The sequence below is a fragment of the Flavobacterium sp. genome (assembly GCF_031411595.1).
Classification (GTDB): Bacteria; Bacteroidota; Bacteroidia; order Flavobacteriales; family Flavobacteriaceae; genus Flavobacterium.
On record NZ_JANOBI010000011.1, the window covers coordinates 1 to 57,671 of the forward strand.

Annotated in this window: 57 protein-coding genes and 1 tRNA gene (1 of these 58 running past the window's edge); 11 read left to right on the forward strand and 47 right to left on the reverse strand. The window is 36.6% G+C overall.

Going from position 1 to position 57,671, the window contains the following annotated elements; translation table 11 throughout:
* Positions 1 to 610 (forward strand): hypothetical protein (locus RMO03_RS01600; RefSeq protein ID WP_309640328.1); only part of this gene is annotated, 610 nt, incomplete at its 5' end.
* Between the two features lie 129 nt (positions 611 to 739).
* Here RMO03_RS01600 and RMO03_RS01605 read toward each other — a convergent pair.
* From RMO03_RS01605 to idi, 6 genes are all read right to left on the reverse strand, one after another.
* Positions 740 to 816: transfer RNA gene (locus RMO03_RS01605), tRNA-Thr, on the reverse strand.
* 74 nt (positions 817 to 890) lie between these two features.
* Positions 891 to 1,160 (reverse strand): hypothetical protein, encoded by a 270-nt coding sequence (locus RMO03_RS01610; RefSeq protein WP_309640329.1) that lies wholly within the window; start codon positions 1,158 to 1,160, stop codon positions 891 to 893.
* A 63-nt stretch (positions 1,161 to 1,223) separates the two neighbouring features.
* Positions 1,224 to 2,195, reverse strand: coding sequence for a type I phosphomannose isomerase catalytic subunit (locus RMO03_RS01615; RefSeq protein WP_309640330.1), 972 nt, complete (start codon positions 2,193 to 2,195; stop codon positions 1,224 to 1,226).
* Positions 2,196 to 2,198: 3 nt separating this feature from the next.
* Positions 2,199 to 2,654, reverse strand: coding sequence for a peroxiredoxin (locus RMO03_RS01620; protein WP_309640331.1), 456 nt, complete (start codon positions 2,652 to 2,654; stop codon positions 2,199 to 2,201).
* A complete protein-coding gene (locus tag RMO03_RS01625) occupies positions 2,654 to 3,064 on the reverse strand; it encodes a 6-carboxytetrahydropterin synthase (RefSeq protein ID WP_309640332.1) in 411 nt (136 codons plus the stop codon). The genes RMO03_RS01620 and RMO03_RS01625 overlap by 1 nt, the downstream gene beginning before the upstream one ends.
* Entirely contained in the window at positions 3,065 to 3,598 is a 534-nt protein-coding gene (gene idi, locus RMO03_RS01630; RefSeq protein ID WP_309640333.1) for an isopentenyl-diphosphate Delta-isomerase, read from the reverse strand.
* A 241-nt stretch (positions 3,599 to 3,839) separates the two neighbouring features.
* Between idi and msrB the strand changes: the two genes are divergently transcribed.
* Positions 3,840 to 4,382, forward strand: coding sequence for a peptide-methionine (R)-S-oxide reductase MsrB (gene msrB, locus RMO03_RS01635; RefSeq protein WP_309640334.1), 543 nt, complete (start codon positions 3,840 to 3,842; stop codon positions 4,380 to 4,382).
* Position 4,383: 1 nt separating this feature from the next.
* Entirely contained in the window at positions 4,384 to 5,004 is a 621-nt protein-coding gene (msrA, locus tag RMO03_RS01640; RefSeq protein WP_309640335.1) for a peptide-methionine (S)-S-oxide reductase MsrA, read from the forward strand.
* 286 nt (positions 5,005 to 5,290) lie between these two features.
* Here msrA and RMO03_RS01645 read toward each other — a convergent pair whose 3' ends face one another.
* The 4 genes from RMO03_RS01645 to RMO03_RS01660 form a co-directional block, all read right to left on the reverse strand.
* The gene (locus tag RMO03_RS01645; RefSeq protein WP_309640336.1) at positions 5,291 to 6,856 is read right to left on the reverse strand and encodes an FAD-dependent protein; all 1,566 of its coding nucleotides are present in this window, start codon (positions 6,854 to 6,856) and stop codon (positions 5,291 to 5,293) included.
* 44 nt (positions 6,857 to 6,900) lie between these two features.
* The gene (locus tag RMO03_RS01650; RefSeq protein WP_409024903.1) at positions 6,901 to 8,427 is read right to left on the reverse strand and encodes a redoxin domain-containing protein; all 1,527 of its coding nucleotides are present in this window, start codon (positions 8,425 to 8,427) and stop codon (positions 6,901 to 6,903) included.
* A 113-nt stretch (positions 8,428 to 8,540) separates the two neighbouring features.
* Entirely contained in the window at positions 8,541 to 10,052 is a 1,512-nt protein-coding gene (locus RMO03_RS01655) for a T9SS type A sorting domain-containing protein (protein WP_309640338.1), read from the reverse strand.
* A 230-nt stretch (positions 10,053 to 10,282) separates the two neighbouring features.
* Positions 10,283 to 11,824 (reverse strand): T9SS type A sorting domain-containing protein, encoded by a 1,542-nt coding sequence (locus RMO03_RS01660; RefSeq protein WP_309640339.1) that lies wholly within the window; start codon positions 11,822 to 11,824, stop codon positions 10,283 to 10,285.
* A gap of 63 nt (positions 11,825 to 11,887) precedes the next feature.
* On the opposite strand from RMO03_RS01660, the gene RMO03_RS01665 reads away from it, so the two are divergent.
* A complete protein-coding gene (locus RMO03_RS01665) occupies positions 11,888 to 12,133 on the forward strand; it encodes a hypothetical protein (protein ID WP_309640340.1) in 246 nt (81 codons plus the stop codon).
* A 56-nt stretch (positions 12,134 to 12,189) separates the two neighbouring features.
* On the opposite strand, the gene recQ is transcribed toward RMO03_RS01665, so the two are convergent.
* On the reverse strand, positions 12,190 to 14,385 hold the full coding sequence (recQ, locus tag RMO03_RS01670) for a DNA helicase RecQ (RefSeq protein ID WP_309640341.1): 2,196 nt from the start codon (positions 14,383 to 14,385) through the stop codon (positions 12,190 to 12,192).
* A gap of 85 nt (positions 14,386 to 14,470) precedes the next feature.
* Here recQ and RMO03_RS01675 point away from each other — a divergent pair, with 85 nt between their 5' ends.
* The 4 genes from RMO03_RS01675 (at position 14,471) to lptB (ending at position 17,502) form a co-directional block, all read left to right on the forward strand.
* Positions 14,471 to 15,436, forward strand: a complete 966-nt coding sequence (locus RMO03_RS01675; RefSeq protein ID WP_309640342.1) for a KpsF/GutQ family sugar-phosphate isomerase — start codon at positions 14,471 to 14,473, stop codon at positions 15,434 to 15,436.
* On the forward strand, positions 15,436 to 16,251 hold the full coding sequence (tatC, locus tag RMO03_RS01680; RefSeq protein ID WP_309640343.1) for a twin-arginine translocase subunit TatC: 816 nt from the start codon (positions 15,436 to 15,438) through the stop codon (positions 16,249 to 16,251). Before RMO03_RS01675 ends, tatC begins: the two co-directional genes overlap by 1 nt.
* Positions 16,244 to 16,591 carry a carboxymuconolactone decarboxylase family protein gene (locus tag RMO03_RS01685; RefSeq protein WP_309640344.1) on the forward strand — a complete coding sequence of 116 codons (348 nt, stop codon included), beginning with the start codon at positions 16,244 to 16,246 and terminating at the stop codon, positions 16,589 to 16,591. Before tatC ends, RMO03_RS01685 begins: the two co-directional genes overlap by 8 nt.
* 170 nt (positions 16,592 to 16,761) lie before the next feature.
* Complete coding sequence (gene lptB / locus RMO03_RS01690; protein WP_309640345.1) at positions 16,762 to 17,502, forward strand: LPS export ABC transporter ATP-binding protein; 741 nt, start codon at positions 16,762 to 16,764, stop codon at positions 17,500 to 17,502.
* On the opposite strand, the gene RMO03_RS01695 is transcribed toward lptB, so the two are convergent.
* Together RMO03_RS01695 and RMO03_RS01700 are read right to left on the reverse strand one after the other, a co-directional pair.
* Positions 17,499 to 18,347: a glycoside hydrolase family 25 protein gene (locus RMO03_RS01695; protein ID WP_309640346.1), complete on the reverse strand. Its 849-nt coding sequence runs from the start codon at positions 18,345 to 18,347 to the stop codon at positions 17,499 to 17,501. The genes lptB and RMO03_RS01695 overlap by 4 nt on opposite strands.
* Positions 18,347 to 19,033 (reverse strand): CDP-alcohol phosphatidyltransferase family protein, encoded by a 687-nt coding sequence (locus RMO03_RS01700; protein ID WP_309640347.1) that lies wholly within the window; start codon positions 19,031 to 19,033, stop codon positions 18,347 to 18,349. Before RMO03_RS01700 ends, RMO03_RS01695 begins: the two co-directional genes overlap by 1 nt.
* A 264-nt stretch (positions 19,034 to 19,297) precedes the next feature.
* On the opposite strand from RMO03_RS01700, the gene RMO03_RS01705 reads away from it, so the two are divergent.
* Together RMO03_RS01705 and lnt are read left to right on the forward strand one after the other, a co-directional pair.
* On the forward strand, positions 19,298 to 20,281 hold the full coding sequence (locus tag RMO03_RS01705) for a PorV/PorQ family protein (protein ID WP_309640452.1): 984 nt from the start codon (positions 19,298 to 19,300) through the stop codon (positions 20,279 to 20,281).
* 1 nt (position 20,282) lies between these two features.
* Positions 20,283 to 21,878 (forward strand): apolipoprotein N-acyltransferase, encoded by a 1,596-nt coding sequence (gene lnt / locus RMO03_RS01710; protein ID WP_309640348.1) that lies wholly within the window; start codon positions 20,283 to 20,285, stop codon positions 21,876 to 21,878.
* Positions 21,879 to 22,017: 139 nt separating this feature from the next.
* Here lnt and RMO03_RS01715 read toward each other — a convergent pair whose 3' ends face one another.
* From RMO03_RS01715 to RMO03_RS01865, 31 genes are all read right to left on the reverse strand, one after another.
* A complete protein-coding gene (locus RMO03_RS01715; RefSeq protein WP_309640349.1) occupies positions 22,018 to 23,418 on the reverse strand; it encodes an exopolysaccharide biosynthesis polyprenyl glycosylphosphotransferase in 1,401 nt (466 codons plus the stop codon).
* A gap of 61 nt (positions 23,419 to 23,479) precedes the next feature.
* Positions 23,480 to 24,493, reverse strand: coding sequence for a glycosyltransferase family 4 protein (locus RMO03_RS01720; protein ID WP_309640350.1), 1,014 nt, complete (start codon positions 24,491 to 24,493; stop codon positions 23,480 to 23,482).
* Positions 24,483 to 25,808, reverse strand: coding sequence for an O-antigen ligase family protein (locus RMO03_RS01725; protein WP_309640351.1), 1,326 nt, complete (start codon positions 25,806 to 25,808; stop codon positions 24,483 to 24,485). The genes RMO03_RS01720 and RMO03_RS01725 overlap by 11 nt, the downstream gene beginning before the upstream one ends.
* Entirely contained in the window at positions 25,802 to 26,884 is a 1,083-nt protein-coding gene (locus RMO03_RS01730) for a glycosyltransferase family 4 protein (protein WP_309640352.1), read from the reverse strand. The genes RMO03_RS01725 and RMO03_RS01730 overlap by 7 nt, the downstream gene beginning before the upstream one ends.
* Positions 26,881 to 27,999, reverse strand: coding sequence for a glycosyltransferase (locus RMO03_RS01735; protein ID WP_309640353.1), 1,119 nt, complete (start codon positions 27,997 to 27,999; stop codon positions 26,881 to 26,883). The genes RMO03_RS01730 and RMO03_RS01735 overlap by 4 nt, the downstream gene beginning before the upstream one ends.
* The gene (locus RMO03_RS01740) at positions 27,999 to 28,358 is read right to left on the reverse strand and encodes a serine acetyltransferase (RefSeq protein WP_309640354.1); all 360 of its coding nucleotides are present in this window, start codon (positions 28,356 to 28,358) and stop codon (positions 27,999 to 28,001) included. Before RMO03_RS01740 ends, RMO03_RS01735 begins: the two co-directional genes overlap by 1 nt.
* 196 nt (positions 28,359 to 28,554) lie before the next feature.
* Complete coding sequence (locus RMO03_RS01745) at positions 28,555 to 29,553, reverse strand: glycosyltransferase family 2 protein (protein ID WP_309640355.1); 999 nt, start codon at positions 29,551 to 29,553, stop codon at positions 28,555 to 28,557.
* A 3-nt stretch (positions 29,554 to 29,556) separates the two neighbouring features.
* Positions 29,557 to 31,095: a glycosyltransferase gene (locus tag RMO03_RS01750; RefSeq protein ID WP_309640356.1), complete on the reverse strand. Its 1,539-nt coding sequence runs from the start codon at positions 31,093 to 31,095 to the stop codon at positions 29,557 to 29,559.
* Positions 31,092 to 32,246 (reverse strand): glycosyltransferase family 4 protein, encoded by a 1,155-nt coding sequence (locus RMO03_RS01755; RefSeq protein ID WP_309640357.1) that lies wholly within the window; start codon positions 32,244 to 32,246, stop codon positions 31,092 to 31,094. The genes RMO03_RS01750 and RMO03_RS01755 overlap by 4 nt, the downstream gene beginning before the upstream one ends.
* A 3-nt stretch (positions 32,247 to 32,249) precedes the next feature.
* Positions 32,250 to 33,227, reverse strand: coding sequence for a class I SAM-dependent methyltransferase (locus RMO03_RS01760; protein WP_309640358.1), 978 nt, complete (start codon positions 33,225 to 33,227; stop codon positions 32,250 to 32,252).
* A gap of 44 nt (positions 33,228 to 33,271) precedes the next feature.
* Positions 33,272 to 33,847 carry a serine acetyltransferase gene (locus RMO03_RS01765; RefSeq protein ID WP_309640359.1) on the reverse strand — a complete coding sequence of 192 codons (576 nt, stop codon included), beginning with the start codon at positions 33,845 to 33,847 and terminating at the stop codon, positions 33,272 to 33,274.
* A gap of 18 nt (positions 33,848 to 33,865) precedes the next feature.
* Positions 33,866 to 34,672 carry a hypothetical protein gene (locus RMO03_RS01770; protein ID WP_309640360.1) on the reverse strand — a complete coding sequence of 269 codons (807 nt, stop codon included), beginning with the start codon at positions 34,670 to 34,672 and terminating at the stop codon, positions 33,866 to 33,868.
* A 31-nt stretch (positions 34,673 to 34,703) separates the two neighbouring features.
* Positions 34,704 to 36,098: a UDP-glycosyltransferase gene (locus RMO03_RS01775; RefSeq protein ID WP_309640361.1), complete on the reverse strand. Its 1,395-nt coding sequence runs from the start codon at positions 36,096 to 36,098 to the stop codon at positions 34,704 to 34,706.
* A gap of 41 nt (positions 36,099 to 36,139) precedes the next feature.
* Entirely contained in the window at positions 36,140 to 37,261 is a 1,122-nt protein-coding gene (gene neuC, locus RMO03_RS01780; protein ID WP_309640362.1) for a UDP-N-acetylglucosamine 2-epimerase, read from the reverse strand.
* 7 nt (positions 37,262 to 37,268) lie between these two features.
* Positions 37,269 to 38,309, reverse strand: a complete 1,041-nt coding sequence (locus RMO03_RS01785; RefSeq protein ID WP_309640363.1) for an N-acetylneuraminate synthase family protein — start codon at positions 38,307 to 38,309, stop codon at positions 37,269 to 37,271.
* An 8-nt stretch (positions 38,310 to 38,317) separates the two neighbouring features.
* Positions 38,318 to 38,980 (reverse strand): acylneuraminate cytidylyltransferase family protein, encoded by a 663-nt coding sequence (locus tag RMO03_RS01790; RefSeq protein ID WP_309640364.1) that lies wholly within the window; start codon positions 38,978 to 38,980, stop codon positions 38,318 to 38,320.
* Positions 38,981 to 39,011: 31 nt separating this feature from the next.
* On the reverse strand, positions 39,012 to 39,920 hold the full coding sequence (locus RMO03_RS01795) for a glycosyltransferase family 2 protein (RefSeq protein ID WP_309640365.1): 909 nt from the start codon (positions 39,918 to 39,920) through the stop codon (positions 39,012 to 39,014).
* A 10-nt stretch (positions 39,921 to 39,930) separates the two neighbouring features.
* Positions 39,931 to 40,938 (reverse strand): glycosyltransferase family A protein, encoded by a 1,008-nt coding sequence (locus RMO03_RS01800; protein WP_309640366.1) that lies wholly within the window; start codon positions 40,936 to 40,938, stop codon positions 39,931 to 39,933.
* Complete coding sequence (locus RMO03_RS01805; RefSeq protein WP_309640367.1) at positions 40,938 to 41,777, reverse strand: glycosyltransferase; 840 nt, start codon at positions 41,775 to 41,777, stop codon at positions 40,938 to 40,940. Before RMO03_RS01805 ends, RMO03_RS01800 begins: the two co-directional genes overlap by 1 nt.
* Positions 41,777 to 42,520 carry a class I SAM-dependent methyltransferase gene (locus tag RMO03_RS01810; protein WP_309640368.1) on the reverse strand — a complete coding sequence of 248 codons (744 nt, stop codon included), beginning with the start codon at positions 42,518 to 42,520 and terminating at the stop codon, positions 41,777 to 41,779. The genes RMO03_RS01805 and RMO03_RS01810 overlap by 1 nt, the downstream gene beginning before the upstream one ends.
* 20 nt (positions 42,521 to 42,540) lie before the next feature.
* Complete coding sequence (locus tag RMO03_RS01815) at positions 42,541 to 43,494, reverse strand: hypothetical protein (protein WP_309640369.1); 954 nt, start codon at positions 43,492 to 43,494, stop codon at positions 42,541 to 42,543.
* Position 43,495: 1 nt separating this feature from the next.
* Complete coding sequence (locus tag RMO03_RS01820) at positions 43,496 to 44,458, reverse strand: hypothetical protein (RefSeq protein WP_309640370.1); 963 nt, start codon at positions 44,456 to 44,458, stop codon at positions 43,496 to 43,498.
* A gap of 11 nt (positions 44,459 to 44,469) precedes the next feature.
* Positions 44,470 to 45,144, reverse strand: coding sequence for a metallophosphoesterase family protein (locus RMO03_RS01825; protein ID WP_309640371.1), 675 nt, complete (start codon positions 45,142 to 45,144; stop codon positions 44,470 to 44,472).
* Entirely contained in the window at positions 45,137 to 46,099 is a 963-nt protein-coding gene (locus tag RMO03_RS01830; RefSeq protein WP_309640372.1) for an ATP-grasp domain-containing protein, read from the reverse strand. The genes RMO03_RS01825 and RMO03_RS01830 overlap by 8 nt, the downstream gene beginning before the upstream one ends.
* On the reverse strand, positions 46,096 to 46,944 hold the full coding sequence (locus RMO03_RS01835; RefSeq protein WP_309640373.1) for an NAD(P)-dependent oxidoreductase: 849 nt from the start codon (positions 46,942 to 46,944) through the stop codon (positions 46,096 to 46,098). Before RMO03_RS01835 ends, RMO03_RS01830 begins: the two co-directional genes overlap by 4 nt.
* Complete coding sequence (locus tag RMO03_RS01840; RefSeq protein WP_309640374.1) at positions 46,945 to 47,664, reverse strand: class I SAM-dependent methyltransferase; 720 nt, start codon at positions 47,662 to 47,664, stop codon at positions 46,945 to 46,947.
* Positions 47,665 to 47,667: 3 nt separating this feature from the next.
* On the reverse strand, positions 47,668 to 48,369 hold the full coding sequence (locus RMO03_RS01845) for a WbqC family protein (protein WP_309640375.1): 702 nt from the start codon (positions 48,367 to 48,369) through the stop codon (positions 47,668 to 47,670).
* Positions 48,369 to 49,442, reverse strand: coding sequence for a DegT/DnrJ/EryC1/StrS family aminotransferase (locus RMO03_RS01850; RefSeq protein ID WP_309640376.1), 1,074 nt, complete (start codon positions 49,440 to 49,442; stop codon positions 48,369 to 48,371). Before RMO03_RS01850 ends, RMO03_RS01845 begins: the two co-directional genes overlap by 1 nt.
* Before the next feature lies 1 nt (position 49,443).
* On the reverse strand, positions 49,444 to 50,559 hold the full coding sequence (locus RMO03_RS01855; RefSeq protein ID WP_309640377.1) for an FkbM family methyltransferase: 1,116 nt from the start codon (positions 50,557 to 50,559) through the stop codon (positions 49,444 to 49,446).
* Positions 50,552 to 51,814 (reverse strand): ABC transporter ATP-binding protein, encoded by a 1,263-nt coding sequence (locus tag RMO03_RS01860; protein ID WP_309640378.1) that lies wholly within the window; start codon positions 51,812 to 51,814, stop codon positions 50,552 to 50,554. The genes RMO03_RS01855 and RMO03_RS01860 overlap by 8 nt, the downstream gene beginning before the upstream one ends.
* Entirely contained in the window at positions 51,814 to 52,671 is an 858-nt protein-coding gene (locus RMO03_RS01865; RefSeq protein WP_309640379.1) for an ABC transporter permease, read from the reverse strand. Before RMO03_RS01865 ends, RMO03_RS01860 begins: the two co-directional genes overlap by 1 nt.
* Before the next feature lie 165 nt (positions 52,672 to 52,836).
* On the opposite strand from RMO03_RS01865, the gene RMO03_RS01870 reads away from it, so the two are divergent.
* Positions 52,837 to 53,571 carry a CpsB/CapC family capsule biosynthesis tyrosine phosphatase gene (locus RMO03_RS01870; RefSeq protein ID WP_309640380.1) on the forward strand — a complete coding sequence of 245 codons (735 nt, stop codon included), beginning with the start codon at positions 52,837 to 52,839 and terminating at the stop codon, positions 53,569 to 53,571.
* Here the strand turns inward: RMO03_RS01870 and RMO03_RS01875 are convergent, their stop codons facing one another.
* The 3 genes from RMO03_RS01875 to RMO03_RS01885 form a co-directional block, all read right to left on the reverse strand.
* Positions 53,572 to 55,947, reverse strand: a complete 2,376-nt coding sequence (locus RMO03_RS01875) for a polysaccharide biosynthesis tyrosine autokinase (protein WP_309640381.1) — start codon at positions 55,945 to 55,947, stop codon at positions 53,572 to 53,574.
* Positions 55,948 to 55,963: 16 nt separating this feature from the next.
* Positions 55,964 to 56,734 carry a polysaccharide biosynthesis/export family protein gene (locus RMO03_RS01880; RefSeq protein ID WP_309640382.1) on the reverse strand — a complete coding sequence of 257 codons (771 nt, stop codon included), beginning with the start codon at positions 56,732 to 56,734 and terminating at the stop codon, positions 55,964 to 55,966.
* Positions 56,735 to 56,818: 84 nt separating this feature from the next.
* Positions 56,819 to 57,671, reverse strand: partial view of a nucleoside-diphosphate sugar epimerase/dehydratase gene (locus RMO03_RS01885; protein WP_309640383.1) — the final stretch only. It continues 914 nt past the right edge of the window; 853 of the gene's 1,767 nt are visible here — the last part of the coding sequence; its start codon lies beyond the right edge, outside the window — the gene reads right to left on this strand; the stop codon is at positions 56,819 to 56,821.

Here is a 57,671-nt window from a genome sequence, read left to right on the forward strand (position 1 = left end):
CCTTGAAACTGATCAAGTTATTTCTTATCGAACTGCTTCAACAACAAACAACAGCTTTGATGGGAATGGTGGTTTTGAAACTGGTATTGCCGGTGTAAATTTTATTGGTGACGGAAACGTACTTTCAGGAACTCAAGGTTGTGTAAACCCTTTTGAAGGGAATAATTTTGCGTCTATAACTTCCGGTGATCAATTGATTTCAAGTGGAAATGCAATAGGAGGAGCATCAAGCATTATGATTATTGGGCCAATCAACGCGAATATCACTTCTATTGGTTTTAATTATAATTTTCTTTCTGCCGAATTTCAAGAATACGTTGGAAGTGAATACGACGATTCTTTCATGGCCATTGTTTATGGAGCGAATGGTGCACATTCAGAATTTGTAACGAGTGTTAATACATTAGGGAAAGCAGGAAATACTTCTTGTGGTGGCTTCCCTGGAATGCCGGATACGGGAGATGGCTATGCAGGTTCAACCGGATGGTTAAACAAAGTAATCAACTTTAGCAGTGTCGGTGATGAAGTATATATCGCGTTTATCGTAACCGATGTTTCAGATGAAATATATTCTTCAGTAGTTTCTGTTGATGACATCACCTATAATTAATTAAAAAATATAATCCTCAAAAACCCATTCACAATGTGAATGGGTTTTTTTTTTGAGTTATCCTGAAAGTTTAATCCTCTGCTTGATTTTAATCCATAAAAAAAACCACCACAAAAAGTGATGGTTTTCTGGAGCCGGCGGAGGGACTCGAACCCACGACCTGCTGATTACAAATCAGCTGCTCTAGCCAACTGAGCTACGCTGGCGGCTTAATCCGATGCAAATATAGAAGTCCATTTTAAATATGCAAAATAAAATGAAACTTTTTTACTGCAAATTATTACTGCAATCCGTTGATCTTAGCAACCAATTGATTAGCAGCTTGTTCTAATTCAACATTGATTTGTTTGAAATGCGCTTTTTTATTCTCAACCTTTTTAGCGTTTACTTTAGTGATTAAATTATCAAAAGTAGCGATTGCTTCATCGATAACAGCATTGGAAGCATCAGTCGGTTTTCCTGTCGTCGACAATTCGAATAAGTAAACTGCTTCAATAATATCTCCTAAAACGTAGTTGATGTCTTTTTTTAAATTCTTAACGTTTGCCATAGTAATGGGTATTTTTTAATTTTAATTTGCGTGCAAAAGTACATCTATTTTATTGATAAAAAACTATTTAATATAAATTTCTAAAACTGAAGCGGTTCCATTCAATTGATATTGCGACATTGAAGCAGGAATTAAAACCGTATCGCCTTTTCTATATGCATAGATTTCACCATCAAAAGTAATCGTGAATGCACCTTCCGTACACATATAAACCGTAAAGGAAGTGTCCTTTTTTTGAACATTGATAACACCTTGCAACGGAATAAAATTGGTCGTGAAGTATTGACAATCCACCATTGCATTGGATATGTTTGCTGTTTTAGTGTATTCTTTTTTAGCTTCAACCCGACTGTAATTAATGGCATCTAAAGCCAAATCAACATGCAATTCTCGGGTTTTACCTTGTGCATCCACTCGATCAAAATCATACAGGCGATACGTAATATCGGATGTTTGTTGGATTTCTGCAATCAACAATCCGGCACCAATCGCATGAACAGTACCTGTTTCTAAAAAGAAAACATCGCCTATATCAACATTGACGCGGTCGAGTATATTCAACAAGGTTTTGTGCTCTAAATTTTCAATGTATTGTTTGGCATTAGAATCTTCTTTAAAACCAACAATCAAACTTGAATTTGAATCCGCTTGCATCACATACCACATCTCTGTTTTTCCAAAAGAATGGTGTCGTGCTTTGGCCAACGCATCATTTGGATGCACTTGAATCGACAAATCTTCACGCGCGTCTAAATATTTGAAAAGTAGTGGAAATTGTTTGCCGAATTGTTCATGCACTTTAGTTCCCAAGATTTCATTAGGCAATTCATCGATGAGTTCAAGCAACGATTTCCCAGTGAATGCTCCATTCGCAACAACACTAACATCGCCATCAACGGTGGATAATTCCCAACTTTCTCCCGTAATTTCAGAAGTAATGGATTTGTGAAGTTCTGTTTTCAATTTCGTTCCACCCCAAATGCGTTCTTTAAGAATCGGCTTGAATTGTAATGGATATAATGGTTTAGCAGTCATTTTTTATAAATTATTTTTTAAAGCTTCCAATGCTTTTTTAATATGAATGGTGCCCGAAGTACTATTAAAAACCATAATAATTACACCTTCTTTATTAGCAACATACGTCACTCTTCCCGGAATCAATCCCAACCAATTCGTGGGCACACCAAAAAGATTTCGAATATTCTTATCCGAATCCGACAAAAGTATAAAAGGCAATTGATATTGTGCAGAAAATTTTTGATGCGATCGAACACTATCACCACTAATTCCAATGACTTCAGCGCCTAAAGCTTTAAAATCTTCATACTGGTCACGGAAACTACAAGCTTGTTGTGTGCAAATTCGCGTATCATCTTTTGGGTAAAAATAAATTACTACAGGTTTTTTGCCGATGCAACTACTACTGTCGAAATCCTTTCCCGCAGTATTTTTGGCTGTAAAATGTGGAATTAAATCTCCAACTTCCAATGCCATTATTGACCGCTATAGGTTACGAAATTTCTCGGGGTTTCATATAAAACCACTTCTAAATCGAGTGACGTTGCAATGCGAGTTCTGATTTTATTCCAAATGACTACAACAATGTTTTCGGCAGTTGGATTTAAATCTTTGAATTCCGGAACATCAAGATTCAGATTTTTATGATCGAATGCGTCTTCAACTTCCATTTTAATAATATCAGTCAAAAATTTGACATCCATAACATAACCCGTTTCAGGATCGATTTCACCCGTAACACTAACAATCAATTCGTAATTGTGCCCATGAAAATTCGGATTGTTGCATTTCCCAAAAATCAAATCGTTCTTTTCATCAGACCAATCTTTGCGATACAATCGATGCGCGGCGTTGAAATGCGCTTTTCTGCTCAAGGTTACTTTCATTTAAATTCCGGATTTATGGTTTTCTAAAAAATGATAAAATTCATCGAAAATAATCTTAAACCAAACCGTGTATAGATTCGGGTTTTGAATCATATCTTCTTTCACATCTTCAATTTTCATCCATTTCCAAGCTTCGACTTCATCAGTATTAATCGTTGGGTTTTCATTGAAATACCCAATCATTACATGGTCGAGTTCGTGCTCGGTAAGGCCATTATCAAATGGCGCTTGATAAATGAAATGAAACAATTCTTTGAGCTCGGTTTGGAACCCCATTTCTTCAAACAATCGTCTGCTGCCTGCTTCGATATTGGTTTCTCCATCACGTTGGTGGCTGCAACAAGTGTTCGTCCACAATAATGGCGAATGGTATTTTTGATGTGCGCGTTGTTGCAACATGAGTTCGCCCTTATCATTCAAAATAAAAACCGAAAAAGCACGGTGCAAAATCGCCTTTTGATGCGCTTCGAGTTTGGGCATCAATCCTATTGGTTCATCGTTTTCGTTGACTAAAATAACTTGTTCTTCTTTCATAGCGATATAGATGCTCAAAAGTACAAAAAAACAACTCGTAATGGTGGCGAATTTGAAATTGTGATAAGTTTAACGAGTGTTTCACAAAGGTTTCTGACTTGCTGCTCTAATTTTACTGTTCCTTTTTAAGAGCGCAAAAAAATGTTAAGTTTTCCATAAAAATCAATGCTTTGTAAACTAACTGACAAATCACAACGTAAGTAGCCAAGTACCTTTACATCGAAATAAAAATAATGCTATTATGAAAAACAACATTCGATTCCTCTCACTTTTGACATTCTCACTATGCTTCATTTTATCAGCCTGTGCGCAAAATAAAACGGCAAAAGAGCCTGTCATTAAAAAAGAAACCACCATGAAAAATCCTTATTATTCCAGAACCAGTAAAGAAAAACTCCACGTTTCCGATGAAGCATGGAAAAAAGTGTTGCCCGAAGATTTATATGAAGTATCAAGACATGCCGATACCGAAAGACCATTCACTGGGAAATATTGGAACACGGACGAAAAAGGAACTTACTATTGCGCCGCTTGTGGCAATAAATTATTCCGTTCGGGTGCTAAGTTTTCAAGCAGCTGCGGTTGGCCGAGTTTCTTCGAGCAAGACAGTAAAACCAGCGTCGTTTACAAAGATGACAATGCTTATGGAATGCAACGTATCGAAGCACTTTGCGGCAGATGTGGTGGACATTTAGGCCATTTATTCGATGATGGCCCTGCGCCTACCGGAAAAAGATATTGCATGAATTCCATAGCGCTCGATTTTGAACCTGATAATCAATAAAATGAAAAAAATAATTTTAATCTTTGCCATCATTGCTCAAAGCGCGGTGGCCCAAAACAAACCTAAAACAACAAACAATATGTCAAATCTTGAAACCATAACCATCGGTGGCGGTTGCTATTGGTGTGTAGAAGCGGTCTACGAAAATCTTAAAGGTGTGCAATCTGTAGTTTCCGGATTTTCTGGTGGGAAAACCGCCAATCCTTCGTATGAAGAAGTTTGCTCGGGAAGAACCGGTTATGCCGAAGTCGTGCAAATTACTTACGATAAAACCATCACCAATTTAGACGAAATTTTTAAAGTGTTTTTCACCGTGCATGACCCTACAACCCTTAACCGACAAGGTGCTGACGTGGGAACGCAATACCGCTCCGTGATTTTCTACAAAGACGAAACGCAAAAACTGGCTGCACAAAATATCATCGCCGCTCTCAAAAAAGCGCAGGTATACGACAGCCCAATTGTGACGACTTTAGAGCCGTTTACCAAATTTTATAAAGCCGAAGATTACCACCAAAACTATTATCAAAACAACAAAAACCAGCCGTATTGCCAAATGGTGATTCAACCCAAAATAGAAAAATTCGAAAAGATTTTTAAAGACCGATTGAAAAAGAAATAGTTGCCAGAAGAAGCCGAGAAGTAATTTTCGGCTTTTGTTTTTTTGGGCGTGTCCACAAGGGCCGGGCTTTCCACTAAATCTTTTGTTCTGAACCCCAGAACAAAAGGATACCGTTGCAATCCCTCACGCAGAATATGGCCAGAATAAACTTTGGTTTTTTGGGTTAACTTAAAATAAATTAACCGCAAAGTCCGCAAAGTTTTACGCAAGGAGCGCAAAGAAAAAAGTTTATAATAACCCTTGCGAACTTAGCGTAAAACTTTGCGCACCTTGTGGTAAAAAATTACTATTTTTTTAGAAGAATTTCCCCAATTTTCAACGCACATTTCTCACCATCAATAGCAGCAGAAATAATTCCTCCGGCATAACCAGCACCTTCTCCGCAAGGATACAATCCTTTAATCTGAAGATGCTCCAAGGTTTCCGAATCTCTCGGAATCCTTACTGGCGAAGATGTTCTGCTTTCAGGCGCATGCAAAATGGCTTCGTTGGTCAAATACCCTTTCATCGTTTTGCCAAACTCCGTAAAACCTTCACGTAGTATTTGCGATAAAAATCCCGGGAAAACTTGTCCCATTTCTACCGAAGTTGTTCCCGGAACATAAGAAGTTTTTGGAATATCAACTGACACTTTATTTTGCGTAAAATCAACCATACGTTGCGCCGGAACTTTTTGGGTTTCGCCCGCTAAATGCCACGCTTTTTGCTCAATACTTTTTTGAAATTCGAGTCCGGCTAAAGCTCCGAACTTTTCATAAGGCTTGAAATCTTCAAGTTTCAATTCAATCACAATCCCAGAATTCGCGGTAGCCTGATCTCTTTTTGACGGCGACCAACCATTAGTCACCAGTTCACCCGGACTCGTAGCACAAGGTGCAATCACACCACCAGGACACATACAAAACGAATACATGCCGCGTCCGCCCACTTGCTTCACAATCGAATAAGGAGCAGGTGGTAAATAGTCACCACGAAAATCACAGTTGTATTGAATCTTATCAATCAACGATTGCGGATGTTCCGCACGAACACCAATTGCAAAAGGTTTGGCTTCGATAAAAACTTGCTTTCTGTCGAGCAATTCGAAAATATCACGAGCCGAATGTCCGGTTGCTAAAATGATTTTGTTAGCCGTAATTGTAGTGCCGCTTTGAGTAACAATACCTTGCACTTCATTACTTTTTATAACAATGTCAGTAACGCGTGTTTCAAATAATACTTGCCCGCCACATTCGATAATTTTCTCACGAATATCTTGAATGATTTGCGGCAATTTATTGGTTCCGATGTGTGGATGCGCTTCAATCAGAATATCATCAGCAGCACCGAAAGCGACTAGCAACTCTAATATTCTCGTGACATCGCCACGCTTTTTAGAACGTGTATACAATTTACCATCGGAATAAGTGCCCGCTCCACCTTCACCAAAACAGTAATTAGAATCTTCATCGACGATATGATTCAAATTAATCGCTTTCAAATCACGGCGCCTGCCACGAACGTCTTTGCCTCTTTCGATGACAATCGGTTTCAAACCCAATTCAATCAGTTGCAAAGCGGCAAAAAGTCCGGCCGGTCCAGCGCCAATGACGATTACTTCTTGTGCGTTCGATACGTTTTTATAGTCGGGAAGTTCAATTTTTTGTGGTGTGAAGGTTTCACCATACATGAAAATCAACACTTTTAAATTGATTTTAATCGCTTTCTGACGCGCATCAATGGATCGCTTCAAAATCGAAATATGTTGAATGTCTTTGGGATTGGTTTGGATTAATTTCCCAACATGCTCTTGAAGCAACGCTGCATCAACGGCCACTTCAGGCGAAACTTGTAAAAGCAATTCTTTTGGCATGGTGGAATTTTTGACAAACTTAAAAATAATTTATCAAGAAGCCGTTATTTCACCTTATTATACTCGGCTTCGATATCTTTTATAATGCTTTTGATTTGTTCAACCGAAATACGTTTTGCTTTGATGACTTTGTTTTTATCCAAAACATAAATTACAGGCGTTGAATAGATGTCGTATTTCTCAGTAACATTATTATAATGCACGCCATCATAAACATTAATCCAATCTAACTTGTGCTCGTCGATATATTTTAGGTATTTGTCGCCTTCTTGTTGGGTGTAAACACTGTAGACCTTCACATCTTTATTTTCTTTTTGCAAGTTGTGGTATTCTTCTAAAAGCTTGGGAATTTCCTTCTGGCAATGCCCGCAATCGACATCCCAAAATACCAATATCAAAAAATCGGCAGCAACATTGTGCAACTTATAAAACAGCGTGTTGATTTCAGCTTCATTGCTATAATAAAGTTGCGTTACCTCAGCACTGCTTTTGACATTTTCAAATCCCATTTTGGCAATTTTATCGCGATCGGAAGCTTTAATCATCAATAAATCTGGGGCTTTTGTGCCGATTAAAAGTGGTTTCAACTTATCACTGTGCTTGATGATTCTTTCGATAACATCATCTTCATAAGTACCGACAGCTTTTCCGGTTTTAAAATAAGTATCAACCATATGCACGAAAACTTTGTCGAATCCCATGACATTATAGATTTCGTAAGTCGCCGTGAAATGGGCCAACAACAATTTGTAGAGTTGGGTTCCAAAGTCGGGTTTTAGCATCATACGATCGATTTCAACCGCCACGGAATCCGGATGCTTATAAATAACCGTTTCAAAATATTTTTTGAGTTTGTTGGAGAAGAAAGGGTTTCGCGTAATCGCAGCATCTTTAAAATCGACGCCATCCCAATAATGTGTTTTGTAATATTGGTAAACCTTCAAACTGTCTTTTCTATTGGTCGGATTAGGAATCTCTTTCAAGTTCTTTTCCATTTTAAATCTTAAAAAATCTCCGAAATAACTTGCTTTATTTTTTTCTGCAGTTTGATTTTCATATTCCTGAATAGTATTCTCTAGCGTTTTTAATAAGGGTATAACCTTAGCCAAAGAATCTTTTTTAGACAAACCTTTGAGCTGTTGTTTGGCAATTGCAAATTGCTCATTTTGCTCTGTGAGGAATTTGATGTACTTAAAAAAATCATTTTCCTGAGCAGAATTTTCAGCAGTAGCTTCTCTTTTAAAACCAGCCGAATCGCCATTCAACTTGAGGTTTTGAGTTTTCTCATCGACAAAAAAATCAAATACAATTTCTTTTTTTTGATTGACTAAAGAGTAAATTCCTTTGTCGAGTTGCTCTTTTCCATTGAAAATAATTTTCCCGTTTTTGATACTGGTGCAAGTATCTTTAATATAAGTTTTGTCCATTTGATAAAAAGTAAGATACGCCAACGTGTCCTTACAATTTTTCATATTAATCTCAATCTTATAGCTCGATTGTGCGCTACCGATTAATGAAAAAAAGCAAAAAAAGTAAACCATTGCTAATTTTCTATGCAAGCAATTTCTCATGATTGTTTTATTTTTACTGCCACAAAAATAAATTATTTCACCAATATTTTTACATAAAAAAAAGGTTTAGCAATGACTACTAAACCTTTCTGTTCTATATATTAATTTTAAATTTATTGCTTGATGAATTTATAATTGATTACTTGTTGATTCAATTGGATTTTCACAAAGTAAATTCCGTTTTGCAAATCCGCTACTGGAATAGCTTGCATCGCTTCATTCGATTTGATTTCTTTTACTAATGCACCATTAATCGCGTAAATAGCAATGTTTGAAATGGCTTCGTTCGATGTGTTTTCAATATTCAAAACCGAACTAGCAGGATTTGGATAAATGCTTACTTGCTGATTAATATCAAAATTATTTACGCCCAAAGCCACTGCGTTTTCTAAGTAATCCGGAATAGAATTGGCGTTCGTATCATCATCTGCCGGATTGTTGTTGTGGTTGTAATCTTCCATGAACGTTAATACATTATCGCCATCATCATCGTTGTCTAAATAATTTGGAATCGAATCATTATCGGTATCCAGAAGTGAATTGCTACTCTGACTGCCTCTTCCAAAAACATATTCTACATTGGTCAAAATCAAATCGCCATCATCATCATTGTCAAGGTAGTTTGGCAAACCATCAAAATCAGTATCGTCATTGGCCAAATTCGTATCGTTATTTACATCTTCTGAAGCAGTATCAACAGTGTCATTATCAGCATCAACAGTACAATCGACAACACTTAAAATAACCGATTTGATCATACCATTTCCACCGGCGTAGATTGTTTGTGGATTCGTTGTATTGGTAAACGCACTTGGATTGATGATTGGAATAGTCAATGCCATGTCTGCATAAAAACTAATTGATGCTGGATTGGCAGGCGACAAATCATTGGCAGCAACATTTAAATCGAACGTTTGGAAACCATCGGCATCATCATCACAACGAACAAAAGCATAATTGGTGTAATAGTTTGGTCTGTAAAAACGCCATCCTTCATGATAGGCTGACCAAGTTCCGGTATTGCGATTCGGTGCCGCAATACCTTCTGTACCGGAAAGGTTTATCAATCCTGTAACGGTTTTACCGATTCCTGCTGCAGTGCAAGATTGCTTATCAATGAGTTGAATATCGATTGTGTTTGAGGTTTCGCTTAAAATCATTTGAAAATTACTTTTCATTGCGGTGCAGGAGAAGAATGAATTGTTGTAAAAATACACTACAAATTTTCTATGCGGTGCTGTGCCATAAAGTCCGTAAGTAATGGTGCCTTCTGCATTCGAATTGTTTAAATCCGAATAAGCGCCAAGAATTGCATTTTTTACAGGGAAAGCCACGTTAGGAATTTCCTGTGTAAAAACAAATGGCGAAGATGTATTGGCAGAAGAAGTTCGAAAATCGATGTAACCATTGGTACTGATAACTAATTCATTATAATTTACGCCGTAGAAATCGAAAGCAAAAGGGAGCGCAATTAAATTGGAACAACGATCATCTGATGTTGCTAAATTCGCAGAAGATGCACTGTATTGCGTGAATGGAATCGGAGTAACTGCGTAATTGGACTGAGAATTTCCTTTGAATGAGAAAGAAAATAATACTACTAAAAAAAGGTATTTTTTAATCATAATAATGGGTTTAGTTTTGGTTTAGTTTTGTCAAATATAATAAAAAAAAGCAATCTAAACAATTGGCTTTTAAAAAGTTAAAAAAGCAAGTGATAACTTAAATAAATTAGACTATCTATTGCTTTAAAGCCTAATTAGCTTTTAGAAATTTGTAGCAGTTTATAAATAAAATCCATAAAAAAAGGTTTAGCATCGCTACTAAACCTTTCCTAAATCGCATACTCGAATTGTTATTGCTTGATGAATTTATAATTGATTACTTGTTGATTCAATTCTATTTTCACAAAGTAAATTCCGTTTTGCAAATCCGCTACCGGAATGGCTTGCATCGCTTCATTCGATTTGATTTCTTTTACTAAGGTTCCATTAATAGCATAAATCGCAATATTTGAAATCGTTTCGTTCGATTTATTTTCAATATTCAGAACAGAACTTGCAGGATTTGGATAAATAGTCAAATTGTTTTTGATATCGAAATTGTTGACTCCTAAAGCCACTGAGTTTTCTAAATAATCAGGAAGTGAATTGGCATTGGTATCATCATCCAACGGATTGTTGTTGTGGTTGTAATCTTCGTTAATTGTCAAAACTCCATCGCCATCATCATCTTTATCTAAATAATTAAGAATACCGTCATTGTCCGTATCTAAGTATGCCAAAGCTCCGTTTGCGCTCCTATTAAATACGTATTCTACCGAAGTCAGTATCAAATCGCCATCATCATCATTGTCGATAAAGTTTGGAATACCATCCAAATCAGTATCATCGTTGGCTAAATTCGTATCGGCATTTAAATCTTCGTCAGCCGTAGCTACTGAATCTAAATCGTAGTCGTTTGCACAATCAACAACGCGCAATACAACTGTTTTAATTTCACCATTCGCATTGGCATAAATCGTTTCTGTATTAGTGGTGTTGGTGTAATTTAAATTCGTAAAAGCATTGGTTTGTGAAATAGCATCCGATTCGTTGCTATAAAAAGAAACCAACGAAAGATCCGTAGGCGATAAATCATGTTGCACCACTTGCAAATTGAAACTCACAAAACCATCGGCATCATCATCACATTTTGCAAACAAATACGAGTTGGTTGAGATTGGTCTTTGAAAACGCCATCCTTCGTGATAAGCGGTCCAAGCCGAAGTATTTCTGTCAGGTGGTGTTACAGCCAATAATCCGGTTTGATCGATGATTCCGGTTACTGCGTTACCTGAATTCCAACCAGTGCAAACTTGCTTATCTACTAATTGCACATCCATGATGTTCAATGTTTCATACAATACCATTTGGAACGTACTTTTTGCAGCGGAACCACACGAAAATTGTGATTGATTGTCAAAAAGCACCACCATTTTTCTGTAAGGCGCACTACCCACTATAGAATACGTAATGTTTCCTTGTGCATCTGAATTATTCATATCATGAAAACAACCGAGAAAAGCATTTTTTACTTCAAAAGTAGCACTAGGTATGGTTTGGTTATATGCCCATGGTGAAAAACCTCCCAATGTTTGTGGTGTAAAACTGATGTAACCGTTTGTACTCACATTCACCTGGCTGTATGTGCTACCATAAAAATCGAAATCGAAACCCAACGGAATCGGAGCCGAAAAAGTATCATCATTAGTTCCTTGAACAGCTGAAGTTGCTGTATAAATTTGGTAAGGAATTGCAACTACAGAATAATCAGATTGTGCTTGCGTTGCCATTGAAAACAGCAATAAAAAAGCACCTTTAAAAACAGAAGTAATCGTTAAGTAATTATTTTTCATAAGATTAGTTTTCTTCAAATATACTAAAACAAACTACTTGGCTGTGTATCTTTGCAAAAAAAAATGTCTAAAAAAATCAAACTTATTTGGGATTTTCGAGGTGCTGTTGCGGCTAAAACTGCGGAGCATCATGAAGTGCATTTGAAAGAATATATGCACGCAGAAAAACTACCGCTTAACATCACAGGTTTTGACATTATTAGCGACATGCACGCCACCGCTTTCATGGTTGTTGAGGAAGGCAATATGATTGCTGTTCGTGATGCATTGAAGCCGCATCGTGGGGAAATTTATTCAATTACGAATTAGAAATTACGAATTACAAATCTGGTTACAATTTGTAATTCGTAATTTCTAATTCATAATTAATTCGCTACTTCACTTATAAATTTAATACGCATCAATCGCAGTTCATCAATGTCGTAATCACCATCAAATTCTTTGAGTGCATCTTCAATTTTGTCGGTTTCGGATTCCATAAAATACTCGTGAATTTCTTCTTGTTGATCGTCATCAAGCATTTCATCAATCCAATATTTGATATTTAACTTGGTCCCGGAATAGACTATTTGCTCCATTTCTTTAATCAAAGTATCCATATTCAAACCTTTGGCGGAAGCAATATCGGATAGCGATAATTTTCGATCAATATTCTGAATGATGTATAATTTATTAGCAGAATTAGCACCCGTCGATTTGACTACCAAATCATCGGGACGAATGATGTCGTTATCATCAACGTATCGACTGATCAATTCGACGAATTCTTTGCCGTATTTCTTCGCCTTACCTTCACCTACTCCATGAATATTGGTCAACTCATCAATCGTAATCGGATATTTCAAAGCCATATCATCCAACGATGGATCTTGAAAAACGACAAACGGTGGCACGCCCAATTTTTTGGCGACCTTTTTTCTTAAATCGCGCAGCATTGCCATCAAAGCTTCGTCAGCTGTTCCAGAAGATTTGGCAGCAGTAACAATCGCTTCGTCTTCCGATTCGTTATATTCGTGGTCTTCGGACATCATAAAGGAAGTAGGATTATCAATAAAATCGAATCCTTTTTCTGTCACTTTTAAAATGCCATAAGTTTCAATATCTTTAGAAAGCAAACCATCAACCAACACTTGCCGGATTAAAGCCATCCAATGCCGCTCTTCGAAATCTTTTCCTGAACCAAAGAACTGTTGCGAATCGGTTCTGTGCGCATTAATTACAGCATTCACACGACCAATCAACGTATAAATAACTTCTTTTGATTTGTATAAATGCTTCGTATCGCGGACGACTTGTAGTAATTTAATCACTTGATCTTTGGCTTCGACTTTACTTTTCGGATTGCGTACATTGTCATCCATGTCGGCGCCATCACCGGTTTCGCTGTCGAACTCTTCTCCAAAATAATGCAATAAGAATTTACGACGCGACATCGAAGTTTCCGCATAAGCCACCACTTCTTGCAATAAAGCAAAACCAATTTCTTGTTCTGCAACAGGTTTCCCAGACATGAATTTTTCTAATTTTTCAACATCTTTATAAGAATAATAAGCCAAACAATAACCTTCACCGCCATCACGACCCGCGCGACCTGTTTCCTGATAATAACTTTCTAAAGATTTTGGAATATCATGGTGAATCACAAAACGAACATCAGGTTTGTCGATACCCATTCCGAAAGCAATTGTAGCTACGACGACATCAACATCTTCCATCAAAAACATATCTTGATGTTTGGCTCGTGTTTTTGCATCTAAACCTGCATGGTACGGAACGGCACTGATGCCATTGACTTGCAATACTTCAGCAATCGCTTCTACTTTCTTACGGCTTAAGCAATAAATAATACCTGATTTTCCTTTGTGTTGCTTGATGAATCTGATGATGTCAGATTCAATATTTTTGGTTTTCGTACGTACTTCGTAAAAAAGATTGGGTCTGTTGAAAGACGCTTTAAATGTAGTGGCATTCGACATATCCAAATTTTTAAGAATGTCTTCCTGCACTTTAGGCGTGGCTGTCGCGGTAAGTCCGATTACAGGAACGTCGCCAAGTTGTTTGATGATGTGTCTTAAGTTTCTGTATTCCGGGCGGAAATCATGTCCCCATTCTGAAATACAATGCGCTTCATCAATGGCTACGAATGAAATTGGAACGGTTTGAAGAAAAGCCACATATTCTTCTTTGGTCAATGATTCGGGAGCCACATAAAGCAACTTAGTGATTCCGCTTGTAATATCTTTTTTAACTTGATTGATTTCTGTTTTGGTAAGCGATGAATTTAATACATGCGCAACACCATTTTCAGAAGACACGCTTCGAATGGCATCGACCTGATTTTTCATTAAAGCGATTAATGGAGAAACTACAATCGCCGTCCCATTTTGAACGAGAGAAGGCAATTGATAGCAAAGTGATTTTCCACCTCCAGTCGGCATAATGACGAAGGTGTTTTGTTTTGCCAATATACTTTTGATGACTTGTTCTTGTAAACCTTTAAACTGGTTGAAACCAAAATACTTTTTTAGTTCTTTGTGTATGTCAATTTCGGTTGAATTCATTCTATGTTAATGGTATTTTATATAAATTTGCGTCTCATAAAGATACAACTTTCTTTTACACACACAAATTTTATAACATACAGTTTTGATTACAAAAGAAAATATATTGGAGATTGCAAAAAAAGCAATCCTATCGGAAAGTGAATCTATAAAAAAACTCATCGATTTTTTAGACCAACAGTTTGTTGAAGCCGTTCAAACCATCTTCAAATCAAACGGCAGATTGATTGTTACCGGAATTGGTAAAAGTGCCATCATCGCGCAAAAGATAGTAGCGACGATGAATTCAACCGGAACGCCTTCGCTATTTCTTCACGCTTCAGAAGCCATTCACGGCGATTTGGGTATGATTCAAAAAGAAGATGTTGTCATTTGTATTTCTAAAAGCGGCAACAGCCCCGAAATTAAAGTTTTGGTTCCTTTTCTTAAAAATTATGGTCAAACCTTAATTGCCATTACAGGAAACATGACTTCCTCATTAGCCAAATCCTCCGATTTGGTTTTAAACACTACCATAGATGCAGAATCTTGTCCGAATAATCTCGCGCCCACCAACAGCACGACAGCACAACTAGTCATGGGCGATGCTTTGGCGGTGTGTTTGATGGAAATGCGTGATTTTAAAGCAACTGATTTTGCTAAATACCATCCTGGTGGTGCATTAGGTAAAAAATTATTACTGCGCGTGAAAGACATGCTAGAGAATGCATTAAAACCAGCAGTCAGTTTGGATACACCCATCAAAAAAGTAATTTTCGAAATTTCAGAAAAACGTTTGGGTGTTACTGCTGTTATTGAAAACAACAAAGTCGTCGGCATTATTACCGATGGTGATATTCGTAGAATGCTAACTCACAGAGATTCTTTAACCGATGTAACGGCTCAAGACATTATGACAAAAAACCCAAAAATGATTGGTTCCAACGCGATGGTTGTCGATGCCTTCAATATTTTAGAAGACAACTCAATCACTCAAATCGTTGTAGCAGATGATGGCGAATATAAAGGTATTCTGCATTTACATGACATTTTAAAAGAAGGGATTGTATAATGGCAAAGAAAAATCTGAGTGAAATGTCGTTTTTAGACCATCTCGAAGAATTGCGATGGTTGTTGGTCAGAAGCACTATTGCCGTTATCATTATGGCTTGTGCGACTTACTTTATCGCCGATTATTTGTTTGATGTGGTTATTTTCGGACCGACAAGATCAAGCTTTTTTACGTACCGCTTTTTTTGTGATTTGTCTCATAAAATTGGTTTTGCCGACAGTATTTGCATCAATGACTTGCCATTTATTATTCAGAATACGGAAATGGAAGGCCAAGTCAATATGTTTGTGTGGATCTGCCTTCTCGCCGGTTTCATCCTAAGTTTCCCATACATCTTATTACAAATATGGAATTTCATTAGCCCTGCATTGTATGAAAAAGAGCGCAAAGGTGTCCGAGTATTCATCTTTTTCTCTTCGCTCTTATTTTTTATAGGTGTTGTGTTTGGTTATTTTGTAGTCATTCCTATGTCGGTCAATTTTGTCGCTACCTTTTCTGTTAGTTCCATTGTAAAAAACCAATTTACGCTCGAATCGTATATCGGAATGTTTAAAACCAGTATTCTTGCCAGTGGATTGTTTTTCGAATTGCCGATTATAATTTATTTCTTAACCAAACTCGGATTGGTAACGCCGAAATTTTTAAGAAAATATTGGAAGTATGCTGTTGTAATTATTCTTATCATTGCTGCTATTGTAACGCCGCCGGATGTCGTGAGCCAATTGATTGTGGCGATTCCAATGTTATTAATCTATGAAGCCAGTATTTTTATTTCAATATTGGTTCATAAAAAACAACTCAAAGCAAATGGCTGATTTAGTACAAGAATTTAATGATTATCGTGCGAAGATGAATGAAAAATTGCTCGCCGATAACAACAAAATCGTCAAACGGATTTTCAATCTTGACACGAACGCTTATGCTGAAGGTGCTCTCGATGTGAAAACGAAAGAATTATTGGGATTGGTGGCTTCGACGGTTTTGCGCTGTGACGATTGCATCAAATACCATTTGGAAACTTCCTTTAAAGAAGGCATCACCAAAGAAGAAATGATGGAAGCCATGGGCATCGCGACTTTAGTGGGTGGCACGATTGTGATCCCACATTTGCGAAGAGCTTATGAGTTTTGGGAAAATTTAGAGGAGAAGGGTTGAATCGGGTAATCGTGTAATCGTTGAATCGCGTGTGTTGATGGAAATGATTGCCCTAGCCCTGATAGTAACGGAAATCCTTGGCATTGGGAGATTGCCGCGCAAGCTCGCAATGACAAGATTGGGAGTGGATAGCAGGATTAGCTCCTGAAAAAACAATTAAACAAAGAAAAATGATTTTAAGAGCAGAAAATTTAGTCAAAACCTACAAAGGCAGAAGCGTCGTGAAAGGCATTTCTGTCGAAGTAAATCAAGGAGAAATTGTTGGACTTCTGGGTCCGAATGGTGCAGGAAAAACAACTTCTTTCTATATGATTGTTGGCTTGGTAAAACCCAATGCGGGTAATATTTATCTCGATGATTTGGATATTACGCATTATCCAATGTATAAAAGAGCCCAACAAGGTATTGGTTATTTGGCGCAGGAAGCTTCCGTTTTTAGAAAGCTCAGCATCGAAGACAATATCTTGAGCGTATTGCAATTGACCAAACATACCAAAGCCGAACAAGAAGCCAAAATGGAAATGTTGATTGATGAATTCGGCTTGCAGCACATCAGAACCAATCGCGGTGATTTATTGTCGGGTGGCGAACGCCGTCGTACTGAAATAGCACGTTGTTTGGCGACAGATCCTAAATTTATTTTGCTTGATGAACCTTTTGCAGGTGTCGATCCTGTTGCTGTAGAAGACATTCAACGCATCGTGGCGCATCTCAAAGATAAAAACATCGGCATCTTGATTACCGATCACAACGTTCAGGAAACTTTGGCGATTACTGACAAAACGTATTTGATGTTTGAAGGCGGAATCCTAAAAGCCGGAATTCCTGAAGAATTGGTCGAAGATGAAATGGTGCGTCGTGTTTATCTAGGTCAGAACTTCGAATTGCGTAAAAAGAAGTTATCGTTTTAATTCAGCGTCAGATACTGCAACATTTTAGGGCTTCCGTTGTATATATTCACATCTACATTGCCATCTATTCCTGAAACCGTGGCTTTTTCCGTAAACTGCCAAATGAGCCAATCGTCTTGTAGGGTTTCTACAAAGAAATTGTAATTGGCAATCCAAAATTGGTAGTTGCTAAAATCTTCTTTTAAAAAAGCTTCGTAGAATTTTTCATTCGTGTAAATGATGGGTTTTACTTGATAATGCGCATCAACCTTTTCGAGCCAGCGCTTTAAACCCGCTTTCAAACTATCTATTGGTTGGTTTTTTGGCATCGCTTCTATATCGAGAACCGGTGGCAAATCGCCTTTACGTAGTTTTACATTTTTAATAAAATTATTGGCTTGCTCTAAAGAATTTTCATTGGGTCGATAGTAATGATAAGCGCCACGAATTAAAGTCGCTTTTGAAGATTTCCAATTGGTTTCGAATTCACAATCGACTTTGTCTTTGCCTACTGTGGCTCGAATAAACGCAAACCGAATCGGGAAATTATTTTCTACCAAACGCACCGATTTCCAATCGATTTTTCCTTGATATTGCGACACATCGATGCCGACAACCTTATCATCATAAGTGCTTAAAACACTGTAATTCCGAACATCAGAAATTCGTTTGGATTCTTTGCTTTCAAGGATTTTATCAGATTTGAATCCCAAATAATACAATAAACCATTGCGGTAATGAAAGCCAATTCCGAACAGTAAAAGGAAACAAAAACCACCTAAAATATAATGGCTTATTTTGCTTTTCCAAAAAGAATTCTTTTTCCGTGACGTAGGTTTTCTCGAAGTAATTCTTCTCTTTTTCATTATGAAACCTTCGCTTTCAAGAATTTGTTATTGATGATAGAAAGCAAAACATACATCAAAATCACCAACGGAATTCCTAAAAACTGAAACACGATTAATAGCAAAACCGACAGCAACAAAAAAGTCATTTGTAGTGCGTTGTCTTTAAAGTTGAGCTTTTTAATTTTTAATGAAAATAACGGAATCTCAGCATTCATAATGTAAGCACTTAATAACGAAATCGCAAGCAAAAACCACACATTGGCAAGCAATTCAAATTCATGTATCAATGGCAAACTCAAAAAGAACAGTGCATTGGCAGGCGTTGGCAAGCCTATAAAAGAATCGGTTTGTCTTTCATCAATATTGAAATTAGCCAAACGATAGCAAGCGCCGAGCGTAATGACGAATCCCGCAAAAGGCAAATAAGCATTTTCGGAAATCATCGCGAACATCGAATACATTACATAACCGGGAACAACGCCACTGGTAATCATGTCGGCCAGCGAATCGAGTTGCAACCCAAGTGGACTAGAAACTTTAAAAAGTCTCGCGAAAAATCCATCAAAAAAATCTAAAAAAATGCCCAAACACACGAATATAAATCCATACAAAAAATCGCCTTGGGCTATCGAAACCAATGCAATGCAGCCGCAAAATAAGTTGAGTAAAGTAATTGTGTTGGGAACGTGTTTTTTGATTTGCATTTTTGAAAAATTTTGAAAAACAAATTTAGTACAATAAGTTAAAGACAAGTGCGTTTTTTAGTAGAGTTTTATTTTTTCGATTGGTTTTTAAATCCCTATTTGAAAATTGGTGGAAATAAGCTCAATAAAATTGTATATTTTTGAAAAAAAAACAAACTGCGGTTTGAAAACAAAATTGCTTTGAAGGAAAAAATTTTACTTATTCTTTTTCTGGTGAGTGGCACAATGCAAGCACAAACCACCAGAAAATACTCCAATGAATTTATGAATATTGGTGTAGATGCCGCAGCGCTAGGTATGGCCAATGCGGTAACGGCCTCGACACACGATGTGAATTCAGGTTATTGGAATCCCGCGGGTTTGCTTGGAATTGAAGAATCACAAGTGGCTTTGATGCATGCAAGTTACTTCGCCAATATTGCGCAATATGATTATGCTGCGTACGCCAAACCTATTGATGACAATAGTTCCTGGGGAATATCGATGATTCGATTTGGTGTCGACGATATTTTAAACACCACTGAATTGATCGATGATCAAGGTAATATTGATTACAATCGCATCAGCAAATTCTCGACGGCCGATTACGGTTTTACGTTTTCTTATGCGCGAAAATTGCCTTTAGACGGATTGAATTATGGTGTGAATGCCAAAGTAATTAGACGCGTGATTGGAAAGTTTGCGAATTCTTGGGGATTTGGTGTTGATGTTGGATTCAAATTCAAGAAAAACAATTGGGATATTGGCCTGATGTTGCGCGATATCACTACAACTTATAACATTTGGAATATTGATGAAGATGAATATGCCAAAGTGCAAAATGCTGTTGCCGGGCAGAATCAAGATTTACCTGAAAGTACCGAAATCACTTTACCAAAAGCGCAATTTGGTGTGTCGAGACTGTTCGAATATGACCACGATTATACTTTCTTGCCTGCGATAAACCTCAATATGGAATTTTATAAAACCAACGACATCATCGCTTCCGATTTTGTAAGTGTTGTGCCGGCGGTGGGTTTTGAATTTGGCTATACCGAAATGGTTTTCCTACGCACGGGATTTGGGAATTTCCAGAATTTGACACAAATCGACAATACTACAAAACTGAGTTTCCAGCCCAATGTTGGCTTAGGATTCAAATATAAAGGCATCCAAATCGATTATGCTTTGACCGATTTAGGCAATCAAAGTGCGGCTTTATATTCTAATATTTTTTCACTCAAAGTCGATTTAAGTATTTTCCAATAAGATGAAACAATTCTACCAAAAACCCTTTTTTTTGGCGGTACTTTCGGGACTTTTATTGGCGTGCAGTTGGCCTACATATGGCTCGACTTTGTTGATATTCTTCGCGTTTATTCCATTATTATTTGCTGAAAAAACACTGCGTGAATCGCATGATAAAGTCAAATTCAAAGTTTGGGTTTGCGCTTACATTACTTTTGTAATTTGGAATGCGATTACGACTTGGTGGTTGTATTATGCTTCAGGATTCGGGATGTTTTTCGCCGTTTTGGTGAATGCGTTGCTGATGAGTATTTTGTTTTTATTGTATCATGTTGTATCGAAAAGAATCGCTGCAAAATGGAGTTTGTTTTTCTTCGTTTGTTTGTGGCTCAGTTTTGAAAAGTTCCATTTGAATTGGGATTTTTCGTGGCCTTGGCTCAATTTGGGCAATGTGTTTGGCGATTACCCAAAATGGATTCAATGGTATGAATATACAGGAACATTTGGCGGTTCGCTATGGGTTTTAGGCGTGAATGTGTTGGCGTTTTATGCGGTTTCGAATGCTGAGAATGTGAAATCAACTTTCCAAAAAATGGTGCCTCGAATCGTATTGATGATTGCCATTCCTATTGTTTTTTCATTGTGGATTTACAACATTTATGAAATCAAAGGCGAAACCAAAGAAGTGATTGTCTTGCAGCCCAACGTTGATCCATACACGGAAAAATATGACACGCCGAATTTCATTATTGCCAAAGGACTTTTAGCACAAACCGATTCGCTGATTACGCCCAATACCGAATTTGTGATTGCGCCCGAAACCGTTTTGGCGGAAAGCACGCCTTTTGACGGGTTTTACAATTCGCCGAGTCGCGCTTTGATGACGAATTATATAACACAACATCCGAAAGCGCAATTGTTGTGGGGCATTGATACGTATCATTTTATATTTGATCCTAAAGATGTTTCGCCGTCATCGAATGTTTATCGTGAAGGCATGTGGGTTGATTTTTATAACGCGGCTTTATTCATCAATCAGAAACCTGGTTTTCAGAAATATTATAAATCGAAATTGGTGGTTGGTATTGAAAACTTGCCATACAAAAGCATACTTGAACCACTTTTAGGCAATGTGATGTTGGATTTGGGCGGCACAATTTCGACGAAAACTACGCAAAAAGAACGCACGCCTTTTATCGCGAATGACGGAACTAAAGTGGCTCCAATCATTTGTTATGAATCGGTTTATGGAGAATATGTTTCGGGATTTGTGAAAAATCAAGCGCAGTTTTTGGCGATTATTACCAATGATGCTTGGTGGAACGAAACGCAAGGACACAAACAACACTTAACGTTTGCTTCGCTTCGCGCGATAGAAACCCGCAGAGATATTGCTCGCAGCGCCAATACCGGGATTTCAGCTTTTATCAATCAGAAAGGTGAGATTATTTCTAGAACGAAATATGGAGAAAAAACAGCACTAAAAGGTCATGTGCATTTGAATTCGAAGATGACTTTTTACGTTTTTAGCGGCGATTATATTGCCTACATGGCCATGTTCTTTTTGAGTTTATTGACGGGTTATATTGTGGTTAAGAAAAGAGCGGTGGTTTATTAGACTTTAAGACTGTAAGATTTTAGGATTTTAGGATTTTAAGACTATAAGATATTTAAATTTCGGCTTTTTGATTGAGAAACTTCCGTTTGAAAACTACGCAATCCTACAATCTTAAAATCTTACTGTCGTACAATCCAAATTATTGTCCTCGGTAGAATAAAACCGTACTAAAGGTTTTGAGTACAATATTGATATCTAAAAATATGCTTCGATGTTTGATGTAATATAAATCGTATTGCAATTTAATCAGACTGTCATCAATAGTTTCTCCGTACGAATAATTGACTTGCGCCCAACCCGTCAATCCTGGTTTTACGACATGACGTGTTTCGTAGAAAGGCATCACTTCGGCAATTTCATTGACAAAAACCGGGCGTTCGGGTCTTGGCCCGATGACTGCCATATCGCCTTTAAGGATATTTAAAAACTGCGGAAATTCATCGATTCTGGCTTTTCTCAAAAACTTACCAAACGCTGTAATTCTCGAATCATTAATCGTCGTAAAAACAGCACCATTCGATTCTGCATTTTTGATCATCGTTCGCAGTTTGAGTATTTTAAAAGGAACTCCATTTTTACCGATGCGATCTTGTGTGTAGAATAATTGGCCTCTGTTGCCTATGAGATTTCCTAAAAATATAATTGGCAAAAGCATAATTCCGATACTCAATCCGATAATTGAAATAGCGATTTCTACGATTCTAACCATCATCAAATACAATTGATTTTGGTTGCTTCGGCTGAAAGGGAAATAACGATAGAAATCTCGTGCTACGTATTGTACGGGAATGCGTTGCGTGATATTTTCGTATACTTGTGTGTATTCGCGGATGATGAATCCGTTTTCTAATAAGTGAATCAATTGGTTGTAGAGATTCACTGTGATTCCGTCGGTTTTTTGAGAGGCTATTACGACTTCAGAAACAGAATTTTCAATAACGAAGCGTTCGAGTTGGTCGATATCGATGTTTTTTACAAAGTCCTTTTTCTTTTTTAAATCGCTGATTTGATGGCTATCGGAATTGACATATCCCATGACTTTGTAATGTGGATCTACGTTTTGGAGGCCGAGTATTAATTCTTCTGCTTGATCTTTATCGCAAATTAATATTACTTTTTTTTCGAAACGACTAGAAGCTAGAAACTTCACATAGAACAGGCGCCATAATAATAACGACAATAGAATGGCCACATAAAAGAATATAATCTGCATCCTGTTTGTAGGCAGATTTGGCGTATAAATCGGTGTTAATAAATAGATGAGTACTGTGGTGGAAGAGGTGAGTACAATACTTTTAACGACTTGAAACTGATTGCTGGCCACTTGAAGGCTATACATTTCGAAAACCGTTCCGATGGTATTCAAATAAATTCCTAAAACGATAGTCCAGTAATAATTGGTCGTTGAGATGTTGAAGTAATTGAAATTGAAAATGATGCCTACTAAGTACAAAGCCAATAATACGGTGAGAACATCAAAAATTCGCAATAGAATCTTGCGTTCGGAAATCTCAAAATGTATTTTTCTATTGACCACCATCCAGAATAAGTATCGTATTAAAGAGGTGCAATTTAGTGAAAAAATAAAGATGCTAATATTATTATTTTAGCACTTCGTTCCATTTGTTTTTCACTTTTGTCCAATCAAAATCTTGAACCGAAGTAAAGGCATTGTGAATTAAACTTTCACTTATTTTTTTATCATTAGTAATCTCTTTAATACAAGAAACCATGGCTTTGGTATCATTATCATTGACCAACAATGCTGTTTTACGATCTTCTAATAAATAAGAAATTCCACCTACATTCGTGGATACAACCGGCATTCCGAGCGCCATAGCTTCGATAACGCTCACGGGTGTATTATCAAAATGGGTAGTATTGATGAAAATATTGTAGTCTTTTGATAATGTTATCCATTCGTGTTTGGATAATTTTCCTGTAAATTTAACTTCAAGATTGTATTTTTTTGCTAAAATTCGAATTTCTTCCAAAGCACCATCTTTATCTGGTCCGACCATACAAAGCTCAGCATCGGGGAATTCTTTGTTTAATTCTTTAAAAACATTGATGGCCATTTTCGGATTGTATATGGAGGAAAAAGAGCGCACCCATAATAATTTTGGAGTAACAATTTCACGCGCCTTAAAAGGATAATGTTGCAATTCGATGATGTTGGGAATGTAACATATTTCTGAATATCCTTTATTTTTAAAAGCTTCAAGCAAATAGGACGATGGCGCTATATTTTTATAAGAATATTTAAAAATCATTTTACTCAATGTGGGGCTTTTTGAAATTCTATTGGGCAAATCACCGCCTTCGAGTTTTGTTATATATTTTAAACCTAAAACCCTGCACAGCTGACTTACAAAAAAGGCATACCAAAAATTCTTAGTACTGTAAGTGTCGATTAATACATAATCAATTTGTTTTCTGTGTCGCACTGTTGCATATAACATGTCTAATAATCTAGGCATTTTATATTTTTTTGAAGAAGCATATATCAAATTATAACCTTCCTTATCTAAAAGCGCTCCAAGTGTTTCTATGGAAGTCACCGTTAGCCCATGCTTAGAAAGTTTATTACCAATATACAGCAAATTACTCTTCATTCGGAATGACTTTAAGAAGTGATAAAGAATATAAAAAAGCAGGCGCTGCCAAACGCATAGCAGCATGATTGATGGTCAATAACCAAAAAGCTAAAAAGCACAACAAATAAATATTGTATTTATTATCAATGTATAAAATCAGTGGCGTCATAAAGAGGATCATAAGCCCTAGAATTCCTAACGATCCGTGCTCTGCGATCATTCTTGTAACTTCATTATGTGATACAATAATTTCGCCGGTTCTCTCAAATCTTTTTTCCATATTTCTTCCTACACCGATACCAAAAATAGGATACTCTAAAAAGGTTTCAAATTCATCACTGGCTAACTCTCCTCTACCGGTGAGTTGATCCTCTTTTACCCTACCCGCAGCATCTTGATTGGCATATCTTTTATTAATCAAACCATTCGTTTGATCTGTAGAATAGCTCCAAGCGGCAAAAAAAGCAATGACAATAAAAACAATCATTACCAACATCCTCATCTTTTTCTTTTTATTTATAAAAAAGTATGATACCAAAATCAATAACGCGATCATCGTAAATCCAGTAATCATACCGCCTCTAGAGAAAGTGATAAACCCTCGGTATGTAATAATCATTGTCAAAAATAAATTAGCAATAAATAAATATTTTGTTTCTGACAATAACATTAATCTAGAAACAAAAATAAACATTCCGAGTCCCAAAATAGTAGAAACCTGATTAGGACCAAAGCCTCCGGATGCTAATGCATTCGATTCCGTACCGGTGATAATATCTTTAAGATTTGGCGTAAATAAAGTGAGATAAACAATACAACTAATAATGGGTAGTCCTATACAAAGTAAAATATTATTGATTTGGCCGATCGTAACTCTTCTGTTGTAGGTATATAACGCGCAAATCCCCAAGCAAACTGGACCTGAAATATTAAATGATATTTCTTTTCTTAGACTTACGGCATAATTTAATTCGATACTGGTTATTAAAACAGCCGGAATTAATAGTAATAAAAACACCCAATAAGCAATAGCATTTTTAGAAATTCCACTAAAATAAATGCCTACTAGAAAAAAAATCATCACGCCAAATTTCGAAAACTCATACACCGGATTTCCATTAGTCATTCGCAGTATAATTTCGCTTCCGACCATATAAGCCGTGGCATAGAGCACCTCGTGGTTTTTGTTTTTGGAGTTAATGATATATAAAATTCCAAAAATAATAATACCATAACCATACATTTTTGGTGTATACCCATTCTTATAAAGTAATGCGCCTATTATAATATGTACAAGAATTAAAATAAAATATTTTCTTTCAGCACTTAGCATTTCAATTCTGTATTAACCCAATTAATATATTTCTTCATAACCGATTCTTCCGAATGATTCTCAACAATCGTTGCCTGTAATGCATTGCCGAATTTTGCAGCCAAAGCCTCGTCATCAATCACTTTTACCAAAGCCTTATAGAAGGATTCAACTGAATTTGGAGCCACTATGCTTCCGTTGATTCCATCAGCAATAATTAATGGAATTTCACCAACATTCGTTGCAATCACTGCTTTTTTATGCAAACCATATTCTAATAAAGCTACCGGCAAACCTTCTGAACTTGATGTCAAAACACCTATCGAAACTTGTTCAATGATATGATCAATATCTTCTCGCATGCCATACATATAGACTGTTTCTTCTAAATTATTATTTTTAATGATGCTTTTTATTTCTTTTGAATAGTCATCTTGCAAATCTTTACCTATGAGATGAAAAGTCCATTTCGGATGGGTTTTTTTTAATTTAATGGCAACATCTAGCAATAATTTATGGTTTTTTGGATGCCTTAAATTAGCCAAACAAACCACCCTTTTTGAGTCGATTCCTTTTAAAAAAGTGATCTTGTTTTCGTTATCATTTCTAACCGTAAAATTAGGCAAATAGATCACTTGATTGAATGACAATGCTGTTTTACACCAACTTTCGAGTGCGTGATTAACTACAATTATTCCACAAAAAAAATGAGACAATGCCCATAAAACTCTATTGTGAATCGTTTTTTTTTCGCTTCGAGCACCCGCATGCTCATGCCAAATAATTTTAATTTTTGGGTAGATCAACTTCAATAAAAACGCTGTAAAATAAGATGTCCCGTGTGCGTGAATCCAATCGATGTGATGTGTTTTACATAAAGAGCGCAAGTTGAAAATGGCTTTGATATCGAAAGTAAATTTCTTATTCAAACACTCAAAAAACACTTCCTCGTGAATGCGATTTCTTAAAGCTCCCTGTTTTCTTGATGCTACAATACCTGAGAATTCAATTCGATTTGCCAGAGCATTGGCATAATTCACGGCAATTCGTTCGGCACCGCCAACTTCTAGAGAATCAATCAGTTGAATAATTCTCATGCTTGTAAAAGGTTTTTAATTTCACTTTCGAACAAATCCAAAGTATATTTTCGCGACCAAAGCATGCTTTTTTGAGCTTTCTCTTTGTAGGTCGATTGATTTTGAATCAAATCATAAATCATTTCCGCATCTTCTTTGATATTCATAGTTAAAAGCAAACCTCTGTTTCCGAAATCCAACATAGTAGGAACACAGGAAATTTGCGTTGCTATTGGTAAGCATCCCCAAAACATTCCTTCAGCAATCACTTTTGGCCAGCCTTCACTTCTGGAAGGTAAAATATTGAAATGTGCCTCTTGGTAAACTTTTTTCATCGCCTCGTGGGAATAATTTCCTTTCAGAAAAACCGATTTTTCCAATTGATGGCTTTGAATATAATCCTCTAAACTTGCTTTTTCAGTGCCTGTGCCATAAAAACTCAATTGACATGGAATGCCCTTGTTTTGAAGTTCCTGAAGAATTTTAATAGCATACAAAGGTCTTTTTCCGACCGACAATGTGCCCACAAAAACAAAGTCAAGTGGGGCATTCAGATCTCTTGGTAGTATTTCAATTTTATCTTTATTGGAGTACGAAGCGGTGAAAAAAGATTTGACGTTCTTCGAGCTGTCTTCCCATTCTCCATACACAAGAACTTGCATATTTTTAGTCAAGAAAGTATTTTGCAGCAACCATTTTTGAATTCTATAGGCAATCGGTTGCTTTGATTTCGGATCCCAATTACCTGCATATTTAGCAGTTTTGACTTTACCCGGAAAAAAAACCTGAACAAGACAGCCCATCAATCCTAGATTTCCTGGGCATCTCAAATGAATATGATCGGCCCAAATCATGGCCCGAAACAATTGATAAAAATTCCAAAAAGAGTATTGCAAAGCTTTGATGCTATTCCAAAATGTTTTCACATTAAACTCTTTAACTACAAACAATTTAGCGATCGGAAATTGTATTGGTGCAATCAAGAGTTCTTCATCATTTTTCAAAATTGGACATACAAAAGCTATTTCGGTAGCATGTCTGGCCCAAATTTCCATTTCTTTGATATAAGGGCTGTAGGCTAAAAAATGACCGTTTTTTTTAATAAAAGGAGCGAATGAAATTACAACTAGTTTCATTAAATATAACCTTTAGAGCCATTTTGTGAAATTACTACAGCGGGCACTCCTAAAACGACAGCGTTGGCTTTCACATTTGTTATTACTAGTGAACATGCGCCGATAAGAACATTATCTTCAATTATTATTTTCCCTGCAACTACACTGTTTGCAGCGATATAAACATTGTCTCCAATAATAGGCACACCTCTGTCTTCGCCTAAACCGGAAACGCCAATGGTAACATTTTGAGCAACATTGCAATCGTTTCCAATGATAACATCTTTATTAAAAATAATACCTCCAAAATGACCTATATAAAAGGAATGACCAATTTGAACAGAAGCTGGAATTGAAATTCCTGTAGTTATCTCTATCACTTTTTGCCAAAGAAAAAGAGTCGTTTTAAATAGGAAACGAAAGGGTTGCCATGTAATATTACAAAAAACATAATGGGCAATACGGTACTGAAGTGTTGCCCAAAACCCTTGTGTAAAAAGCAAAATAACGAGGAAGCTCGCTCCGTACTTTCTGTACTTTTTATAATCGGATTGAATATACTGAAAAGTGGTCATCTTACTGCAGTTGGGGTTTTTTCAAAAGTAAGGAAAACCAACCAACCAGTCTTCCTAAAAATTCGAAAAAAGCATCTTTTTTTTTGGTCGTGGTAAATGTATTGCTAAATCGTATCAATGTCAAAACTAATGTGATGGCATGCCATTTAAATTGTGCTTTAAAACTGGGCTTAGGATGCTTCACACGCCATACATACCAACCGTTACGAACCACCATTTTCCCATATAAGTATTGATTTGGCCTTCCGGAACTGTCATGAAAATGCCCTAATTTTGCAGCCGTATTAACGTATAGCTTTCCTGTTTTTGATACACGCAATGTAAAATCGGCATCTTCATACAACCCGTAACCTTCAAAATAAGTGGAAAACTGAAAAGTTGTAAAAATCGATTTTTTAAACGATGATACACCGCCCATAAGCTGTTCTACCTCATAAATTTTATCGGATGGCGGTAAAAAACCAATACTTCTTCCGTGCGAAAATTCGGGTAGAAATCCGGGTTTGGTATTGCTGTCTAATCCTAATTTTTTTCTAAGAATAAATCTTGTTCCGTCTTTCTTTTTCCAACCATCATAAAAATATTCATTGCTATTGGGCTGGTAATCTGCTCCAACATAGTGCCATTCATCTTCGTTGGCAATATAGCCTCCAACGCCTAACGCGGCTGGAAACAATTCATAAGTTTTTAAAATATTTTCAAAATAACAAGTATCTAAAATCGTATCATCATCCAGAAAACAAATGATATCGATGGCTTCGCTCGTTTTTTGTATGCCGTAATTTCTTTGTTTGGTTAAACCTCGATTGCTTTCATCGACTTTAAAATATTTTAAATTTAGAAATGGATTCTCCTTTAAAATCAGTTGCGTTTCATCATTCCTAGAACCATCAATAATTAAAATCTCATTGGGATATTGGGTTTGAATAGCTACCGATTTTAATAAATCCAATAGCGGTTTTGGGCGCATATAAGTGCAAATGATTAAAGAAAACTTCATAGTTTATCGGGTTCTAACTCCTAATTGCAAGAGTTTTTTAGCATAAAATTGCGATTTCTTAAATTGCAATCTTTTGTAGGGAATTCGTAATACTCTATAGATGAATGTCCATTTTGAACCATTCACTAAAAACAAAAAGAAATATTTATGTTTGAATTCTTTAACTTGCTTTGGTGTAAAGTGTTTGCAGAATTGATACATTAAAGTTGGACTCGGAACAGGTCGAATCCATTTTACAGGCGTGTCTAATTCCCAAGGTTGTTGTTTTCTTTTCTTGCCCAATATTTTGGCTTGAGAACCCCAAAAACGATAACCGCCACTCATGGGTTTCAAATGCAAATTGGTAGCGAAAGGATTGTGCAAAACCGGAATTCCTAATTTCAATAATGCAATTCCAAAATCGCCATCTTCTCCATATCCGCCGTCATAGTTGATGTCGTTTCCACCCACTTGATTCACATACGCTCTTTTGACACAAGAATTGGCATTGCTAAACATTTGAGTGCTGCCAACAAACCATCTGCTTTTTTCTATGGCATCGAGTTTAGATTTTAAATCGTTTAAATCTTGTTCGGGATGGTCTGCCATAATATCCAATCCGTTGCACGCAGCGGCATTATAGGTTTGAAGAAGTTGGATGTGACTTTCAATAAAATTTGGTGGAATCCGAATATCATCATCTCCAAAAACGATATATTCACTTGTACAAAGCGCTATTGCTTCATTTCTAGCCCGGCAACTTCCTTTGGTAGTTTGCCAATTTACTGTCAGTTCGAATGGGTAATTCTTGGCTTTGTATAAGGCTTCATCTCTAACATTTTCTGGAGTGGCATCAACAATGACAACTTGTGTAGGAAGGTAACTTTGCCCAGACAAATCTTCTAACAACCGCAGCGTAAAATCTTGCCGCAACATCGTTGGAATGATATAACTTACAGTAGGATTTCCTGAAATACTTTTTAGTTTTCTAGGTGGTAAAAGTGGTCTATTCCGCACTTGGCTAAAGTTGTTTTTAGCATTCAAAAAAGCTTTCCATTCGCTGTATTTCCATAATCCTTTGCGATACAACATGAAAAGTGCGTGGTCGATTTTAAAATTTTTGATAAAAAAAACATAGCGATCTCTAGCAGAAATTTGTATGCTTTCTGTGAGCGTTTCAGTAAAAAGTTGACTTACATAAAGCGGCACTACACCTTGGTTTCGGAGCGCATTATAACCAAAATCTAGAGCTTGCATTTGTATATTTTCGTAATCCGCATCAAATCCGCCCAAAGTTTCCCAAACCGATTTCCGAATGGCGAAATGATTGGAGTTAATTCTCCAACTGACACATTCGTTTAAGCCTTCAAAATCATTGATATACCAAAACAAAACCGACGATTGAATCGCTAAATCTTGAAATGCGTTTTTGTAGCCTTGTTCGAAAGAGCTATGCCAAATATCACCATAACCGCTGGCTAATTGCTCTAATACATTCAAATTGGGAGCACCGGTATAGAGCAGTAATGCTCCATTAGCAGTGGTATATTCTTTAAATATCATTTTTTTTCTTGTATGACTGAAAGGTAAAAATCTATGTTTTTGATGACTAGTTGGTTGATGTCGAAATCAGCAGCTACTTTTTCTCGTGCAGCTTTACCCATGGTTGCGTTTAATGACTCATTTCGAATGACTTGCAGTATGCGATTGGCAAACAAATCATGTTCTTTTGGATGCACCAAAAAGCCACTTTTTCCATCTTCTATAATTTCATTTGCCCAACCAATGTTACTGTTTACGACAGCTTTTTGCATGGCCATGGCTTCAATGGTTACCATGCCTTGCGTTTCGGCAAAAGTAGGGAAAACACAGACATTAGCGCTGCGAATATATTGTTGAATATCATGATAAGGCACTTTTCCTAAATATTTTACTTTGGCTATAGTAGCTCCATTCAAAGCATTTTGAAGCAACAACCAAGTGGATGCTAATTTGGTTTTGATATCATACGAATCACTTCCAACAATAATAAGCTGAGCTTCAGGATATTCTCGGACTACTTTTTCAAAAATAGGCGCCAATTCTAATACGCCTTTTTTACGAATGATGGTGCCCATGTAGAGTATCAATCCTTTTTGGTAGTCATTTGGCGTTGGGTTATGAAATTTTTCCAATGACAATCCACTAGGGATTTTAATGATGGGTTTATGTTTAATTCTAAAAATATACTGCGTGATTTTTGAAGCAAAATCAGACGGAGATATATAAGCTGTTGCTTTTTGAATGCCCCATTTTTCAAGCAAGAAATTTTTAATTTTTTGTCTGCGATTTTCAAGGTGACAGAAATAAGCATCCGATCCATGAAAGCGAATAATCAAAGGAACTTTCAGGTTCATAAAAGCCGTGATACCTGTCCAATCCGGAGCTTCAATGAGGTCGATTTTATCCGAATCTACATACTGATTGATGTATTTTTCGAGGTATTTTCTATAATAAAACCATGTGGCAATGTCAAACTTTTTGGAAGCAATTAAATGTATTTTAATATCATTTTCATAGAAAATTTCATCCGTTGCTTGTCCGTAAACAAAAACAGAAACTTGATGTTGATGCTTTATTAATTCCGTGGCCAAATTGAGTATAGTAGTTCCTATTCCAGCGGTTGTTTTCACTTTTGGATGCGGGTATTCCGGCGTAAGAAAAGCAATATGCATGGTTTATTTTTTTATCCAAATACAGGAAACGTTTCTTCCGTTGTATTCATTACTCGCGCAAAACGAATCTTCATTGCTTTTTAATTCTGCTGGCAAATCGCTTTTTAAAACACTATAGAAAGCATACGAACGTTGTTTTATTAATTGAAAATTACGCAACTGCTCTTTTAGAAAAACAGCGGAAATCCCTTTGTTGATGGTATTGAATTTATTTTCAACATGAATATCCGTTACGCTCCAAATTTCGTCTGCAGTCATTCTGCTGCGAATTACTTTTTCAGCCAATAATTGATCATTAATACGATCGATATAATTTTTTCTCCCAAGATTTCTATTGATCCAATGCTTTGCACTTTTTGGAAAAAAATCAGTTATTTTTTTAGGTGAAGACGTCGAAACCAATTGCTCATACTGCTGCAATCTTTGTTGATAAACTACATCATTAAGATAATCACCGTTTGGATCTTGCAAATGAATAAAAATGCCACCCGGCTTTAATAATCCATCAATTTGTTTTAAAAAATCAGCCAATTCCGGAATGTGATGCAATACCGAACATACCATAATCACATCGTATTGGTTTTTTAAAGTCGCAATATCGGAATTGACAATCGTGTATTTTTTATTCCACATTTTAGCTTTAGCTTCGGCTTGTTGCAGCATCACCGATGACGTATCCAACAAAGTGATTTCGTCAATATTTTGGCCAACTTTAGAATGCAATAATTTTTGAGTACTCAGTCCCGTGCCACAGCCTATATCCAATAGCGAAAGGTGCTGTTGCGGCTCTTGATATTCATACCAATCATCAACCAAAAGATTAATTTGTTCTTGCAAACTGTCCCACATATCTTGATGCATTGCGTCGTAATGAAGCGCTTCATGATCGTGAAAAACGATGTTTATTCTGGCTTGAAAAGCTTCAACAGTGAGTGGACTTCCTGTCTTTTTCAACAGTGGTATTAAACTAGAATAACTCATTTTGGAAAAAGAATTTAGGTTTAAGAATGTATATAATTTAACATTTATTCGATATTGACAATATACTCTTTCGAGCCTTTATCAGAGACAATGGTTGCCAAAGGCGAAGCCACTACAGCATGATCAGGAACATCGAACGTAACAATCGCATTGGTGCCGATTAGTACATCATCGCCTATCGTAATGCCGCCCAAAATAGACGCGCCCGGTGCTATAAAAACACGGTTCCCAATTTTAGGAATTCCCGAATTTTTGCCACGAACCAATACACCAATCGTAACGCCTTGTGAGATATTACAATTTTCTCCTATTTCGGTATCACCGTGAATTACGATTCCTCCAAAATGGCCTATATACAAACCTTTACCGATTTTAGTTCTGTAAGAAATATCAATGCCGTATTTGTTGGTCAAGTGGCGCAACCAAAGCATGAAAAAATAAAACAACCAACGGCTCTTGCTTTTGGATAATTGACAGTATCTGTAAATGATGGTAAACTTTAAACCCGGTGCATAATTGGGCCCAAAACATTTTATAAACAACCTAAGTGTAAACCGCTCTTTGATGTCATACCGCAGAAGATCTTGTTGTATCGTTTCTCTAAATTCTGATTTTGTCATTAGAATTTTTAATATTAATTATTTTTTCAGAATAGATTTCAATTTATTAAGCACTCGATGATATTGCTTAGAACAACTTTTTTTAAACGCATAGTTAGCATCTTTAAAAATGATCGGAGGCGTCATTTCATATGCTTCTTTCTGAACCTTACCAATAACGGCATCAATTCGTTTGGTATGTTTTTCATTAGCACCATAAGATCTCGCATACCAAGTGTGGTATAACATCGCATTTCCGGAATTATCCAAAACCAGATTGGTAATGGAATCGTCTTCAAATGGAACGGTTGCTTCTAAAAAAAGGAATTTTTTCCCTTGCCTTCTGAGCCAAAAATAAAAACAATAATACGGTTCAAAAAGACTTTCTGTGCTATAATCTCCAGTAAGTAAACTTAAATCATCATGGAACTCGCCTTTTGAAATATACTGATTCTTTAGCACTTCTCGCTGATTCCACAACAAGGCGATTTCTTTAAAATTGAGGATTGAAAAAAAGGTGTTAATCGCATACGGATTTTGTATTCGATGCGGAATTACGCCACCATCACGAACACCACAAACCGTATAATTTCCTTTTTCCATTTGTTCGATACACGAAAAAACAAAATCAGGATTCAGAAACAATACGTCTTCATCAGCCATAATCAACCAATCGATTTTTTGATCTTTAAGTTTAGAAAACATATAGGAAATACTATCCATGGCGTGCATTCCGTTCCTACCATCAATCACATATTTTTGGATTCCTTTTGGAAATAAAGGTGCCGATTTTTGATACAAATCAAAATTGACAACTGTTGAAAGTATCGCGATATTTTTATTCATCTTTACTATTAATCGTTACCATAAATTCGTCTTAATCCACAATATTTTTAATCGCGTTTATAATGCGCAGAGATGCTTCTTTAGCAGGATTTTGATTGATTTTTTCAAACCATTCTTGTGCATGGCGCACCACATCATTCGGATGCTCAAGTCCTGCAACAATGATAGAAGCTATCATTTCTGGATTGTTAATCCAAAGCACCGCATCTTTCGACGGCATCGATCGAAAATGAACATAATTATAAATTTTCTCAACCGACCAATTCGATGGAACAGCATTCAAAACATCATAATTAATAAAGGCACAAGGCTTTTGATGTGTAACGTAATCAAACACCATCGTCGAGCCAAGGTTGATCACCATTTCCGTATGTGCAATCGTATTTATTTGCAAATGCATATCTTCTTTTGTCGGCAAAATGGTATTCCAAACGCTTCCTGTTTTTTTCCATTTCGGGTTTACCGCTACAATGATATCGGCATATTTTTCTAAAACAGCATCAAAACGATCCGAGAAATCTACAGGGCATCTTCTGAAAATAATACCCAATTGATAGCCTTTCGTGTTTAAATCTCTTACCGCTTTTGCTGTATCTTCTAAATAAATCGGGTCATTGGGTGAAGTGGTAATATCATCACCGGAATAACAAATGTATTTTTTAGACGCATCTAAGTTATTCTCTTTGAAAAATGCCTCTTTTGAATCGATGTATTCCGCACCATTGTGCATTTCGAATTGCGGTGTGCCGGTGACTTTAATTTGATTTTCTTTGATGAATGGATAATAATTCGTGAGCTCCGATTTCATAAAATCGCTCCATACAAAATAATAATCAGGTTCTAAAACCAAAGTCGCTTTGGGCAGATTATCCCAAGAAAAGATAAAAGTTCCTGTTGGAATATTGAGTTCCTGAGTGGCCAAAATAGGCGCTAAAGCCACAGTGGTTCTTTGATTGGTGCAAAAAACAAAATCCGGTTTTTCCGTTTTCAATACGTTCAAACAATCGTTATAAAACGCCGTCTTTCGTTCGAGTTTAACAATCGCTTTTCTGATTTTTTCAATTCCAATCGGCGTTGAATAAAGCAAGGTAAGTCCACGAATACATAAAGTTTTCATCCTATTGACAATAGAATCTGTAGCCATTTTAAATCGGTAACTATCGTAAACGGTATCGTGAAATCGTTCGATATTAAGATTCAATTCAATTTGAACTCTAGCCTTTTTATAAACATCCGTCAAGTAATGTGCTTTGGCATTTTCTATTTTAATTTCATTGAAACCCAAACCTTTTAAATCAAAAGCGCTATTGTTCCAAAAAACAATATCAAGTCCATGATGCTTGGCTTCATTATAAAAATTGGTATAAGCAAAGTTTCTTAAACCAACGCCATCAGGTAATAAAATAAAAATTTTTTTGTGTTTCATTATCATTTTTCGAACCTAGGTTCTGTACTTAAAAAACTGGTTTAGCTATCTCTAAATTGTTTTTGATGGTTCAATTTCCAAATCGCTTCATTCGACAATGTCTCGAGAAACAACTCGGCGCTATTTCCATGTCCAAAATCAGCATCTGACGGTGTTACTTCATGAGAATCTATTGATTGTAACGCTTCTAAAATACTGTTTTCCTGATAATCTGTATTGATGATTTCCGCATGAACTGCCCTATTTTGTTGGCGTGTACCAATATTAATAATAGGAATGCCATAATATGGAGCTTCGCGAATTCCGGCGCTGCTGTTTCCAATAATAAACTGACTATTCTTTAGCAAAGTCAGGAAGTATTCGAAACGCAAAGAAGGGAAAACTCTAAATCTGGGATGGTCTTTTACACTTTGATAAGCATTGATGATGTATTGACTTCCGCGATCATTATTGGGGAAAATGATAACATAGTTATGATTATCCTTGAGTAGCGCATTGACAAAATCAATCGCATACATTTCCATTTCCTTAGCTTCTGTCGTTACGGGATGAAACATGGCGATGGCATAATGCTCGAAGTCAATTTCATAATACGTTTTTGAAGTTTCAAGATTGGGCAAACTATCCGAGAACATGATATCAATATCGGGTGATCCAATGGTGAAAATTGATGATTTAATTTCCCCCATTTGCTGCAACCTTTTTTGGGCTTCAGCATTCGAAACAAAATGGATGTGACTTAATTTACTGACGCTGTGTCGAATTAATTCATCAACCGTTCCTGAAATTTCTCCGCCTTCAATATGGGCTACTAAAATATTATTCAATGAACCCACTATCGCTCCAGCTAAAGTTTCAACGCGATCGCCATGCACAATAATCATATCAGGATTGATTTGATTAACGTAAGCGGAAAGCCCTTCAATGGTCTTGGCTAAAGTCAAATCCATAGTGGTTTCGTGGGTATGGTTTTTAAACGTATGTAAGTTTTTAAAGCCGCAACGTTCAATTTCCAACAAGGTATAGCCGTATTCTTCTTGAAGATGCATTCCGGTCACAAAAACAAAAACTTCAAAACCCGAATGGCCTTCAAGAATTTGAATCAATGATTTTATTTTACCGAAATCGGCACGCGTACCCGTTAAAAATAAGATTTTTTTCATGTAGAAATTATAGAATGTCGCTCCAAATTAATTGCTCGTCATTATCGATGTTGCGCGTAGCTTTTTTTCCGAGAATGCTGTCAAAATGTTCGGCTAAAATTTTTCCGGTGCCCGGTCGTTTCACCCAAATATTATCTGTTGTAAACAATTCGCCTTCCGCAATAGGATTGATCGTACATACCGTAGCAAAAGCAAAATCGATGGTGACTTGTTCTTCTTTCGCAGGTTCTTTACTGCCGCCGCGCATTTGCCACATTTCGTTACTGTCAACAATCAATGCTTTGGTCGTTTGTTCGTCCATGCTGCACACTATGTCCGGTCCGGTTCGATTCATGTGATCGGTGAAATGACGTTCTAAAATACTAGCGCCTAAAGCAACTGCTCCTAAACACGCATTGTTATTGAGTGTATGGTCGCTTAAACCGAAAACCTTATCGGGAAAAGCTTCATGCAATTGCGTCATCGCACCGAAACGCACCAAATGAATTGGCGTTGGATACAAATTGGTCGTATGCAAAAGTGCCACAGGAACTTGATGCTTGTCGAATATTGCAACGGCTTTGCGCACACTTTCGATAGTATTCATTCCGGTACTCAAAATTACAGGCTTGCCAAAACTGGCAATATGTTCTAACAAAGGATAATTATTGCATTCGCCTGAACCGATTTTATAGCCTTGCACTTGCATGCGTTCCAGCCTATTCGCAGCGGCTCTTGAAAATGGCGTTGAAATAAAAATCATTCCTTTGCTTTCGACGTAATTTTTCAATTGCAATTCTTCTTCTTCGTTCAACGCGCAACGTTCCATAATTTCATAAATCGAAACTGTGGCGTTGCCCGGGATGACTTTTTTAGCGACGGCACTCATTTCATCTTCGACGATATGGGTTTGGTGTTTGACAACTTCAACGCCGGCTCTTTTGGCGGCATCAACCATTTCGAAAGCAGTTTGCAAAGAACCTTCGTGGTTGATTCCGATTTCGGCAATCACCAAAGGCGCGTAATCAATGCCTATTTTTCGTCCGGCAATTTCTATGTATGGATTCATGAATGAAATTATAATTTGTGATTTAATAAATACGCTGCATAGTCGAAATCTTCTTGAGTATCGATATCAACATGAGCAAAAGGATGGTTTACAATCATAGGAAAATTTTTATTGCCTATGATTTTTTCTTGCATTATTAATGACGCTTTGATGATGTAGAGCAATCCGTTTTCGAAATAAAGCGGCTCTAAATCTTGACTTCGCTGCCCGATTTCGTAATTGAATGGAACGAATTGATTATCGATTAACTTCCCAAATTTTTGATGGTTTCGCGTTACAGTCATCAAGCTTTCCGATTGGTTTTCTTGAAATAAATCAAAGGCATCAGCCAACAAATTTTCCGGTCGCAACGGATTGGTAGGTTGCAATAAAAAAACCGAATCCACTTCAAAATCAATCGATTCTAATACATGCTTCAATGCGGTGACTGTTGGTTCAGCATCGCCGGACAAATGAGCAGGGCGATCAATTACTTTGACCCCAAAAGACAACGCCACTGCTTTGATTTGGGCATCATCGGTAGAAACATAAATGTCATCTAAAATTGCAGGATGCTTTTTTGCTTCAAGAATACTGTGAGCAATCAAAGGCAAACCACCCAATGACATCGTGTTTTTATTCGGCAATCTTTTTGATCCTCGACGGGCAGGAATGATGGCAATGTTTCTCATGAATTGGGTTAAAATCGGGTCGTAAAAATAACTAATTTTCAGGCTTCCAATACAATTTAGTAGTATCTAATTTTTGAAATTCATCATACTCTTTAGTCGTCAATCGATTCTTGTATTTGATGATTTTTGGGATAAAAACGATGCAATCAAACAGCGCATAAATAATGGCCAGTAATGCTTTGAAATCGCCTTTGAATACTTTGATTTTCAATTGCATCCATATCGTATAAACCAATAAGCGCGGGATTTTTTGAAGCGGAAAAAACAGAAAAAACAAATTCCAACCCGAACGCAACGAGCGGCGCAATCGCAAAGTGTAATCGGCATTTTTCTTTCTCGCTTTTAAATCAACACGATGGTTCACTAAAACCGAAGGCAGATAATGAACTTCTATTTGCTTTTTAAACAATTCATAAGCCGCAAAATCTTCTTCTCCATGAAAAACAAACCAGGCTGGGTAATCCGGAATTTGATGCCATGCGCTCATTCTCCAGACATTCGCACCGCCTGCAAAACTTTGCATTCGATGTGGTTGCTCGTTTGTTATCGTTGATGTAGGCTCGGAAGTACTCCAAAAAATCCGAAATCCAATCAAGCCGCATTTGGGATTTTGATCAAAATAATCGGCGATTAATTCTAATGGATTTGAGGTTATAAAATGCAAATCATCATCTATCGAAATTGCAAATTCTGATTGCGTTAGCTGCAACAATTTATTGCGGCTGTAGATCAATCCTTTGCTTTTTTCGTTTCGAATCAGATGAATATTAGGATGATGCTCTTTGATATATTCGAAAGTTCCGTCTGTGGAACCATCATCACAAATAATACAGCTCACTGCTTCGTTTTGCAATAAAAAATTGATTTTTTGTATCGTAAAAATCAAATCATTCAACCGATTTTTGGTCGTGATGAGTATCGTAAATTTAGAAAGATTCAAATGGAAAAAATTAGTAGTTTGGAATCATTTCTTTGGGTAATTTCTTCAAGCGAAAGAATATTCTTTTGACTCTATCGTCTCGAAATAATTTTCGAAACAAGTGGTTTCTTAAAAAATATTGAACGCTGTTGATTTTTTTTGAAACAGGAAAATTACTTTCAAAATCATAGTCTTGCTGGGCTTCAAAACGCACTTCACCCATCCAAGGTTCATAAACATTTCCCATGTGATAAGCATAATTATCATGCGTAGTCAGACGCCAATAATTTTTTTTCAAGTGTACGGAATCTAGATATCGCTCGCTGTTTCCTCCCATTTTATACCCATTAAAAGTAATAATTCGATTGAAAATATTTTTTTTATAAGTGGCAACAAAATGACCTGATCCGATGTATACTTTAAAATTATCGGGAGTAACCAAACCCAGCGCCAGTTTCAAATAATCGGGATTGGTTGGATCCCAACCGATACTCTCGTAAAACATTTCGATGGCTTTTGGATTTTTAATCGGGATAAATTGCATGCTTTTTTTCCAAAAATTATCCCACAGCACATTATGGCATTGGGTCATATACGATTTATACTGAGGAACAATTCCGACGATACCGGCTTTCGGGAAATGAACAAATACTTTATTGGTTTCGATTTGCCAATCGGGTAGAAAAAGCACATCGCTATCGGCTATAGTCACCAATTCGATATTATTACCGCTTAACCCTTTCAGAATGGCGTTTAATTTTCCGATATTTTGGGTGTGAATTAATTCGTGGATTTTATGGTTATCATACAATGAATCTAAAAACGAAACTACAGTCGCATCACTGCCATTATTAATAATCGTGACAAAAGTTTTAGGATGAATGGTTTCAAAAAGCGAATGCAAACACAGTTTAAAAATCGCAAAACTATCTTTAAAATAACCGTCGTGATTCGGAATAAAAACAGGAATGATAATCTGATGCGTGTACGCTGTTTCCTCTTGTATTTGATCTTTATGTGGATGGAATCCTATGCGCATTATCCTATATATTTTATTTGATCAGCAAGGTAAATGAATTTTCTGATTCGCGTAATTTTACTCCATTGAAAAAGCATAAAATAAACGCTGCCTTTCAAAAGCCATTTGTTTTTAGAAAAGGAATTCTTAATCGACATTTGTTGCAGTAAAAACAGCACTCTGTAATGAAAATCTTTATGCCAAACAGAAGAATCCGAAACTCCGGAACCGATGCGGTAGGCTGAAAATTTCTGATCAAAATACTGGGCGTTTCCTTTTAAAGTTAATAGAATCCATAACATCCAATCGCCTGCTTTCACATTTTTGGACAGTTTATCAAACGAAACTACATTGCTAAAAACAGAAGTACAACTGAAAGCAATGGGCGTAAAAATAGCAAAGCGATAATCCAATATCGGGTGCTTGGCATTCCAGTATTTTAACGGATGATTTTCGATAGATTTACCCGCAATATCAACAACTTGAACATCAGAATGACAAAGTGTAAACGTTGGATTTTGCTCTAAAAAATCGACTTGTTTTTGCAATTTACAGTCATCAATCCAATGATCATCACCTTCGAAATAAGCGATGTATTTTGATGTTGGTGTTTTCATCAAATCGAACCAATTCTGTGCGGCACCCACATTTTTTTCTTGCAGAATCAATCGAATGTGATTGGGATGTTGCTGTTGGTATTCTTGCAAAATGGCTCTTGTGCCATCGGTTGAAAAATCATCGGCTATAATCAATTCCCAATCGAAATTTACTTTTTGCATCAACACCCCTTCAATCGCTTGACGGATATATTTCTCGTGATTGTAAGTGATTAAACAGACCGATAACAAAGGCGTTGGCATTATTTCCCTTTTTCACACATTAAGAAAATACTCGAGCACAAATCCGGATATTGTTGCCCCAATTGATAACAACCTTCCAAATATTCTTTGGAGATAATATCAGTTTGCAGCAATCGATCCCATTGAAAATTAGCCAATCCTTTGAAGAAAATTCCCGAGCGGTGCACGACTTTCAATCCGGCTGCTTTGGCATCGCGCTCTAAAGTATCTAAAGTATACGTGATGTTATGACCGTGTTCCTTTTCGGCTGGAGTGACAGCAGAATTGTGCGTAATCAATCCCATTTTGACAGCGATTTGTCTCGACGGCGCATTCGCATTTGGGCACACCAAAAAGAACCTTCCTGTATCCGACAACCATTCATCATTGATGCGTTTGAGCACAGCCACAGGATCGTCGATGTGTTCTAAAACATGGGTTAGCACGATGTTGTCGTACTTAGTTGGTAAATCAACCGTTTCGAATAAGGAATTGACAAATTTTACTTTGTCGCCGAATTCATTCTTAGCGATTTCAAGGGCTTCATCAGAAACTTCTACGCATGTAATGTCATTGAAATACGGCAGAAATAATTTTGTAAAAACACCTTTGTGACTTCCCAATTCAAGGAAATTGCCGTCTTTGAAAAACGGTTCGAACGCTTTAATCATGAACGGGTGCATCACATCATAATCAAAACTGTACACATATTTATGATCGGCAGTATCTTTTAATTCTTTGTTATAATCTCTTTTAGTTTCCATTTCCAATGTAAAATTTTATTTTAATTTTCTAAAACGGCCAAGCCAAAACCGGCTTTTCCAAATTCGTTTCCATTATAGAGCAAATATACTTGATTATCGACTTTAAAAAAATGCGGATAACACATCATGTCGGAATCCCAATCGTTTTCGCTTAAATTGATGCCTAATTTTTGATCATCGCGCGTCCAATTGGTCAAGTCATTCGAATACGCGTAACCCAATCGGTAGCCTTTATTTTTGTCGGTTCTGAAACCTGAAGCATGGCGGTAACAGAAAACCATGTGGTATAAACCGTTGTGAAAAATCACGCTTGGTAAAGCCTGACATTCTTCACTGTTGATTTTATCTGTAATAATTTTTCTGCCTTCTTTTTGCCAAGTGATGCCATCGTTTGAAGTGGCGTGTGCAATTTTATAAACTCGGTCAGGCGCTTGATTTTCTACAAAAGCCGTCCATTGTGTTCCGTAGATGTACCACATGTGGAAGGTGTTTTCAAAAACCGCTACGAAAGCATCGCATACTAAAAATGGTTCGTGTAAAGTGGCTGTTAATATTGGCCCGTTGCCTACTTTTTCAAACGTATTTCCATTGTCATTACTAATCGCCAAACCAACGGAAGCATCGGCAGAAACAGATACTTTTCTGTTCCAACCCGTGGTGTAAGCTAGGATTTTATCATTGTGTTTTAAAACATTGATTGGGAAAATTCCATGCTCATCAAAACAACCAAGTTGCCCAAGTGGAATTACGGTGTCTGTCGAAATATTTAAAATATTTTGAAAGGTCTTATCGAAATCAACAAAAGCAACATGGCTTAAATACTTGCCGCTGCTGTCTTTTTCTCGTGTTGAAAAATAAATTCTAACATAATCATCAAACACAATCGTTTGAGGCGATTGCGCAAATTCAAAACAATTATTCGGCAATTGATGTTCGATAGGATTGAATATCTTTCCTAATTTTTTCCACTTCATATTATTCATCATAACTTTCTAATTCGGCCAATCCGAATCCAAAACGGCCTATTTCGTTGCCTTGGTGTAGCATATAGACTTTATTATTCAATTCGAAAACAAATGGATAACTCACCGATTCTGAATCCCAACCACTTTCGGAAACTTGCATTCCTGCTTTTTCATCTTCTCGTGTCCAATGCATTAAATCTGTTGAAGAAGCGTAACCGATTTTATAACCTCTATTGGCTTCTCTAAAATTTAAATTATGGCGGTATGAAAAGAACATATGGTATTTGTCTTTGTAATGAAAAACATCAGCACTAGCTTGACATTCATCGTCTTCGAGTACGTTTTCAATTAAATCTTTGCCCTGCTTATTCCAGTTGATACCATCAGTTGAAGTCGCCATTCTGATTTTATAAACCGGTTGCGGTTGACCATTATTCGGAATCCATTCTCGTGTGGCGGAATACCATAAATACCAAGTATCGCCGAACTTTCTAATCTTTGGACTGCCCATCACAAAAGGTTCATCCGGTGTGTATGGAATTACCGGACCTTCACCCAATCTTTGAAAAGAATCGCCTTTGTCTTTACTTATTGCAACTCCAATCGCAGCGTTGAACGGAACGGATTCACAGCGTGTCCAGCCTGCGTAATAGGCTCGTATTTCATTATCGTTTTGTATGACAGAAACCGGATAAGTTCCAAATTCATCAAAAGTTCCCAAACCACCTAAAGGTAAAATCGGTGCTTCACAAATCGAAACTATATCGAATAAATTGTCTTTATTCAAATCGATGTAGCCCATTCTACTTACGTATTGTCCGTTTTCATCCGGAGCTGGTCGAGAAGAAAAAAATACGCGAACGGTCTTTTCAAAAATCACTATCGATGGTGCTTGGGCGTATTCATACATCCAGCTTTGTTCTCTATAATCGATGGGATTGAAAATTCTTCCCAGTTTTTTCCACTTAAACATGCATTTCTTTTTTACAGTTTGCAAAGGTTTCTTGCACCTGTTTTTAAACATCCATAATAATAATCATTGAAACCTGCTTGGTCCATCAAATCGAAAACCACTTGCATATTATATTCGATTCTGTGCAATGTAAATTCACCATCAAACGTTGCAAAAGCGGCTCTAGGATCATTGTCTCTCGGCATTCCCACAGAACCAGGATTGCAATAGACTTTATCACCAAATGTATGTAGCGATTGAAAATGGGTGTGTCCAGAAACAAAAATTTTTCCTTCAATTTTTGAAAAATATTCCGCGTTGGGTTCGACCAAGTATTCGTCAATCGGATCCGCCCAACCGCCGTGTACCATGTGAATTGAACCTACAAATCGTTGCACTTCAAACGTACGCAGCCAATCGATATTTTCCTGCGTAATTACTTTGCGTTGATACACCAAACAATCATTCACGCTTTTCGATCTTGGGCAAAAACCGCCACTCGCCATATACCAATCGTGGTTGCCCATGAGACATGGGATATTTCGTTTTCTGAGTTCATCGCAACATTCATTGACTTGCGAATAATAGCCTACGACATCACCGAGACAATAAATTTCTGTAACATTCATTGCGTCTAATTCAGCTAAAATGGTTTTTAGCGCTTCGTAGTTTCCGTGAATGTCGGATATGATTCCAATTTTATTCATAGATAATTTGGTCTTCGATGTATCGGATGGCTTTTCCTTTTTTGATTACCGGTTGTTCGATTGCTTTTCCTTCTAAGAAATAATCAACCGCCATTTGCGATTCGTTGTATCCGAATTTGGCTCTTATGGACGTTGATGAAGATATGCGTGGATTGATCTCAAGCAATTTCAAACCATCCTTGTCTTTTCTGAATTGAAAATTCGTCGGGCCTATCGGTTGGAATATTTGACACAATGCGTGCAATGCTTCTTCGATATTTTCTAATGCTACCACTTCCGCTTTTTCGGTAAAACCATCTTTTGACAATTTTCTTTTGAGCGTCATGTACGCATAAAACCCACCGTTTCCGTCACAAAATGCTGACGTTGTGTATTCTTCATCATCGGTTCCGACAATCGGTTGCACCATCAATTGTGAACCAATATACTGTTGATGTTTATCAAATTCTTCTTTTGAATTTACTTTTACAATGCCTTTGGAGCCATGACCAACACGAGGTTTCAAAAGCAATGGCAATCCGAATTGGGTTTGTAATGTATTGAAATCGGAATCTAAAGTCGTATCGATAGCAAAAGGCGAATTGGTGGCTTTCAACTTTTCATAAAAAACCCATTTATCATGACAAACCTCAATGAGTTCTTTTGTATTTAATAATACTTTGACACTGGTATTTTGAAGGGTTTCAACGTGTTCTGCCCAAGCATACATATCAGCTTCAATGCCCGGAATAATCAAATCGATTTGATGTTTTTCGATGGTTTTTAAAAGCCAATCGATATAATTTGGATCATTCGTTGGAATCGCTTGTTCGAAAATATCGCAAAAACCTTCAGCAGCAGAATCTGAATAAATCGTCGTGCCAATGAGTTTGTATTGATTTCCAGACAACCGCAACGAACGTAAAATGCCATAACCTATGATGCCACTCGCGCCTGAAACTAAAATGTTTTTCATAGGGAATGATTGCTATTATTGGCGAGTTTCTGAATGCCTTGTTCTAAATTTACCTGTGGAAAAAATCCGATTTTTTGATACAACGCATCGTCTTTATCATATTTAAAACTTGGAATATCAGGCTTGTCATTTAAGAAACTTACTTTGCCATTCGTGCCGTAAATTTTATAAGCAGCGGCGGCTATTTGAGTATACGTTACGTCATTCATTTGTGTGCATGAAAAACTTCCGGTCACTTTTTGCTGCATCACTTTGACAATAATGTCGGTTAAATCTTCTATGAATAAAAAGTTTCTGATGGGATCATTATTTCCATAAAGCGACAAGTCTTCGTTGTTTTTGGCTTTGTCTAAAATCGAATAGAAAAACGGTTGGTGCTTTCTAAATCCATCTTGCAAACCGTATAGATGTGATGGTTTTAAAATCGTCAACGGTAAATTATTTAAGGAACAATAATACGTTGCCAATTCTTCCGAATGTTTTTTTGAAATGGAGTAAACCGAATAGTTATTGTCATTCGGACTAGCATTTGAAAAAATACTTGAAATGTACATGAAATGTTTTACGCTTGCATTCACAGCGGCTTGACATAACTTCATTGTACCTAAAACATTGATATTTTCAGCTTCAATAATTTCTGCTGCAGTCTTTCCTCCGAAATGCGCAGCGGTGTGAATGACCACATCAACATCGTTTGGAAAAGTGATGTTTTCTATGGAATCGGATAACTGTAAAGTAATGTTGCAATTGGTTCTACCCGCCGTAATCACTTCACAGAATTCGGCAAGTTTGGGCTGCAAAGCCTGCGCAATTGAAGATGTTCCGCCAACGATTAGTACTTTCATTTATCCTTTAATTTCAGCTAAAATGCCACAACACAATTCGGGATATTGAATGCCGACTTCACAAAAAGCGTCGATGATTTTCTTATCAAAATTCAAAGAAATCATTTGTGATGTGGTGAGTGGTTTCAAATAAATGCCTTCCATCATCGCTACCGAATAACCAGCGGCATTGACATCATCAGTCAGCGATTGCACGGTATAGTAGCGTTGGTGTCCTAAAATATGATCATTTTCGGACAACTCTTGCATGTCTTTGAGCAAACCAGCCGCGTGACCTAATCTTCTATTTAGAACTTCAGCATTCGGAACCGCGATAAACATGCGTCCGTTTGGTGCCAGAAATTGCTTGTAGTGTTTTAATATTTCCACCGGATTATCAACGTGTTCTAAGATAAAACCCATAACAATCAAATCGAATTTTTCGTTTGATTCAAATTTTTCAAAATAGGTTTCTACAATTTCTGCTTTACAATCAGGATACTTCGATTGGAAGTTTTTGATAATCGCATTTGAACCGTCAAGCACCACATGTTTTGAAAATTGCTTAGAAAAAATCGTGGTGGTATAGCCGTGTCCTAAGCCTAACTCCAATAAAGATTTACAGTTTTGGGTGTGTTTTAAAATTCTTTTCGGATACCAATTCAATAGAATTTCATTGTCGAAATCGTATTGGAGTTCACCTTCATAAGCCCTTACATGTTGGTCTAAAGCATTTTTCATAGTTTATTGAAAAGTAACATTGGAAAGTAATTCTTGAATTTTCTCTTTGGAATTAAACATCATGACGTCAATAACAGACAGCCAAGGTATGAAATCATTATCAAATTGTTGGTATTCGATAACGTTCGATTTTATGAAATGGAGTTGCAAATTATGGGCTTCAAAAGTTTCTTTAGAATAAAGTTCGACGCCACCAATCGCGTTGATATATTGCGTTGCTGAAAGATTTTTGGCAATAGCAATGACTTTGTCTTGGGCTTTTAAATTGTGATCAATACTGATTGTGGAAGAAACTACAATATTGGTTTTGATGTCTAAATAACCACAAATCACTTGGATAGAATGGTGTATGAAATCGAATAAGTTACCTTCATTCCGATTCAAAATCGATTCGACTAAAGGAAAAACTGTTTGAAACTGCGGTGCTTTTTGATACGATTCTTTAATTTTTGAAAGCAACTTCATTTTATCTTTCGAATAAGTTTCCGACAAATATCTTTGATCGACATTCAAAAAATCTGAATCTTTTTTTAAAGGAACCGACAGAAAAGCCGCTTCCCCATTGACTAAAATTCGATTTCTGTTAATCCAACCTTTTTTGGTGTATTCGATATTGTCATAAATCACGAACGTATCCACGGCATGAATCAGCTGAAAGTAGCCGATGTAAGGAAACCAATACGGTTGCATGATAGCCACTTTCATTATAAAGCGTCATTTAATATAGTGACGATTAGTTTGGTTTCATCTGCGGTAAGTCCAGCATACAATGGCAAACACAACACTGAAGCTGCAATTTCTTCTGAAACCGGCATTGATTGCGTTGAAGCAAATGGAACTGTATTTAACGACGGATAAAAATAACGTCTTGGGAAAATCTGTGCTTTATTTAATACTGATTCTGCTTTTAATAAATCCGCTTCAGATTTGAAAATAATGGGGTAATAACTGTAATTCCATTGGGCATTTTCACGAATCGTAAAAGTTCTCACTTTCGAAAAATCGATATTGTTATTATAGAAATCTACGATGGTTTTGCGTTGCTCCAAAATTTGATTCATGTATGGTAAAACGGCCAAACCCATGGCGGCTTGCAATTCTGACATTTTCGCGTTAATTCCAACTCCTGAAAAATCATGTGGCCCATTATGACCGAAATTATGGCTGTAAAACAAGGATTCATACAAAGCTTTGTCGGAGAAAAATAGCGCGCCACCTTCGCCCGTATGAAACAATTTCGTCGCATGAAAACTGCAAGTGCTTACATCACCAAAATTGAAAATCGATTCGTTTTTATAAGTGACTCCAAAACAATGTGCGGCATCGTAAATCACTTTCAAATTGTGCTTATGGGCAATGGCTTGAATCGCTTCAACATCGCAAGGATTTCCGAAAACATGCGTGACTAAAATCGCTTTGGTTTTATTGGTAATCGCTGCTTCAATTTTGGTTTCATCAATCGTTAAATAATCGGGATGAATGTCTACAAAAACCGGCTTGCAGTTTTCCCATAAAATGGCTGAAGTTGTGGCAATGTATGAAAAAGGCGTCGTAATAATTTCGCCCATTCCGCCCAATACTTTCAATGCAACTTGCAAAGGCAAAGTGCCGTTGGTAGTCAGAATTATTTGGTTGGCATTCAAATACGAAAGCAATTTCGCTTCGAGTTCGAGCACCAACGGGCCGCGATTGGTAATCCAATGTTGATCCCATGACGATTTTAAAATCGCCTGATATTCTGATTGATTCGGTAAAAAAGCTTGGGTTACTTTTATCATTTTATTTTCTGGGGATTGCAAAACAGATGGTTTCTTCTGCATGAATCGTGAAGTGATCTATGTAAATTTCGTAATCTAAATTCAAATCTAAAATCCAAGCCGGAATCGATACGAAATCTTCCATACTGTGATAGATGGCGATAGCGAGTTTAGGTCTGAATTTTTTGATGGTTTCAACGGCACCACGTAATGCGGCACTTTCTACGCCTTCGATGTCCATTTTTATAAAATCGACCTTGGTGATGCTGTTTCTGCTCACAAAATCATCAATGGTTAATGTCGTGGTCGAACCTGTGTGACCGTCGAACGCGAAAGTTTCAATTTTACTGCCCGGACCGTTGTCTTTATAGTATATTGTATCATCGGAATGATCTGAGATTGGATGAGGCACCAATTCGATTTGGTTCTCTAAATTTGGATTTAAAGAACGGTTGTGATGAAACAATTTGATGTTATCGGGTATGAATTCGAAAGAATACACTTTGCCTGAACTTCCGGCTTTGTGTGCGAAATATAGTGCTGTGTCGCCCCAACAAGCACCGGCATCAATCACTACATCGCCTGATTCAACTTGAACTACTGGTTTGTTGTTTAATTTATAAGCATATTGCTCGATGATAAAATCGATCGTAACACCTAATGAACCGAAATAAAGTTGCACATCATATCCTATCGGTTTGAGGTTGAATTTCTGCAATATGAAATGCATGAAATGCGGATCGTAAGTGTCGTTTTCATCCGCTAACGATTGCCCCAATTTGACAGCGTCTTGATACGCTTTATTGTTTCTCGCGAGCTTGACTTTTTTGTATCCTAAGATTTTGAAAGCCATGATTTCAACAATGAGGCTTTTCCCTTGTGGATTCAATTCTTCATACAATCTTTCTAATCCGACGAAATAATCTTTGAGCCACGAAATATTATCTAGATCTATTTTGTTTTCATAGCCAACAATTTTTTTTGCATTCAATTTCGCGTTATAGACCAGCTTCTTTGGTAAAGAAACTGCTTCGTTTTTATAACTTCCATAACGGTATTCATCAAAATTTTGAAGGCCGTAGTTATTATGCTGCGATTGTTTTATTTTGGCTTTTAAAGCTATTTTGAAATTATCCATTGGTATCAATTTTTTTCCATTCGAATGTTTGTGGTCTGATTAATCCCGGGAATTTTTCCAACCAAGAACCATCTCTTTTGACCTCAACGCCTTCAACGGAAATCACTTCTTTTATGTTATGTAGAATTTTCGCTCCGTGTTTGACTACCATCAAATCGATGCTGTAAATATTATCATTTAAGGTGTAACCAGGAATCGTACATTGGTAAGTAGCAAAACCTTTCTTGAAATAAATCGAGTCAGAACAAGTCGCAAAGATTAATGTGCCTTCAATCGTATTGAAAAACAAATTGATATTGATGCCTTCAAAATCTTTCTCGCTTGAAACGGCAACGTCGATAATCAAATCATTTTCTATATTAAAACTGCCTTCGATGCCATTGTTGGAAACGTTTATCGAATGCAACGTAAAGCCTTCCACTTCTCTTTCGATGCTGACGAATGATTGGGCAATAATGGAAGCGTTCGATAAATAAGAATCAATCACACTTTCGATGCTGCCTGTTTTTTGTATGTAGCCGTTTTTCAAAGCAATGCCGGTGTTGCACAAAGATTTCACCGCGAGCATATTGTGACTCACAAACAAAACCGTTCTGCCTTCACCTTTGCTGATGTCACCCATTTTACCTAAGCATTTCTTTTGAAATTCAGCATCACCCACCGCCAAAACTTCATCAACGATTAAGATTTCACTTTCTAAATGAGCAGCAACGGCAAACGCTAGACGCACATACATTCCGCTACTGTAGCGTTTTACAGGTGTATCAACATATCGTTCGACACCTGAAAAATCAATAATTTCATCAAGCTTTCTGGTGATTTCATTTTTGCGCATTCCCAAAATGGCGCCATTGAGGTAGATGTTTTCGCGTCCTGATAATTCGGGATGAAAACCTGTACCTACTTCAAGCAAACTCGCGATTCTGCCTTTCACTTTTATTTCACCTGTAGTTGGACTCGTAACCCGCGACAACAATTTGAGTAAAGTACTTTTGCCTGCGCCGTTTTTTCCGATGATTCCGACAGCATCGCCTTGATTAATATCGATATTAATATCTTTTAAAGACCAAACTATATCGCTACCGCCTTTGGTGCTTCTATCGTTGGTTTCTCCGATTTTTAGAAACGGATCTTCTTTACCACGCACTTTCGTAATCCAAAAACGTTCTAAATCACGTGAGATTGTTCCCGTTCCTATTTGCCCAATTTGATAAGCTTTGGATAAGTTTTCAACTTTTATAACTACGTCTGACATTATATGGTATCTACGAAATTTTTCTCTGTTTTATTGAAAATGATGATTCCAAGAAACAGCACGATTAAAGTTACAATTACGGAATAGCTGATGCTCCAAACGGTGAATTCACCTTTGCCTAAAAAAGCGTAACGAAAAGCTTCAATAATTCCGGTCATGGGATTGAGTTCGATGATGGCTTTGTATTTTGCAGGAGCAGCACTTAGTGGATAAATTACCGTCGTACCATACATCAAAAGTTGCACACCGAAAGTAACCAAAAAGCTTAAATCTCTGTATTTGGTGGTCATCGCAGTGATGATTAAGCCTAAGCCTAAACCCAATAACGCCATTAAAACTACAAGTAATGGAAAGAACAAAATCGCATAAGTCACATGGAAATTGGCGCCTTGCATTGCGAAATAAACCATCATGGTGACGAGTAAAAGCAATTGCACTACAAAACGAACCAGATTGCTGACGACAATACTCAAAGGCATAATTAATCTTGGGAAATATACTTTACCGAAAATCGCGGCATTATCTCTAAAAACGGTGCTGGTTTTGGAAAGGCAATCGGAGAAATAATTCCACGCGGTGATTCCTGACAAATAGAACAATTGCTGCGGCAAACCATCGGTGCTGATTCTGGCAAGATTTCCAAAAACAAACGTAAACACTATAGTTGTAAAAAGCGGTTGGATAAAAAACCAAAGCGGGCCCAAAACGGTTTGTTTGTAAAAGCTAATGAAATCACGCTTTACAAACAAAAATAAAAGGTCACGATAGTTCCATAAATCCTTAAACTTGACGTCGAAAAGTGAAGTATGACCTTTAATTATTAGATTCCAATCTTCTGATTGAATTTTTCCGTTCATGTTTTTATTTTATTACTTCTTGGTAAACAAAGCGCGCAAATATACTAATTTAACGTTTCGATTTTTACTGTTTTTGAGGTTTGTTTCAATATTAAATCGGCATTGGAAATGGAAGAAACAAAAACAAATTTATGTACATTCGTAACCTGAAAAAAACCGTTGTACATGTTCCATTTTATTAAGAAAAAAGTGTTGTTGAAAGATTTGATTCCGTCGAATCATGTCGATATTCACAGTCATTTATTACCCGGAATTGATGATGGCGCTTCGACTATTGAAGACACTTTAATGCTGACACAAGCGCTTCAGGAATTTGGTTTTGAGCAATGTGTGACTACGCCGCATATCATGACCAACGTTTGGGACAATACCAAAGGCATTATTGAAACTACCTTCCAATCGACCATTGATGTTTTAAAATCGCAACGGAAACTGTCGCTTCGATATGGTGCGGAATATATGATTGATCCTTATTTTACTAAACTTTTTCAAAGTGAACCTTTAATCACATTAAAAGAAAATTATGTTTTAGTTGAAATCTCCTATCTCAATCCTCCGATTCAATTGTATAACATTCTTTTTGATTTGCAGGTTGCGGGTTACCGTCCTGTTTTAGCACATCCGGAGCGTTATCTTTATTACCATCACCATTTTCATGACTATGAAAAACTAAAAAATGCCGGTTGTTTGTTGCAGCTTAATTTGTTATCAACGGTCGGATATTATGGCGCTGCAGTTGCTAAAACCGCTGAGGCATTACTAAAAAAAGGAATGATTGATTTTGTTGGATCGGATGTGCATCATGCCAATCACATACAAGCATTTTCGAATAAGGTACTTCTTAAAGATGTTTCTCCTTTAAAAAAAGCTATAGAAAACAATCAGTTTTTTAGATGGTAATTACTTCTTAAACCAATTCAAGTACCAAGGCTTTTTATCTTCTTCTTGAATGTAACTATATCCGTAACCGTAGCCATAACCGTAGCCATAAGTTTTTCTCCATTTGGTGTCATTCAATAACACTGCCATGTTAGGCAACTTTTTGTCACGATAGATACTTTCAATAGTTTTGATGAGGCGTTTGTCTAAGAAATTGGCGCGAATGACATAAATAAAGATATCGGCGTTTTTAGCTACCAATAAAGTATCCGTAACCAAATTCACTGGAGCTGTATCAACAATAATATAGTCGTATTCTTTTTTGACTTGTTCAAACATTTCATCAATTCTGTTGTTCATCAATAAATCTACAGGATTTGGAGGAACAATTCCAGAAGGCAGTACATAGAAGTTTTCGAAATCATCTAATTTGACGATATAATCATGAATGTCTTCATTGTTTTTAGACAGATAATTGGTCAATCCTTTTGAAGGCAGTTTCACATATCGGTCGATTTTTGGGTTTCTGATATCCAATCCGATGAGCAATACCTTTTTACCGGAAAGCGCAATGGTGCTCGCTAAATTGATGGCGACAAACGTTTTTCCTTCTTTGGGTATGGTCGATGTAATGAAAATCGTTTTGGATTTATTGTCGGGAATCTTGTCGAACATAAATTCCATATTGGTTCTGATAATCCTTATGGCTTCTGCAGAACTCGATTTGCTGTTGGTGTTGATAATTTCATCTTGGCTTTCCGATTTAGGAATATCGCCTAAGAATGGTGCCGAGATTTTACCATCAATATCTTGTCTGTTATTGATTTTGTTATCAAATAAATTCTTGATATAAATGATAGAAAACGGTATCAATATTCCTAAAGCAAATGCCATGAAAAAGATGATATTTCGCTTAGGAGAAACTGGCGCTGATGAAGAATATGCAGCATCGACTAACTTAGAAATCGGAGCTGTAACCGCTAACGAAATGGCTGTTTCTTCTCTTTTTTGCAATAAGTATAAATAGAGTGATTCTTTAATTTTTTGCTGACGGTCTAATACGCGGCTTTCCAGTTCTTGGGTTGGAATTTCGGAAATCTTGCCTTTAATTAAGCTATTTTGTTTTTCTTTAATCGATTTATTAATGTTGAGCGCCGTTTTGGTTCGTTCTAAATTGGCGATAATATTATTGCTGATATCTTCAATTCTTTGCTCTAAATTGATTAAGAACGAGTTTTTAGGCGTTCCTTCTTTATAGATTCTGTTTCTTTGAATAATCATTTCGTTATACTGTGAAATGAAATCTGTAGTAATTTTAGAATCGGCTGTCTGAAGAATATTGTTCGGAACCAAATCCCATTTTCCTTTTGTTTTGATGTAATCAATCATCACATCAACGACCTTGATTTGCGTTTCTGTATCGATTAATTCTTTTTCAAAATTAACGGAACTGCTTAAATACAAATTGGCTTGAGAAGCAATATCTGTAATTTTATTTGTTTTCTTAAACCCTTCTACGTCTTTTTCTACATCGCCAAGTTCGGTAGAAATAATTTTCAATCGGTTTTGAATAAAGCTTAAAGTGCTTTCTGAAATGAATTTTTTATCCGCAATAGCATCTTCATTGTATACCTCAATCAGCATGTTCAAAAAATCGACGGCTTTATCTTTGAGCGGATCATTAATCGTAAGCGCAACAACACTTGAATTTTTGTTTAAAGCGGACACATCGAGTCTTCCTCGATAATTTTCCGTAACATTTTCGACGTTGTTTACATTCACATTAATCGAAAAATCATCGGAATTTTTGACCCCATTGACCGTTTTGTTGACCACTAATTTGGCATCATTCAAATCTATAATACTACCATAGGAATATTTCCCCATACTGCTTTGATTGCCTGAAAGCAATTCAAAGTGATTTTTATCGATTGAATTGATTGTAAACCCTCTTGATGTAGTGTAAAATTTCTCCGAAGTATCATAAAAGGTAAACTCTATAGGCTTGTCGTTGTATTGTTCGAAAGCTTTGACTCTTCCTTCGGTAATGTAAGTCACATTGAAGTTTAATTTCTGAATGACTTTTTTAATAATTCTGCGCGACTTGATGACTTCAATTTCATTGTCGACATTATTTTTGACACCTGTAGAAATTCCCAAATCTGAAAAAGCAGCCAATTCCGATTGCAATCCTCCTTTTTTCTCATCTTTTACTAAAATGGTTGCTGTAGCACTATAGATTGGGATGACATACCTTAAGTATAATGTTGCAAAAACCAAACACACAAATACTCCGAAAACAAACCATTTCCATTGTACTACATACGATTCGACCATATCACGGAAATCGAATGAATCTTCCTGATTGGAGTTTAAAAATGAATTGTTTTCTTGCATTGCTAATGTATTCTTTTTAGTAACTTTTTAAAAATAACAGTATTGTAATCAACACCGAAACACTGGTCAACCATAAGCTGATGTTAGGCCCAACAATAGAACCATTGAGTTTTGGTTTGTTTGGTTCAACAATAATGATATCATTTTGTGCCAAATAATAGTTGGGTGAATTTAATAGTTTGGCATCTGTAAGATCGATGCGCGTATAAGTCTTTTTGCCTTCATCATCACGTATGAGCAGAATATTTTTTCTTTTTCCATAAATACTCAAATCTCCGGCTAAACTCAACGCTTCTAATATGCTTACTCTTTCACCATTGATCGTGAAACTACCTGGTTTTGTAACTTCACCCAATACTGAAATCTTATAGTTTAAAATCCTCACAGTTATTGAAGGATTTGTGATATAGTTCGACACCAATGTTGTCAATTTCGTAGTAGCCTCAGTTCTTGTCAAACCACCTAATTTTAGTTTCCCTAAAACCGGATAATCAATAAATCCATCATTATCAATCAAGAAAGTTCTGCCGGTTAGAGTCGTTGTGGTAACATTTCCTTGCACTACAGGCAAGTTAAATGGAATTGTCACTTCCGAGTTTTCAGCAGAAACAACTATACTCAACAAATCATCAGATTGTAATTTAAGTTCATATCGAAGGGAAGCTTCATAACTTTTTTGATCTTCAATGCCTTGCAAGTAGACTAACTTCTTTTTATCGGCACAGGAAGGTAAGAATAAACATATTAATACAATAAAAATAAAGCTATTTTTAAAAGAAATTTTCATAATTGTCAGTTAGGTTTTGCAAATATAGTATTTAACGTTTAAAATGCTAATCAAAATAAGCTTGAGCCTACTTTGAATACAAAATTAAACATCTAATGTTTGAAAAACGGAGTTCATACTTTTAAATTCCGGAACGATTTTTTTCATCGAAGCGACGATTTCTTCATTTGAAATCTGTTCAATGTTTTTCAACAAATCTAGAGTGTCACTGTGTATTTTTTTGTAATTGTCTTGTAATTCCTGCGCAATGAGAATTTTTTCATTGTGTGTTGCTAATGTTTTTGAAGTGTCATTAAGCAATTCTTCGTATAATTTCTCACCAGGTCGCAGTCCGATGATTTTAATATCAATGTCTTTGTATGGTAAGAATCCAGCCAATCGAATCATCTTTTTAGCTAAATCGATAATCTTCACAGGTTGTCCCATATCGAAGATGAATATTTCACCGCCTTTCCCCATCGCACCAGCTTCAAGAACCAACTGACACGCTTCCGGAATGGTCATGAAATAGCGAATGATTTCGGGATGTGTAATCGTCAATGGGCCACCTTCGAGAATTTGTTTTGAAAACAAAGGAACTATCGAACCATTCGAGCCTAATACATTTCCAAATCGAGTGGTAATAAATTTGGTATTGATTTGATTATTATCATCGCGATGCTTTTCATGAAGTGTTTGCACATATTTTTCGGCAATTCGCTTGCTGGCACCCATGACACTACTTGGGTTTACCGCTTTATCGGTAGATACCATTACAAAACGTTCCACTTCATATTGAATCGATAAATCCGCTAAGTTTTTCGTACCTAAAACATTCGTGTAAATAGCTTGCGATGGATTTTCTTCCATCAAAGGCACATGCTTGTAAGCTGCAGCATGATAAACAACACTCGGTTTATATTTTTGAAAGACTTGCTCTAAATCAGCTCTATTTCGA

Coding starts and splice junctions, on each gene's coding strand:
- RMO03_RS01610 (WP_309640329.1), bottom strand. CDS start 1,160: ATGGCAAACGTTAAGAATTTAAAAAAAGACATCAACTACGTTTTAGGA.
- RMO03_RS01615 (WP_309640330.1), bottom strand. CDS start 2,195: ATGACTGCTAAACCATTATATCCATTACAATTCAAGCCGATTCTTAAA.
- RMO03_RS01620 (WP_309640331.1), bottom strand. CDS start 2,654: ATGGCATTGGAAGTTGGAGATTTAATTCCACATTTTACAGCCAAAAAT.
- RMO03_RS01625 (WP_309640332.1), bottom strand. CDS start 3,064: ATGAAAGTAACCTTGAGCAGAAAAGCGCATTTCAACGCCGCGCATCGA.
- idi (WP_309640333.1), bottom strand. CDS start 3,598: ATGAAAGAAGAACAAGTTATTTTAGTCAACGAAAACGATGAACCAATA.
- msrB (WP_309640334.1), top strand. CDS start 3,840: ATGAAAAACAACATTCGATTCCTCTCACTTTTGACATTCTCACTATGC.
- msrA (WP_309640335.1), top strand. CDS start 4,384: ATGAAAAAAATAATTTTAATCTTTGCCATCATTGCTCAAAGCGCGGTG.
- RMO03_RS01645 (WP_309640336.1), bottom strand. CDS start 6,856: ATGCCAAAAGAATTGCTTTTACAAGTTTCGCCTGAAGTGGCCGTTGAT.
- RMO03_RS01650 (WP_409024903.1), bottom strand. CDS start 8,427: ATGAGAAATTGCTTGCATAGAAAATTAGCAATGGTTTACTTTTTTTGC.
- RMO03_RS01655 (WP_309640338.1), bottom strand. CDS start 10,052: ATGATTAAAAAATACCTTTTTTTAGTAGTATTATTTTCTTTCTCATTC.
- RMO03_RS01660 (WP_309640339.1), bottom strand. CDS start 11,824: ATGAAAAATAATTACTTAACGATTACTTCTGTTTTTAAAGGTGCTTTT.
- RMO03_RS01665 (WP_309640340.1), top strand. CDS start 11,888: ATGTCTAAAAAAATCAAACTTATTTGGGATTTTCGAGGTGCTGTTGCG.
- recQ (WP_309640341.1), bottom strand. CDS start 14,385: ATGAATTCAACCGAAATTGACATACACAAAGAACTAAAAAAGTATTTT.
- tatC (WP_309640343.1), top strand. CDS start 15,436: ATGGCAAAGAAAAATCTGAGTGAAATGTCGTTTTTAGACCATCTCGAA.
- RMO03_RS01685 (WP_309640344.1), top strand. CDS start 16,244: ATGGCTGATTTAGTACAAGAATTTAATGATTATCGTGCGAAGATGAAT.
- lptB (WP_309640345.1), top strand. CDS start 16,762: ATGATTTTAAGAGCAGAAAATTTAGTCAAAACCTACAAAGGCAGAAGC.
- RMO03_RS01695 (WP_309640346.1), bottom strand. CDS start 18,347: ATGAAAAAGAGAAGAATTACTTCGAGAAAACCTACGTCACGGAAAAAG.
- RMO03_RS01700 (WP_309640347.1), bottom strand. CDS start 19,033: ATGCAAATCAAAAAACACGTTCCCAACACAATTACTTTACTCAACTTA.
- RMO03_RS01705 (WP_309640452.1), top strand. CDS start 19,298: ATGAATATTGGTGTAGATGCCGCAGCGCTAGGTATGGCCAATGCGGTA.
- lnt (WP_309640348.1), top strand. CDS start 20,283: ATGAAACAATTCTACCAAAAACCCTTTTTTTTGGCGGTACTTTCGGGA.
- RMO03_RS01715 (WP_309640349.1), bottom strand. CDS start 23,418: ATGGTGGTCAATAGAAAAATACATTTTGAGATTTCCGAACGCAAGATT.
- RMO03_RS01720 (WP_309640350.1), bottom strand. CDS start 24,493: ATGAAGAGTAATTTGCTGTATATTGGTAATAAACTTTCTAAGCATGGG.
- RMO03_RS01725 (WP_309640351.1), bottom strand. CDS start 25,808: ATGCTAAGTGCTGAAAGAAAATATTTTATTTTAATTCTTGTACATATT.
- RMO03_RS01730 (WP_309640352.1), bottom strand. CDS start 26,884: ATGAGAATTATTCAACTGATTGATTCTCTAGAAGTTGGCGGTGCCGAA.
- RMO03_RS01735 (WP_309640353.1), bottom strand. CDS start 27,999: ATGAAACTAGTTGTAATTTCATTCGCTCCTTTTATTAAAAAAAACGGT.
- RMO03_RS01745 (WP_309640355.1), bottom strand. CDS start 29,553: ATGAAGTTTTCTTTAATCATTTGCACTTATATGCGCCCAAAACCGCTA.
- RMO03_RS01750 (WP_309640356.1), bottom strand. CDS start 31,095: ATGATATTTAAAGAATATACCACTGCTAATGGAGCATTACTGCTCTAT.
- RMO03_RS01755 (WP_309640357.1), bottom strand. CDS start 32,246: ATGCATATTGCTTTTCTTACGCCGGAATACCCGCATCCAAAAGTGAAA.
- RMO03_RS01760 (WP_309640358.1), bottom strand. CDS start 33,227: ATGAGTTATTCTAGTTTAATACCACTGTTGAAAAAGACAGGAAGTCCA.
- RMO03_RS01765 (WP_309640359.1), bottom strand. CDS start 33,847: ATGACAAAATCAGAATTTAGAGAAACGATACAACAAGATCTTCTGCGG.
- RMO03_RS01770 (WP_309640360.1), bottom strand. CDS start 34,672: ATGAATAAAAATATCGCGATACTTTCAACAGTTGTCAATTTTGATTTG.
- RMO03_RS01775 (WP_309640361.1), bottom strand. CDS start 36,098: ATGAAACACAAAAAAATTTTTATTTTATTACCTGATGGCGTTGGTTTA.
- neuC (WP_309640362.1), bottom strand. CDS start 37,261: ATGAAAAAAATCTTATTTTTAACGGGTACGCGTGCCGATTTCGGTAAA.
- RMO03_RS01785 (WP_309640363.1), bottom strand. CDS start 38,309: ATGAATCCATACATAGAAATTGCCGGACGAAAAATAGGCATTGATTAC.
- RMO03_RS01790 (WP_309640364.1), bottom strand. CDS start 38,980: ATGAGAAACATTGCCATCATTCCTGCCCGTCGAGGATCAAAAAGATTG.
- RMO03_RS01800 (WP_309640366.1), bottom strand. CDS start 40,938: ATGCGCATAGGATTCCATCCACATAAAGATCAAATACAAGAGGAAACA.
- RMO03_RS01805 (WP_309640367.1), bottom strand. CDS start 41,777: ATGCCAACGCCTTTGTTATCGGTCTGTTTAATCACTTACAATCACGAG.
- RMO03_RS01810 (WP_309640368.1), bottom strand. CDS start 42,520: ATGGAAACTAAAAGAGATTATAACAAAGAATTAAAAGATACTGCCGAT.
- RMO03_RS01815 (WP_309640369.1), bottom strand. CDS start 43,494: ATGAAGTGGAAAAAATTAGGAAAGATATTCAATCCTATCGAACATCAA.
- RMO03_RS01820 (WP_309640370.1), bottom strand. CDS start 44,458: ATGTTTAAGTGGAAAAAACTGGGAAGAATTTTCAATCCCATCGATTAT.
- RMO03_RS01825 (WP_309640371.1), bottom strand. CDS start 45,144: ATGAATAAAATTGGAATCATATCCGACATTCACGGAAACTACGAAGCG.
- RMO03_RS01830 (WP_309640372.1), bottom strand. CDS start 46,099: ATGAAAAACATTTTAGTTTCAGGCGCGAGTGGCATCATAGGTTATGGC.
- RMO03_RS01835 (WP_309640373.1), bottom strand. CDS start 46,944: ATGAAAGTACTAATCGTTGGCGGAACATCTTCAATTGCGCAGGCTTTG.
- RMO03_RS01840 (WP_309640374.1), bottom strand. CDS start 47,664: ATGAAAAATGCTTTAGACCAACATGTAAGGGCTTATGAAGGTGAACTC.
- RMO03_RS01845 (WP_309640375.1), bottom strand. CDS start 48,369: ATGAAAGTGGCTATCATGCAACCGTATTGGTTTCCTTACATCGGCTAC.
- RMO03_RS01850 (WP_309640376.1), bottom strand. CDS start 49,442: ATGATAAAAGTAACCCAAGCTTTTTTACCGAATCAATCAGAATATCAG.
- RMO03_RS01855 (WP_309640377.1), bottom strand. CDS start 50,559: ATGGATAATTTCAAAATAGCTTTAAAAGCCAAAATAAAACAATCGCAG.
- RMO03_RS01860 (WP_309640378.1), bottom strand. CDS start 51,814: ATGTCAGACGTAGTTATAAAAGTTGAAAACTTATCCAAAGCTTATCAA.
- RMO03_RS01865 (WP_309640379.1), bottom strand. CDS start 52,671: ATGAACGGAAAAATTCAATCAGAAGATTGGAATCTAATAATTAAAGGT.
- RMO03_RS01870 (WP_309640380.1), top strand. CDS start 52,837: ATGTTCCATTTTATTAAGAAAAAAGTGTTGTTGAAAGATTTGATTCCG.
- RMO03_RS01875 (WP_309640381.1), bottom strand. CDS start 55,947: ATGCAAGAAAACAATTCATTTTTAAACTCCAATCAGGAAGATTCATTC.
- RMO03_RS01880 (WP_309640382.1), bottom strand. CDS start 56,734: ATGAAAATTTCTTTTAAAAATAGCTTTATTTTTATTGTATTAATATGT.